Consider the following 57,671-nt stretch of genomic DNA (forward strand, 5'->3'; position numbering starts at 1 on the left):
ACGGCAACGGAGACTGTACGCTTTATCAATGGTTACACGGGGGCAACGGTTGCACCAAGCAAGACGGCGACGATCACGTACCACCGTATAGCCAAAGTTGATGTAGCTAATGGCACTGTTACCTATGGTGCTTGGACAGCTGATGGTAGCGATACGTTTGCGGCGGTACCAGCAGCGACGAAAGCAGGCTTAACGCCAGACCAAACGGAAGTGCCAGCACTAGTTGATGACACCGCTGCCGATGTGACGTTAACGGTTTACTATTACCCGACGGTAATTACGGTCAACCCGCAGGTACCAGCTGGTAGCGACCCAACGGAAGTTGTCCCGCAAAAGCCAGGTGCCCCGGTTGATCCGGATAACGATCAAAGTCCAAAGTATCCAGCAGGACTGGACACCAACGATTTGAACCGGACAGCAACGGAAACCATCCGTTACGTGAACGCAACGGGACAGACGGTCGCACCTAACAAGGTACAGTCTGTAGACTTCACTCGCACGGCCGATGTTGATTTGAGTACTGGTATAGTCACTTATGGTGAATGGACACCAGCAAGTGGCAACGGCAACTTTGCTGCCGTTACTAGTCCGACAGTACCAGGCCTGACGCCTGACCGGACAACGGTAGACGCTATGACCGACGAGGGCCCATTCCCTGTCAGTCTGGTGGTCACCTACTACCCAACGGATCAGGAGGTCACGGTCGACAACCCGAAGACCCCTAGTGACCTACTCAATCCAAGTAATCCGGATAGTCCGCACTACCCGAGTGGCTTGACTGATAGCGACCTGGAGAAAGTTGCCACGCGGACCGTGCACTTTGTTGATGGTGCTGGTCGGACGGTCGCACCGGATGTGGTCGAAACCATTAGCTACCAGCGGACCGCAACGGTTGATTTCAGTCAGCCGGATAATCCACAAGTAGCGTATGGCGCCTGGGTAGCAGTAGGTTACAACGGTTTCGACGCTGTGCAGGTGCCAAGTGTCGCTGGTATGACTCCTGACCGCACACTGGTTCCGGCGCTGACGTTTACGGGCGCTGCCGCTAATACCACGGTGATTGTGGTGTACCATGCAGCGGCTAGTCGGCTCCCAGAAACTGGCGGTACAACCAGCACGCCGCACCGCCTACCAAGCACTGGTGGGGCAGTTACCACGTCTAACCACAGGCCAAGTACCGGTGTAGCGACCGCACCGCACCGGTTGCCAAGTACCGGCGGGTCCACCACGGCACACAGTTACGTGCACGTGCGTCACGCAACGACCACGACGCGGGACACCACGCCAATTGGCAGTACGACTCCTGTTGGTGACGGTAATACCGCTACCGCCGGACACAAATTACCAGGAACGGGGCGGACACTACCGCAAACCAGTGATGAACACGAGTCAACCATGGCCTCCCTGGGTCTGACTATTCTGGGTATGTTACTAGGATTGGTCGGCTACAAGAAGCGTCGCGATGACGAATAATAGCGTGTATACACGCAAAGAGCACCGTTGTGAGCAACCTAATTGGGCCGCGCACAGCGGTGCTTTCTTGCGCTCCGATTCCGGCGTGCTGGAGCCTGTAGGCGGACAAATGCTACAATATGGCTGACAAAGACGATGGGGGTGCCGCAATGCAAACATTAATTATCGTGAGCCATCCAGACATTGATGGCAGTACGAGCCAGGCATTTTTGCGCGCCACGGCTGCATTGGAACCACACACTGAGTGGGTGCATCTTGATGGCCTGGAACCAGCGGCACGCCACCAACTGTGGTCGCGCGTACAGGCAGCCGACCGTATCATCTTTCAATTTCCGTTGTACTGGTACGGTGCTCCGGCAAGTCTGTGGGCCTGGCTGGATGACGAATGGACCGACCACCAAGTTAGTGCGGCCCGGGCCGGCGAGTTGCGCGGTAAGGCGCTAGGGTTGGTCGTGACGACTGGCCATCCCAGCGCCGCATTTCGGGTCGGTGGGAGCGAAAACGTTACGCTTGACCAGTTGATGGTGCCATTTTGGTCGTTGGCGCGCAAAGCTGCGATGGTGCCGTTACCCGCACTGTACATCAATGACTTTGCGCATCAAAGCGACGCTGCGCGCGCCCAAACGTACATCCAGTACCGCCAGCTACTCAGCATGCCCCATCCTGGGGCACCCGCGGAACTGGCCGCGTGGTTTGCTCAGCGGGCTCGGGCGTTGGGCGATGAGCTGACGGCCACGGAGCTGACTGACCGGGATGATGAGCTCGCTCAGTTACGGGGAGTCGTGGGTGATTTACGGCGAGGAGATGACGACTGATGGATGACGTGGAAGCACAAGCCCAGGCGGAACGCACCGCGTGGCTACTTGAACGCACACAACAACAGGCACAACGGGCGCAGCGTTACCCTGATCAACTGTTTTGGCGGGCGTGCGCCAACTTTGTTCGCCAACAGGACCACGCGTTGACCATGGCGCGCGGTGAGGTCGATGGCCGTACCTGGGATCACGAACAATGGTAGAATTATATTAGTAAATTAATAATCGTCGGCTAAGGGAGGTACACAAATGCAAAGTAGTTCACGTGGACAGGGCATGGGGCCCAGCATCAGCGCGGCAATTGTCATGCTGGTTTTGGGGTTGGTCATTGCGATTGCGCCCCACCTGGTCTTCAACAGTAGCGTGGCTGTGATTGGCTTGTTACTGTTGGTCCTCGGGGTGTACCAGCTCGTGATGGCGCTACGCCACCGTGGAGGTAGCCTGTATGGTGGGGTGATTCTCATTGTGCTGTCGCTGCTGGCTGAGGGGCTAGCGACGATTTTAATCAGTATTCTCCCCTTCTTCCTGGGGGTACTGTTGATTCTGTTTGGCATCTACAAAATTCGCGTGGCTACGGCTGACCGTCAGTACGTTAACGTGCCGGCGTGGCCGTCGGTAACTTATGGTGTGCTGATTATCATTGCGGGGGCGGTGCTACTGCTTAACCCGTTTGGTACGGCGATGTTGGCCTTCCGGTTTTTCGGTGCTTACCTCATCGTGATGGCGCTACTCGAGTGCGCGGACTGGTTTCGTTCCCGCCAACACTAGCAACCAACAAAAATGACGATCCGCGTGCAACGGGTCGTCATTTTTGTTTACCTATTTGGTTTTAGTTTGGTTGATGTAGATGGCTTGGCGCCCCATCTGTTTATACGCGGCGGCAAAGTCGTGCCAGTTCACGGCCTGATTCTTTTGCCCGTACGGGTTGTTGATGTAGATCAGCTTTTTGGCCCGGTTGTAGCCGGTGATAACGACGCTATGCTGCGAATAGGTGACCTTGATGGTGCCTTGCGGCGTGTGCCATTTCTGGAAGTCCTCGACTTTGGCAAAGGTAGCGGTAGTAATCGTCCACACGGGGTGGCCCGTCGACAGTGCGCGGATGACGGCACTAAACTTGCTGCCGGAGATATCGGTGACGTGGTGGGTATACTTCCGTGCAAGCTTGGCAATGGGCCCGTGGTACACGCCGAGCCCAGGCGTGTCGCCGCTAACGGAGCCGACAAAACCGACGTTGGGGTTACCGTGTTCGCCGTTGTCATACGTGAGCGGTACCGTCTTAATGGCGTTGGCCAGGTCGTTCTTGGTGACGTTGTGACCGTAGTACTGAAGTAGCATTGCTAACGAGGTGACTTCACAACCGTTATACAAAGTGGGGGAATCCATCTGGTCAATCAACGGTACGTTATATTTAACGTGCCGTTTGAGCGGTGTGGTGCTAACTTTGTGCGTTGGTGAGCTGTTATTATTATCGTGGCTAGTATACTGGTGTACCACAAGGACGCCAGCAACGGCCAGCAAGACGATGATGGCTGTTACCAGCAGACGAACGGGATGTTTCATGAAAATGCCTCATTTTTAGTAAGCTAGTACCCAGCCTAGCACAAAAACGCGCCCGGGGGACCACGAACGCGTTGAAAAATTGTTAAAATGGATGATTGTCATACGTGCTATCACGTTATTTAATATAAATAGCCTGCTGACCCATCTGGTTGTATGCGGCCTGGAACTTGTCCCAACTGACGGCTTTGTCCTTATGCCCATACGGGTCATTAACGTAGATCAGTTTCTGGGTGCGGTCGTAACCGGTGATGACCACACTATTCATGGAGTAGGTAACCTTAATGTGTCCTTGCGGGGTCGTCCACCGTTGCCAATCGTGAACGGGAGCAAAGGAGGTTGTGGTAATCGTCCACACCGGGTGGCCCGTGGCCAGCACCCGGATAACCTGGTCAAAGCTGCTTCCGGACATGTCGACCGCGTGGCTGGTGTATTGCCGGGCTAACCGCATCATAGGGTGGTGATAGGCACCCAGGCCATAACTATCCCCAGACACGGAGCCGACAAACCCAACGTTCGGGTTGCCATGGTCCCCGTCAGCAAAGAGCCACGGGACCCGCGGCACGTTCGCGGCCAACGTGTTTTTGGTTTCGTGGTAACCATAATATTGGAGTAGCATGGCCAACGCGGTGACTTCGCTGCCATTGGCTAAGGATGGTGCCGTACCTTTGCGAATCAAGGGCACATCCATGCGCACGTGTTCCTGTACCGGCACGATGCCAGCGTTCACCAATCACTGATAAACGTCCAGTTTATACGCACCAAATACCGCCAGAATAACGACTCCCAGGATGATCATGCCGTGTAAAATCTTCTTCATGGGTCTCCCGTCCCTTACTTTATTTCTAACGTCAAGGTAACGCATTATCGGGGTGCATGCAGGTGCACGTGGCGGAAAATTATAAAGTCTTTACATTTAGTTAGTCAGCAATATAGTGGGTGCCGTCGGGGGGATGCCCACCGAATAAATTTATCTACGCACACGCTAAATGGGCCCGTGACCAGCCAGCTTGCAGGATGGTCACGGGCCCAAGAATCCGTTGATCAAATTGGTTACTATTAGCCAGTCATGCCGCCACCAGAGGACGACTAGCTAGTCGGCTTGACTGGGTTGCCGCCACGTCCGGTTGATTACGGCATGGATGCAAGCCACAATCGTAATGACGACCGTCGCTGCGACAAACAGCACGCGGTACGAACTACCATCAATAATAATTGCGCCGACCAGTGGGCCGAGGGCACGGCCACTGGCAGCACAGCCCTGGACAAAGCCCTGGTAGCGGCCCTTCTGGGTTTCAGGGGCAAAGCGGTCCACGTAGGTCGAGATGGCTGGTAGCGCCGTAATCTCCCCCAAAGTGAGGATGGTCATCGACGCGACGAACATGCCGTAGTGGTGCGCAACGATCAGCAGCGGGAAGCTGACCGCCAGTAGGGCGATGCCGCTGTAGATGCGACCGTTAAGGTGCCGTGACAACCAATCGTCAAAAAAGGTGAGGACAGGCTGAAAGGTCACGATCAGGACGGCATTAATGGTCCACAGGAAGCTATAGTCACGCACCTTGAGGCCCATGCCCAACATGTACGCCGAGATGTTACTGTTCCACTGCTCGTAGAAGAGCCACACGATGACCAGCGTCGTCAGGACGGTGATCACTGGCAGGGCCAGGTGGACGCGCGCCTTGGCACTGGCGCCAGGAACGGCGTGCCGTGGCTGCGCGAGCCCACGATACTCGCTGAACCAAATGACGAACAGTAGCAGGTACATGGCGAATGCGAGGGCAAAAACGATGGTGATTCCTAGTGGCAATACGAAACCGACCGCCAGGGTGCCAAACACCAGGCCCAGATTACTGGTGAAGTACAGAACGTTAAAGACGTAGCTGGACGTATGGTTTTGAATGCGGGTGGCAAAGCCGTTGATAGCCGTCATCACGATGCCACTGCCAAACCCACTGATGACGAGGAAAATCGGGTAGGCTGGCCAGGCGTGAAACGGGACGAGGAGCCCCGTAGCGGTGGTGACCAGAATTACCCCAATCAGCATGGTGCGGTCTTCCCGCCAGCGGTCGAACATGCGGCCACCGATGATGTTGCCCACCACTTGGGCCATGGAGTTAAAGAAGAGGACGATACCGGCAGTGGTGAGCGTTTCGCCTAAGTATTGGTGCATATAGATAGTAGTTAATGGCCAAATAAAGCTGGCCCCCGTGTTGGTGATCAAGTAACCCAGAAATAACCACTTTAGTTTAAGTTCGCGTTGAGTTGACACTACCGCCACTTCCCTTCTACATAACCATTCCGTAGGCTAGTATATATGTCCGTTTAGCGATTTGGCTACCCGGATGAGCAAATGATGGGCAACCCATGGGCAGTTTACTCATTTCGTCCTGCCGTTTAGGTGGGTGGCGGTTCTTGCTCCGTGTCCAGGCGGAATTAAATGACAACCCTCCTGGTGGTCGGTGACGTGACCGTGATTCAACATTGGGTGAGCGGGGGCAAGTCCGCGTCGTTACGGGCAGTTTGTGCTTGTCATCACGTGGAGTTGCGGTAAAATGGTGTTATTAGAACAATAAGAATAATGGGGTATAAAAACATGTCAGTAGAAACGAGCCTCAAATACCAACAAGATTTTTTCGAGCACTTTGCCGCTGCGTGGGCGGACCAGTCCACGTACCGTATTTATCAGGGTATTGATAACACGGCCGCGAATCTGCGACTAGACCCACACGACGTTCCCGGATACATATTGGCGTACGACAAGCAGGCTGAGCAGGAGTTGATGACGTTCCTGCAACAACACCTAGTTAGCTGGTTACGGGACCACATCCCATTTTTTGATGTGACCGACGACGGCCGCGTCTTCTTTGGTGACTGGTATCACCGGCGTCAATTTGGGCGGTTGGACGTCATTAACCGCACGATTTTGCACCAAACGGATGACCAGCGCGCCATCATGCCACAGTTGTACGACTTTGCTGACCACCAGGCGACCTACCTGGATGACCAGCTAGAAGATATGCGCCGTAACGTGTACCAGCAGGCCACGGATCTGCATAACCAGCTGGAAACACTGGAAGCCGATCAGGCCGGCGACAGTGAAGCCAGCACGGGCGGCCGGGTCGCCAGCAACGCCGCTAGCAGTAGTGCTAATAATGGTAGCGGGTTGCGAGGACTACTGCGCAACTTTATCGATCCCGATGAACCGGATGGGGATGCCCCGGAGGAACAACCGGTCCGTCCCGCGCGTCAGCCACAACGGCGCGGCAATGGGCTCGACATTAACCGTATCCGTCGGCAGTTTGACCAGGCCAAAGCGGCAGCGGACAAGGCGTTCGATTCCCAGAAGCGGCAGTTACAGGTGGCCGCGGCTGTGACCAACTATGAATACCAAGCAGTGACGAAGGAGTACGACACGGTGGCCGACTTTGCCAACGTCCTAACCAGCATGGCGGATGACTACATGCAGGCACTGAAAGCTGATGAAGGGGGCCAGCACAATGCTTAACCTGAACGATAAGGAAACCATTGAGATCATCACTACGCAGATGGAGGCAGCACAGGCTCGGACCCGAATCACTTTGAAGTACGAGGAACGCGTCAATGATTTCTCCAATAGCGACGTGTGGTCGGCCAACGTGACGGCGCAGACTAACCTGCTCCACGAGTTCACTGAGTTACTGGCAAACAAGCTGGTACAGTCGTTTAACGCAACGGAGGGACTCCACGAAACCGAGTTCATGGATCGGTTCTGGCTTAAAACTAGTGCCGACGATGCGGAACACTCAACTATCACCGCCTTTTTGGCGAACAAGGGCGACAACCACGAGTTGCTCAGCATCGTGAACCCGCTGAGTACGGACGGTTACCTCCAGGCGACGGATCTACCAACGTTGTTGCAGATCACAGCACAGGATGGCCCCAAAGTTGATTACACTGAGGCCGAACTGAAGGCGCTCAGTGCGTTGACGAAAGCCTTGTACGCCACGGGGTACCGGTTCCGTGGCGTGGATGAGACGGTTTTGCAGCCGGTGGCGGGCCTCACCTTTGGCACCAAGTTCGACAATGCCGCCCCGCTGACCAACAGCGCGACGATCACGGAGCCGGGCAACGTGCGGCTGTTTGTGGAAACCGATGACCCGGTTGCCAGTTTCCACGTGTACGACGACGAGGGCCATGACTGGATGGACCTGGGTGCGGCCTCTGAGCCAGGCAACGGCTTGGCCTGGGAATCCACGACGATTCCCGACGAGCTGGTGGGCAGTAACTTGACCCTGTCGGTTAACGTCCACAGTGATCAGAACGTGCCAGCACTGGACGAACTGTTCGTCACGGCCGCGAACAACGCGGTCTTGATGCGCGAAACCGACCGGGAAGGCCAGTACGTCTTAGCCCTTCCCGACCACAACGATTTGACGGTGACGGTCGATGCTGAGCAGGGCAACATCTCGCTGGGCTACCCGGACGCCACGGTGCAGGTGCTAGAGTTAGTACACAACTACCCGTTCTTGGGCACCTGGTTGCGGGGTGTGCTCCCCAAGCGGCCCGCGTTTAACTAAGCACGGTTGTTAACGCCAGGATGAGCGGATTTCATCCTGTTTCAGCAGAACATGACTATCTTTTCACGGCAGGGCGGCGTATTATCGACGTAAGTCCTGCCGTTTTTGTTTGAGGGGAAGCGGCCAGGTGAGCAGACCAAGCCGACATTGACGCAGCGTCTTACTCGTTTGGCACCCGCAATGTGGAGGACGCGACGGTCTACCCGCTGGACGTTGGCGGTAAGTAATAATCACCAACCAAGTAACGAGATATCTTGATTAATGTCTAGGAGGTTTGTGCACAATGGCAAATGAGTATCCTCAGGTAATGGTAATTGGTGGATCCGACAGTGATGGTTCCGCGGGAATCGAGGCGGACCTGCACAGTTTCTTCATGCGTGGCGTATACGGTACGGTGGTCTTGACCGCCGCGGTGGCTGGTAATTCGTACGGGATCCACGATAGTGTCACGATGCCACTTAAATTTATTAGTAACGAATTCAAGGATCTGGCGGATGATTTACACGTGCGCGCAGCTAAGACCGGGATGTTAGCAGATGCTGACTTGATCAACACCGTTGCGGATAACTGGGAAAAGTATGACTTTGGCAAGCTAGTGTTGGATCCGGTCATTGTGACCAAGCACGGCAACTTGCTGCTAGAAGCGGATGCCTTGGCGACGTTAAAGTCCCGGCTGATTCCGCTAGCTGACGTGATGACGCCGAACTTTTACGAGGCGGAGCACCTGGTCGGCCGTAAGCTGACGAGCAAAGCTGACATCGAACAGGCGGCGCATGAGCTGCAGCAAATGGGGGCCAAGAACATCTTGCTCAAGGGTGAACGTGTCGGTGGTGACCAAACTACGGTTGATGACTTTGTGCTGCTGGAAGACGGCAAGACCTTCTGGTTGCCCGCCCAGTTCTTCGATACGGATCGGCGTAACGGGACCGGCGATACGGTCAGTGCGGTGATTGCCGCGGAACTGGCTAAGGGTACGGACGTGGAGAGTGCGATTCGTATCGCCCGTGCGTTCGTGACGAACGCAATTGGCCACGAAATTGCGGTGGGTCATAAGTTTGGGCCCATCAACCACTGGGCGAACGATCCGGCCTTCTAGTTTCATTGCAATGGACACGATAGATAATAGTAGAAAGTCTGCGCCAGTGTTGGTGCAGGCTTTTTTGGTCCCGTTATCTAGGGTCCACAGTGCTGTTGAGGATGAACCAGTGGAAGGGGACGACACATGTAGTAAAAATTTACCATTTTTAGTAAAGAAAGGGTTTACATTTTACCTGTAACCAGTTACATTGAACTTGTCAGCAGGAGGTGAGGGTCATCGCAACGTTGAAGGATATTGCGACCCGGGCGGACGTGTCGGTTGCGACCGTGTCCCGGGTACTGAGTGGAGATACTACCCTGTCAGTGGGTGCGGACACCCGGCAGCGCATCTTTGCCGCCGCTGAAGCGCTGAACTACACCAAACACCAGCGGCACCAAGGTGTCCATCGCGGTACGGTGGCCGAAATGCTGTGGTATACGGAAGCCCAGGAGGATGGTGACTTGTACTACCGATCGATCCGTTGGGGCGTGGAGAGCCAGCTCGCCCAACTAGGGTACCAACTGTTACGGGTGTTTCCCGGTGACGCGCTGCCTCATGGGCGTGCCCTAGTGGGGATGGTGGCTGTCGGTAAGTATAGCGACGACCAGTTGACGACATTTCGGGCGCTGGGGCTACCGTTAGTGGTGGTTGATCAAGACGTGTTGACGCGGGAAATTGCTTGCGTGGTGCCCGACTTTGCGGGCCCCATTACCGCGCTGGCACAACGCTTGGTGGCGGTGGGGCACACACGTATCGGCATGCTTGCGGGTCAAGAATATACTACCGACCATGTGGCCCTGCACGACCCGCGGCCGCAACTATTTACCAGCAACGTGGTGGCCGCCGGCGGCACCGAGCCGCTGGTCGCGGTCGGTGAGTTTACGACCGAAAGCGGGTACGCCACGATGCGGCAGTTGGTGCAGACCACCCCGCGCGCCCAGCTGCCCAGTGCTTTCTTTGTGGCTAACGACACCATGGCGATTGGGGCTATCAAAGCCTTACAGGAGGCGGGCCTCCGGGTTCCCCAAGACGTGACCATCGTGGGCTTTGACGATCTCGCCATTGGTCGTTACCTCACGCCGGCGTTGAGTACGGTGCACGTCGCCACGCAGGAGCTGGGACAGGTGGGTGTGCAGCAATTGCACGCGCTGATTACCGGGCAGGTGCGCACCCCCACGCGCACCACGTTGGCCAGTACGTTGGTTGAACGACAAAGTTGATGACGAACATTTATGGAGGATGACATCATGGATACAGCAACACTTACGAGTGGCTTCACACAGCAATTTGGTCATGCCGCGGACGCCATGTTCTTCGCGCCGGGCCGTATTAACCTAATTGGTGAATATACCGACTTCAATGGCGGGCACGTCTTTCCTTGTGCCATTAGTTTGGGTACGTACGCTGCGGTTGGTACTAACGACCAGCAGGCGCTGCGGTTATACTCCGCTAACTTTGCGGACCAGGGCGTACTGACGGTGCCACTAGCTCAGCTGGACACACCCAAAGACGGGCGGTGGACCGACTACGCCAAGGGTATGGCCCGCGAGCTGGTAGCCCACGGGGCCAAGTTTGACCACGGGTTGGATATTTACATATACGGTAACTTGCCAAACGCGGCGGGGTTGTCGTCATCCGCTTCGTTGGAGATGTTGATGGGGACGATTTTGCAGGATACCTTTGACTTGCACTTCTCCCGCGTCGAGCTGGTGAAGATGGGTCAGCTAGTGGAAAATAACTATATCGGCGTTAACTCGGGCATCATGGACCAGTTTGCCGTGGAAATGGGTGAGGCCAACCACGCGGTGTTCCTGGACACCAACACGTTACAATACGCGTCGGTGCCGTTGGACCTGCAGGATAACGTGATCTTGATCATGAACACCAACAAGCGGCGGGAGCTGACGGACTCCAAGTACAACGAGCGGCGCAGTGAGTGCGAGGAGGCCTTGGCACGGTTGCAAAAGCAACTGGACATTAAGACGTTGGGCGACCTTGATGGTGACACCTTCGATGAATACAGTTACTTGATTTATGATGACACCCTGATTCGGCGGGCGCGCCACGCGGTGGTGGAAAACCAGCGGACTTTGCGTGCCACGAAGGCCCTACAGGCCGGAGATTTGGCTACGTTTAGTCGCTTGGTCTCCGCTTCCGGGGTCAGTCTGGCGTACGACTTTGAAGTGACCGGCCTCGAGCTGGATACCTTGGTCACTACCGCGCTCCAGCAACCTGGTGTGCTCGGTGCCCGGATGACGGGGGCCGGTTTTGGGGGTTGCGCTATTGCCATCGTGGCCAAAGATGCAGTGGCTGCCGTGCAGGCCGCGGTTGGGCAGCGTTACCGTGAGGTGGTCGGTTATGATGCCGACTTTTACGTCGCCGAAGTGGCTGACGGGGCCCACAAACTCGCGGATAAGTGAGCCAGAGTGCGTGACGAGTAAGAACGGACGCGGCGCATTGCCGGTGGCGACTTTGCGCGCCTGGAGCAATACGACGGGGAGGATACAATGACGACTGCAGTTGACCGACACATTGATTACGTTTTAGCAACGAACACGCAGTATACGCCCATGGACCGGGTATATTTGACCAACCGGATCCTGGCGTTGGTGGGTGATGCCGCGGCGGACGTAGCGGGGGCAGATGCCCCGCTCACCAACCTTGACCGGCTGGTGGCTGCGGGGGTCACCAATCAGGTAGTGACGGATACGCAGTCGGCCCGCGCCATCGTGGCAGCCCAATTAATGGACTTGGCTACGCCCACACCGAGTGCAACTAACGCGCGGTTTTGGGCGGAATACCAGCACTCACCCCAGGCGGCGACGGACTGGTTCTACCGGCTATCCCGTGCTAACAATTACATCCAGACCCGAGCGATTGCGCGCAACGTGGCCTTCAAAACTCCGACCGAGTTTGGCGACCTCGAAATTACCATTAACCTGTCGAAGCCGGAGAAGGATCCCAAGGACATCGCGGCGGCGGCGCACCAGCAACGTAATGGCTATCCGGCCTGCCAGTTATGCCTGGAAAACGAGGGTTACGCGGGTCGGGCTGATTTTCCGGCGCGGGCTAACCATCGGGTGGTTCGGTTCAACCTGGGTGGTCACACCTGGGGGTTCCAGTACTCGCCGTACGCATACTTTAACGAGCACGCTATTTTTCTGGATGCTGTGCACGAACCCATGCATATTGGCGCCCAAACATTTACCAACTTGTTGGACATCGTGACGTGGTTACCGCACTACTTTGCCGGGTCCAACGCCGACCTGCCCATTGTGGGGGGATCAATGCTGGCACACGAGCACTATCAGGGCGGCCGGCACACGATGCCGATGGCGGTCGCGACCACCGACCAACCGTTTACGCTAGGGGCTTTTCCGGACGTCCAGGCGGCGGTCGTTAAGTGGCCGATGAGTGTTATCCGGTTGACGTCCAGTGAGCGGACCCAGTTGGCGGCTGCGGCCGAGCATATCCGCGCGGCGTGGGCAGACTACACCGATGACGCGGTAGATGTACGGGCCGTCGGTGCAGACGGTACACGCCACCACACCGTGACGCCGATTGCACGGCGTGTCGGGGATGATTACCAGTTAGATATCGTGTTGCGGGATAACCAAACCTCAGCACAGTATCCGGATGGCATCTTTCACCCACATCAGGACGTTCAGCACATTAAGAAGGAAAACATCGGCCTCATTGAGGTGATGGGGCTGGCCATCCTGCCGGCACGGTTATTACCAGAACTGGCGGAAGTCCGTAAGTACCTGCTGGGCCAGCCTAACCAGATGGCCGCGATGCATAAGCCATGGGCTGATCAGTTGCGGACGCAGTTTACTTGGACTGCGGCCAACGCGCAGACGCAGTTACAGCAAGCTGTAGGTCACGTCTTTGCCCGGGTTCTGGCCGATGCCGGTGTATTCAAGCGTGATGCGGCGGGACACGCCGCGTTTGGGCGCTTTATTGCGACGCTGTGAAGTGAATGATGACGTGTTTGTCGCCGGTAGATTGAAAGACGGACTAGCAACCGTTGTTCCCTTTGGGGATGGTTGCTAGTCCGTCTTTTGGCTTTGATAGGGTCAGCAAAGGGGTCGTGGTCATGGGTGCTTGGATCGGCGGGTGCTGAGGCTGGGAGTGGCAGGGAGTGAGTGTTATAGCTGGCTAGTTATAATTGTTTCTATGTTCGTTCGACAATCGATATGTATCGGGTTACGGTCTCTCGGCTGAGCTGGCGCGCAGCCTCCGAGTGGCAGAGAGTAAGTGCTAAAGCAAGCTAGTTGTAATTTGTTAGTATGTTCGTTCTGACTGCGGACAGCTATCGGGCTGCAGTCTCTCGGCTGAGCTCCGCGCAGCCTCCGAGTGGCGACGAGTACGCCCTAAAGGGCTACTCNAGAGTAAGTGCTAAAGCAAGCTAGTTGTAATTTGTTAGTATGTTCGTTCTGACTGCGGACAGCTATCGGGCTGCAGTCTCTCGGCTGAGCTCCGCGCAGCCTCCGAGTGGCGACGAGTACGCCCTAAAGGGCTACTCGTTGCTCAAAAAATAAGCCCCGTCGCGAAGGCGGGGCCTCAAATGAGGGAGGTGTGGGATCTGGGAATCCCACAGTTATGAAGAAGAGGTAGTAGATGAGGTTCTGGGTTCCTCATCTCTACAAAAAATATAATAGTCGGTAAATGTGAAGATTTTGCGTTAGTTTCATTGCTAATTTGGGATAAAGGGCGTAGGGTGCAAAGAATGATGACGACACAGGAGGCTAGTGGAAGGCAGTTGCAATTCGTCATGTTGTGTTTTTACACGTGACTGACCCACTAACGATCTCGTTCTGGCTGCTAATCAGTATCGGACCACAGTCTCTCGGCTGAGCTGACGCGCAGCCTCCGAGTGGCAGCGAGTACGCCCTAAAGGGTAGTTAGTTTTGCACTGTTACGGTACTCGTTCTGACTGCCGATCGGTATCGGGCTACTGTCTCGTGGCTGAGCTGACGCGCAGCCTCCGAGTAGCAGCGAGTACACCCTAAAGAGTAGTTAGTTTTGCACTGTCACGGTACTCGTTCTGACTGCCGATTGGTATCGGGCCACAGTCTCTCGGCTGAGCTGGCGCGCAGCCTCCGAGTGGCAGGCTCTAAGCGCGGAGCGCTAAGAGCCTGCGCAAAAAAAAGACTGCCGGGGGTTGAGCCGACAGTCCATGGAGTAAGGGTCTGTTGGCCGGCGGGTAAACCGACCAACTATTTTACTTTGGAGGAGTAAAATGAAAAAAAGTTGGGTTGGGTATCGGGATGGGTTTTGCCTCATCTCGATGTTTTTATACTAAAGTCTAATTGTGAAGAAATTGTGACCAAACTCTTACTTACAATTTAAAAGAAAGTAAAGACGCGCAACTTCTTCTGTGGGTTGACTATAAGTGTTGCTTTTGCAATCGCTTTCCGTTATTCTGTGCGTGAGGTGATAATGATGGACATGCGTTTTGATGAAGCAACGAGTAAGTTTATCCAGTCACGGTTGGGCGATAACCACTTGCTCCTCACCTTTGAGGATGGGGTCGGGCCGTATTCCCAGCACGCGATGATGCACATGCAGACCCAGTTTACCGTCAACATTGTGCCGCCTGACGCAGACCTGAGTGATTACGATACCACCGTGGACAGCAACCTCGGTCCTGTATTGGTGAAGGGGTATTCGACCGATTACCTTGACCCGCACCTGTCGCTACACAGTAATAGTAGCGACGGTAGCTGGTCCCTGCATGGAGACGTGGGTGTGCTCGACGATGATGTCCACTTTATCGACTTTGTGACCAATGAACGTAAATGATTTTTTCTAATGAAAATATTAATTAGGGTGGACTTTGTGTGCTTGTGCGGTAGAATCATGACGACTAATAATTTCGGAGGCCGTTTTGATGGTTGAGTATATGTTTGAACGTGGGTTGAATATCCATGAAATTAAGGCACTTTATGGTGGCGCCGGCTGGCAAGCAGAGGCTGACAATGCGGCCAATCTTGCTGAGGGTCTGGCCAATTCCACGGTTATGACTGCGCGGGATGACGGCCGCCTGGTGGGGATGGTGCGTGGCGTATCTGACATGCACACAGTGCTACTGTTGGACCAACTGGTAGTGCTACCCGAATACCAGGAAGACGGCGTTGACGCCCACTTACTGGAAGAAATGATTGATTACTTCCGCCAGGTTGAAAATATCGTGGCAGTAGGCCACGATGCCCACCTGAACCGGTTACTCAAAGAGCAGGGGTTCCATGCTGGCAGTGCGGACACCCCGTGCTTGATCCGGCCTAAGCAGTTGGTAGAAACTGAATTTTAAGGTCCATAAAAAAGGAGCTGTTGGAATGCACGCGTGGTGCGTTTCAGCAGCTCCTTTTGTGTAGCCTAATTCTCGGGTGGAAAGCCACCACTGACCACGGCTTTGCCCGCCATGTGTCCGGTTTCGACCGCCGCGGTGGCTTGCCGCAAGTTGTCTACGGTAATGGGACTGAGGCTCAGCGCCACGTCACTGGTGATGTTGCCTGCTGCTAATAGCGCAACCAAACGCGACAAAATCGCTCCCTGCGTGGTGAGGGCAACCTGGTGGTCCGTTTTGGTAAACATGTACTCAAAGTCGAGGCTGGCCGCTTTGGGTTTGAGCAACGTTACGTCCAGTGGTGCGGTGGGGGTAACCAGGGCGCCCACGTGGCCGAGCGGTGCAACTAACTTGCTAGCAGCGACAATGTAGGGCTCGGTTTGGTGCAGGATTGCCACACCGTTGACCTGGGAGTAACCCGCCTGCTGTACGCTCGCGATGAGGTTATCGTGGTAGTCGATCGGTACGTCAACGTGGTGTTGTGCTAACCACTCAAAGTGGCTGGGACTCGCCGTCGCGATGACCGTTAGACCCGACCAGTGGGCCAGCTGGGACATAATGGAGCCCACGCCGCCGGCCCCGTTAATGATGAGCAAAGTTTGCCCGGCGTTGGCTCCAGCGGCTGGGGTAAAGCCCATCCGTTCAAAGAGGAGTTCCCAGGCCGTCAAACCCACGAGGGGCAAAGCGGCGAGCTCGGCGTCCGTTGGTCCCGCCGGTGCTGGGGCCACGATGCGACTATCTACAGCCTGGAGGTGTTGGTTGGCCCCGGGCCGAGTGGTGGTACCAGCGTACAGGACGCGGTCGCCCGGCTGAAAGTTGGTGACCTGACCACCCACGGCGGTAACGACCCCGGTGGCGTCATATCCTTGAATGGTGGGGGTGTCGGACTCAGAGACGGTGGGGCGTAATTTGGTGTCAATTGGGTTGACGCTAACCGCGTGCACTTCAACAATGAGGTCTTGCAGCCCCGGGGTCGGGGTCGGTAGGGACACTTGCTGCAGTGCGTCTGGGTCGCTCAGTGGTAGGCCGGCGTAAAAGCCGATGCCGTAGTTGTTAGTCATGATGGAATCCTCCTTGAGATGAATTGGTGAGCTGCGCGGGCCATTAGGTCAAAGCACCTTATGCTAACGCTTTTACCCGCGAGGTTTCGCGCTGCTCGTCGAGCTACACAAGGCAAAAAGTTCCGCGTAGCCCACTTCGGCACCGAAGCCAAGCCTGGCCCGCACTGTCGAAGTAAGTTACGCTCCACTTTTTATGCGCCTGGCTCCGCCCCAAAATTATTTAGAACATGTTACAACTCCCGTCTGACTAGTGCGGCGGGGGGCAATCTTTGGTACACTTTGCCTTAGCGAGGTGAAATTATGAGTAAACACGCAGCACATGTAGCCAAAAGTCGGAAAAAGAGTGGGTGGGGCATCGTCATCGCCATGGTGATTGTTGCCGCCATCGTTATCGTTGGTTGCTGGTACGCCACCACCCCCACGTCGTTCATGGAACGGTGGAGCACCATCAGCTTTGGGATTGTCTTCACCTTTAGCATCATGATTCTCACCGTTTTGGATGGTCGCGCCCGTACCCGTGGTGTTCGCTTCTTTGTTGATTGGATCGGCGGCACTGTCCTCCTCGTGTTGGCTCATGTTTACATGATCGGTATCACCTGGGAATGGAAGTTCCTGGGCTACGGCACGTTGGTCATTGCTATCTTGGCTTTGTTCGCCGCCTGGAGCCTCAAGCCGGTTGCAACTAAGAGTGAATTTGAAGAAATTAAGTAAATGCTTTTCCTAACTGGGGCGTCCTGTACGGGACGCCTTTTATTGTACGCCGAAATGCTGGCGGTGGGCGGCCAGGTAGTGGCTGGTATGGCCTTTGTGACTCGCGGCTACTTGGGCAGGCGTCCCGCTAGCGACGATGTGTCCGCCCTCGCTGCCGCCACCTGGCCCTAAGTCGAGGATGTAGTCCGCGTTGGCCAGGACGTCGAGGTCGTGTTCGATGGCCAGCACGGTGCCACCCTGGTCGAGTAGCCGTTGGAAGACGCCCAGCAGGACCTGGACGTCCAGTGGGTGGAGGCCGACTGACGGTTCATCAAAGACGAAGAGGGTACCCTTTTGGCTCCGGCCCATATGTGCGGTCAGTTTGAGCCGCTGGGCTTCACCACCAGACAGGGTTGGGGTACTTTCACCAAGGTGGAGGTAGCCCAGGCCCATATCGTGCAGTGTTTGGAGCGTCTTGGCAATCGCGGGAATGTCAGCCAGCGTCGTCATGGCGTCGTCCACGGACAAGTCGAGCAGGTCGGCAATCGTGTTGCCCTGCCACCGAACCGTGAGCACATCCGGGTTGAACCGCCGGCCGCCACAGGTCGGGCAAGTCTGTTGCATGTCTGGCAGGTACTGGATATCAAGGCTGATGACCCCCGTCCCGCCACAGGTCGGGCAAGCACCAGCTTTGACGTTATATGAAAAGTTGCTGGCGGTGTACCCGCGACGTTGCGCCTCAGGCTGGGAAGCAAAGAGCGCGCGCAGGTTATCGAGAACGTTGGTGTAGGTAGCAACCGTGGAGCGAATGTTTTTGCCCACGGGCGTAGCGTCAATGGCCACCACCCGCCGGAGACCACCGCGTTGCAGGTCCCGCACGAAGCTGGGAGCTGGGTGGTGCTTCGTGGCCGTCAAGGCGGGCACGAGGGCGTCAAACACCAGCGTGGATTTGCCGGCGCCCGAAAAGCCGCTGACGACCGAGAATTGGTTGACCGGGAAATCTGCGTGGACGTTGTGGAGGTTGAACCGGTCCGTCACCGTGAGGCCGAACCGCTTGGTCGCCGGCTGGGTGGTAGCGGTCGCTGTGGGCCGAACCACCAGCTGGGCGGTGCCGTTCAAAAACGGTCCGATCAGTGAGGATGATGCCGCCGCGACGGTTGCTGGCGTGCCCTGGTTGATCAGGTGACCACCACTAGCACCGGCCCCGGGACCAATTTCGAGGACGGTATCGGCAGCTTCGATAATTGCCGTGTCGTGGTCAACAACAACCACCGAGTTGCCCTGCGTAACCAGACTGCGCATGACGTCAATCAGGCCTTGGACGTTCGCAGGATGCAACCCAATGGACGGTTCATCCAGGACGTAGAGGACACCGGTGGTCTTGGTACGTAACGTGCGTGATAACTGAATGCGTTGCAGCTCACCCGTCGATAGGGAGGCGCCGGCACGGGCCAACGTCAGGTAGCCCAGCCCGAGTTCGTCGAGCGACCGCATGATTTGGTCGAGTTCACTAATGATGTCGTGGGCCAGATCCTGCATGTCCGCGGGCAACCAAGTGTAGACCTGGGGGATAAAGTCGTGGAGTTCGGTGAGCGTCAGGTCACTAACTTCCGCGATGTTTTTACCGGCAAGTTGCTGGGTTAACAGTGCCGGCTTAAACCGCGTGCCGTGGCAGGTAGGGCAGGTGCCAAATTCATAGAAGCGGTTCAGGCGGGCAATGGCGCGTTCGTTGGTCGTGGTAGCCATGCTGTCCTCCACGGCGTTAAACGCGTTTTCAAACTGCGCGTTATCCATGTGAAAAATTTTACCCGTCTTGCTGGGGATGTTGATGGCGTACTTTTTCCGTGGCCCGTGCCACACCATGTTCTGTTGTTCTGGGGGCAGGTCCTGGAACGGCGTGTCAATATTGATGCCAATTTGCTCGGCCACGATGTGCATGAAGTTCCGGCCTGGTAACCGCCAGGAAGCCACGGCGCCTTCACGAATGGTTTTAGTGGGGTCCGGAATGAGGCGGTTGGTCGCCAACGTTTTTGCTTGGCCGGTCCCGCCACAGGTTGGGCACGCGCCCGCGGAGTTAAAGGCAAAGTCTTCCGCGGAGTAGGCCTGGAAGTGCACACCACATTCTGGACAAATGATCTCGCCCATGTGGCTTTCACCATCATTGGGCCGGTCCATACTGTGCGCAATGTCGAGCGTCGGCGGGATTTGGTGACCATTGGGGCAGCGTGGTGAGCCTAAGCGGGAGAACATCAACCGAATGACGTTCAGCGCTTCGGTGGTGGTGCCGACGGTCGAGCGGATGCCGGGCACTACGGGTCGCTGTCGCAACGCAATGGCACTGGGAATATGTTCAATAGTATCTACTGCGGCCCGGCTGGTTTGGCCCAACCGGCGCCGGGTATAAGTGGAGAGGGCGCTCACGTACCGACGCATCCCCTCCGCATAAAGTACCCCCATCGCCAACGACGACTTGCCGGAGCCACTGCGACCAGTAACGGCTACCAGTTGGTGGAGGGGAATATCAACGTCGATGTGCTTGAGGTTATTCACGTGCGCCCCCCGCACCATAATGTTTTGTGGAATCGTGTTATGATGCATACATAAACCTTCTTCTATAGAAAGAGAGTGAGTTAATCATGCTAAAAATCGATGATGCCGCTTTGCAACACCGCTCCATTCGGCAGTTTGCGGACGTGGCCCTGACTGAGGAGCAATTGCAGACTCTGGAGGCGGTGGCCCAAGCCACGGCGACCAGCAAGTTCATGCAACAATTCAGCTTGATCCGGGTGACCGACCCGCAACTGCAGCACGCAATCGCGCAGGTCACAACCTACCAGTACGTGGAGGGCCCGGGCCAACTCTACATCTTTGTGTTGGACCAAGCCCGGAACGTGCGCTTGGTGCAAAGCGCCCATGGGGATCTGCACCAGCTGACCAACTGGGATGCCTTGCTTGGTGGCGTGTTTGACGCGACCCTGGCCGCCCAGAACGTGGTCGCTGCGGCTGAGCGTAGCGGTTTGGGGACCGTCTACCTGGGGAGCGTCCTGAACGATCCCCAGCGAATGATCGACCTGTTACACCTGCTGCGCTACACCTTCCCGTTACTGGGACTAAAAGTCGGGGTGCCAGCCGCAACGCCCGGGCTCAAACCCCGGTGGCCACGGACAGCCGTGGTGGGCATTAATGCCTACCCGCAGGCGGATACGAGCGTGTTACGTGACTATGATAACACTATCAAAAAGTACTACGCCGCCCGGGCGACTAACGCGAAGGACAACACGTACACCCAGTACATGCAGCATCACTTGGTCGACAGTCTGCACCATCGCGACGAGATTGGCACCATTTTACGGGCCCAGGGCTTTGAGTTGCCGCAGTAGGTTGCCCAAGCTAATAGTTACGGTGCTTAGCTATGCATTGCCCCCAGCAAAACTAAAATTTAGGTTGAGAATACCTGGTTCCACCTCCGGGATGATGAGTTTGGCCGTTGAAATCGTTATGATGAAACATGAAACAAAATACGGGCTAAATTGGTAGCTATCTGGGGGCACTAACTTGAAGAAGATTTTATTGGTGGATGATGAGGACAGCATGATCACCTTTTTGCGGCCTGAATTACAGTTTGAGGGGTACCAGGTGGTCGTTGCCACGGATGGCCTGGGTGCCTGGGACACCTTCAACGCGGATCGGTGCGGCATTGACCTGATTATTTTGGACTGGATGTTACCGGGGCTCGACGGCTTGGAGGTCATGCGCCGAATTCGCAAAGTTAGTGACGTGCCCATCATCATGATGACCGCCCGTGATTACGTGGGTGACCGCGTGGCCGGACTCGACAACGGTGCGGATGACTACATCACTAAGCCCTTTGAAATTGAGGAGTTACTGGCCCGCGTGCGGGTTATTTTGCGCCGGGAAGACCGCCAGGGGGTCAAGCAACAACTCCAGGTGGGTGCGCTCATGCTGGACGTGAAGTCACGCCAAGCCACGGTGGGTGCCGACACCGTGCAGTTGACCCAGCGTGAAGCCGCGTTACTGGCTGAGTTGATGCGCAAAGTAGGCGAGACCCTCACGCGTGACGAGTTATTGGATGAAGTGTGGGGACCCGAGTTTACCGGTCAGGTGAACATCGTGGACGTGTACATTCGTTACCTGCGCACCAAGTTAAAGGAGTTTGCGGGCATCCCCCGCATCCAGACGATTCGCGGTGTGGGTTACACGTTGCCCAGTGAGGTGACCCGATGAGGTTACATGCGCGGCCCACGACCAGTTCCGGTCGGATGGCGCGCGCCTACGCGACCTTACTAGTGTTGCTAATGGTTATTGTCGGGGTGGCGACAATCTCAATCGTGGGTCTGAACATTGTGCGCAGTCGCTACGAGAACACCGCCAACACCATGACGGCGTTGAAGCGCTCCTTTGCCGCCGACGATAAGCCGGACTGGGACTACTGGACGCGCACCAGTTCACTCAATACCAGCATGACTTTTGTGCGGGTGCGCGCGTACCGTGGCAATAAACATGTACGGACGTTCTATTCCCGCCACGCCCGGCGCTTTTTGCGGGATGACTGGCGTAGTGCGCGCTTACTGAAGAACATTAATATTCGGTACCAAAGCAAAGTGGGGGTCTACTACCGGGCGTCATCGTGGAGCCATCGGGACAAGGAGCACGTCCACTACGAAATCTGGGTGAGCCTGAACAACGTGTTGCGACTGTTTCGGACCATCTTTTTGACCATTGTGGGAATCACCATTTTGGGCTTGGTTCTGGGAATTCCCGTCATTTACATTTTGGCGCGGCGCCTCAACCAACCGCTACTGGATTTGACCACGGCGGCTCAGAATATCGTCAACACTGACCAACCGAATTATCAGGAAACGCTGCCGGTGCCGGACGCCCCTGATGAAGTGCATAACCTGAGCCTGGAGTTCAACCGCCTGTTACGGTCACTCAACCAACAAGTATTGCGGAACCGGCAGTTTGTCTCGGACGCTTCGCACGAATTACGGACGCCCATCGCGGGTATTCGCGGACACGTGGCGCTGATTCGGCGCCATGGGCGGGACCACCCGGAGATCATTCCCGATTCACTCGTCGCCATTGACGATGAGTCGTTGAAGATGCAACACTTAATTGTGAGCTTGTTGCAACTGTCGCGGATGGACCAGGCGGAATTGGCACGCACGGCGGTTGATTTGTGTCCGTTGGTGCAGAAGGTGGTGGCGCAACTACAAGCCCAGGTTAGTCAGACTATTAATGTGCAGTTGCCCCTGCGTGCCGTGGCGTGTGCGAATGCCGATAGCGTGGAACAGATATTGTCCGCATTGGTGATGAACGCGCAGAAATATTCCCCGGAGCGTAGCACCATTACGGTTGGTTTGGCCGTAGTGGCTGCCAGAGTCATGCTCACGGTGAGCGACCACGGCATCGGCATTCCGGCTAACGAAAAGCCCAAGGTGTTTGACCGCTTCTACCGGGTGGATTCCTCGCGCTCCAAGCAAGTGGCGGGCACCGGACTGGGGTTGGCCATTGTGCAGCGGTTGGTGGAACTGAATGGTGGTCAGGTGACCATTGCAGATAATTTGCCGCGTGGAACGCGCTTTGTGGTGACGTTACCGGGCGCACAGGCATCAAATTAACCAAATAAATGGGGCCGGTCATGGCCAGCATTATTGCTGATCATGATCGGCCCCTTTTGCGTGGTTGCGTAAGGTGTGGGAGTGTTTGGGGCTCGCCACTCACGGTGGTTACCGTAACCGCTATCTGAGAATTTCTCAGCTTAATTTCAGGGTTTGTTGATAGCAGGCATTCCGCTTCACCCCTACACTGGGAGCTAAGTTGGGTGCCTGCTTGCTTGTAGAACGCACATGGCAGGCACCAAAAGGAGGGTGACGACAACGCAACGTATTCGGCAGTGGTTGGCCCGACCAACCGTGGCCTTCATTGCCCGCACGGTGCTGTACTTTATCATCATGCTGTTGCTAGTGTACTTGTACAGCTACCGCGGGGTGAACAATAGCCACTTCATTTATAACGAGTTTTAGCCTGCTGACGGGGATGCAGCGTCAGGAGGAGAATGCAAAGGAGCTTTTTATGACTAACATTGTTGCAACTATCGACCAAGTGGCCACGCAGTACCCACACCGGATTGCCTATGACAATCTGGGCCAAATTAATACCTACGGCGAATTGAAACAATATAGCGACGCCCTGGCGGACTACATCATGGCCCGCCAGTTGCCGGCTCACGCACCGATTATGGTGTATTGCGACCAGAGTTTTCTCAGCATCGCGACCTTCCTGGGGTGTGTTAAAGCGGGGCACGCCTACATCCCCGTGGACACCCATTCGCCTAACGACCGGTTAACCATGATCAACACGATTGCACAGCCCGCATTGGTGCTAGCGGTCGCGGACCTCCCCATCACCCTGCCGACGCCGACCGTGAGTGCGGTGGCCCTCAAACTAATTCTGAACACGCGGGCAGCGTCGATTACGCCCCAGTACGTGACGGGGGATGACACTTTCTACATCATCTTTACGTCGGGTACGACCGGTCAGCCCAAAGGGGTGCAGATTAGCCACGACAACCTACGTAGTTTTACCGACTGGATGGCCGGTTTTGGTCTGCCGGACACGCCCATCAGCTTGGCGCAGGCTCCATATTCGTTCGACCTATCCGTGATGGACCTGTACCCGACCTTGCTGGCTGGAGGTACCGTGCGGGTGTTACCACGGGAAACAACAGAAAACCTCAAGGATTTGTTCACGGCACTGCCGCAGGTGCCCGTCAACGTCTGGGTCTCCACACCGTCCTTCATGGAAATTTGCCTGATGGAACCTAGCTTTGACGCGGCACATTACCCGGACCTCACCCACGTGTTCTTCTGCGGTGAGGAGTTGACCCACCAAACGGCGGCCAAACTGTTGGACCGCTTTCCGGACGTGCACCTCTTTAACACCTACGGCCCGACGGAGGCTACGGTGGCGGTGTCAGCCATCGAGATTACGCCGGCGGTCCTGGCACGGTACGAGCGACTGCCCATTGGTTACGCCAAGGCCGACACCGAGATCAGCTTGGTACCAGGCACGGAACACGAAGTAAACGGTGAAACTGAAGGCGAACTACTGATTACCGGCCCCAGTGTGGCCCGAGGGTACATTAATCGGCCGGATAAAACCGCGGCCGTCTTTGCTCCACATCACGGCCAGCAGTCGTACCGGACGGGGGACCTTGGTTCAATCGATGCGGACGGTTTAGTCTTCTACCGGGGCCGCACCGACTTCCAGATCAAGCTGAACGGCTACCGCATCGAATTGGAAGAAGTGAACCACTACCTCAACCAGGTGCCATGGATTGAACACGGAGTGGCGGTGCCGCAGTACGACCGGAACCACAAAGTGCGCCAGTTGCTGGCCTACGTTGTGGTGAACGACCAGCAATTTGATAGCCATATTAGCGCCACTAAGGCCAGCAAGGAATACTTGGGAGCTCGCATGATGAGCTATATGTTGCCGCAGCGGTTCGTTTACCGGGATGCGTTGCCCATGACCACCAACGGGAAGGTGGCCATCAAACAACTGATTAGCGAGGCGAACGCCTCATGATCAACATCCAACCCTACGCTAACCCGATGTACTTTGTGTGGCTGGTCGTGGCCCTATTACCACTAATGGTGGGCTTGTACTACGGACGACGCCTGCAAATTTACGAAGCTATCATGAGCGCGGCGGTGTTGGTACTGGTCTTTGGTGGCAGTAAGTGGCATCAAGGCGTGGCGTTGGTGGTCTACCTGCTCTGGCAAGTGCTACTGGTGCGCGTGTATGGGGCCTACCGGCAGCGCAACAATGCCACCTGGGTGTTTGTCGGGACCGTACTGCTCAGCATCATCCCGTTGGTGCTGGTCAAACTCACGCCGGCCATTAGCGGTGGCCATAACTCCTGGTGGGGGTTCTTAGGGGTCAGTTACCTGTCGTTCAAAGCCGTGCAGGTGATCATGGAATTACGGGATGGCACCATCAAGGTGATGCCCACCTGGGATTTTGTACGGTTTCTGCTGTTCTTTCCGACGGTGTCGTCGGGACCGATTGACCGGTTTCGCCGGTTTCAACACGATTACACGCAAGCCCCTAGTCGGGATGATTACCTGACGCTGGTGGGCCAGGGTGTTCACCGACTGTTCCTAGGGTTGTTATACAAGTTTGTGTTGGGCTACCTGTGTGGCACGGTGCTGCTGCCCATCGTCGCCCATGCCGCGTTATTACACCGGGGGATGGTCTGGGGCCTCGGCCTGTCCTGGCCCCTAGTGGGGTATATGTACGTGTACAGCATGTACTTATTCTTTGACTTTGCCGGCTACAGTTTGTTTGCGGTGGGGGTCAGCAACTTGATGGGGATCAACACCCCCATGAACTTCAACCAGCCGTTCCGGGCGCTCAACATTAAGGACTTCTGGAATCGCTGGCACATGACGCTGTCCTTTTGGTTCCGCGACTTTATTTTTATGCGCACGACGTTTTTCATCATGAAGCACAAGTTGGTCCGGCAACGGGTCCACGTCTCGCAGGTGGCCTACTTGGTCAACTTCTTGATCATGGGGTTCTGGCACGGCGTGACCTGGTACTACATTGTGTACGGGCTCTTCCACGCCGGCGCCATTATCATCAACGATATCTGGTTGCGATTTAAGAAACGGCACCGGCAGCAGGTGCCGCATAATCGGTGGACGCGCGCGCTGGCCGTGGTGGTGATGTTCCACGTCGTTTGTTTAAGCTTTTTAATTTTTTCGGGATTTCTAAATACATTGTGGTTTACACACGAAATGAGGTAATGATTGATGGATGTAAAAGCAACGGTTTTGGCAATATTACAAGATTTAACGGGTGAAGACGTGAGCGGGGACATGAACGTCAATTTATTCGCGACCGCGTTGATGGATTCAATGGATACGGTGCAGTTGGTGCTGGAACTGACCAACCAGTTGGGGGTCAACATCCCCGTGTCGGAGTTTGACCGGTCGCAGTGGGACACGCCCCAGAAAATTGTTGACCAGGTCGAGGCCAAGTTACAATGAGTACCCGGCGACGCTTGTGGCAAATACTCGGCCCGGTCCTGATTGCCGGGATTCTCCTCGCCGGTGGGTTAATGGTGCCGTGGCATTATGGCCGTCTCAGTGACAGCACGGTCGACCGCGCGGCCGTGTCCATGTCGCCCGATGTGTTCCTGGGCGCACGGATCAAGCAGCAGGCGGTCCGCAGTGGGTACGTGCCCTTTATGGGTTCCTCGGAGTTATCGCGGATGGATCCATTACATCCATCCGTACTGGCGACAAAGTACCACCGTTCCTACCGCCCGCTGTTGATGGGCGCCCCGGGGACGCAGTCACTAACACAATTTTTGAGTAGCCAGACGCTGTTAAGCAGCCGCGCCCCACGCAAAGTGGTCTTCATCATCTCCCCCCAGTGGTTTACGCCTAAGGGGCAAACGGCGGCCGCCTTTGATTTCTATTATTCACCGTTGGACACCATTGTGTGGTTACAGCATGCCCACAACACGGTGGCTAACCGGTATGCGGCGCGTCGGCTACTGAGTATGCCGTCCGGTCGTAGCGGTGGGGTGGTTACGGGGGCGTTGCTACACATCGCGACCGGTCAAAAATTGACGACTAAGCAACGACGACTATTAGCTCTGCGGCGTGCGATTCTGACGAACGAGGATGCCCTTTTTTCCCGTTTCCAATTGCGGGACAACCTGCCGCGCATTACGCGGGCGGCCCGCCAGTTACCGGCGCGTGACCAAGCGACTGTGTTGGCGCGGCGGGCGGATGCCCTTGGGCGCAAAGGTACCCGGGGCAACGCGTTGGGCATCGACCAGCATTTCTTCCGGCAACGGCTTGGTCACGGCGAGTTAGCCAAGTTGCGTGGTAGTCAGCGCGACTTTGATTACCGGCAATCACCCGAATACAGTGACCTCCAGCTCGTCCTGCAACAATTTGCGCAGCACCACACGCAGGTTCTCTTCATTATTCCGCCAGTCAACGGCCGTTGGGCACAGTACACCGGGTTATCGGCGGCGATGATGCAACAGACGGTCGGCAAGATCAAGTACCAGCTGGGGACCCAGGGGTTCACGCACATCCTCGATCTTAGTCGGGATGGCCACCAGCGCTACTTTATGCAGGACACAATCCACTTGGGGTGGCGGGGTTGGCTCCGGGTCGATGGGGCGGTGAAACCATTTCTGACGAAACATCAGGCACCAGACCAGTACCACTTGGATAACCGCTTCTACACGCGGACCTGGCAGCAGACGCTTCACCCAATGGAGGCAGGTAAACATGGGCAACGATAAACGGTGGTTTGTGGTGCCGTGGGGCGTCATTGTGGTGCTACTACTGGTAGACGGCACGTTACTGTTGCGGCCACAACTGCACCACACGCCGGCAACGCGCGTGACGCGGACCTCAGCAACGGGTACTGATCACCTTTACGATGAGGAGCAATCGGCGGCGGTCAACCGCCTCCTGGCCGCCAAATTGGCGCCGGTGCCGTTTTCGGGCACGGCCATCGTGGTGCAAGATCACCACGTGGTGGGACAGTACAGTCACGGGATGGCCGACGCAGCCCACGGGTTGAAGAATAGCCCCAACGTGAGTTACGAAATTGATTCGGTGCAAAAAAGCCTCACCGCAGCGCTGGTCATGCGCGCCATCCAGACAGGGCGGCTGAGTTTTAACAGCCACCTGAGCGACTTTTATCCCCAGGTGCCGGGAAGCCAACAGGTGACCATTCGCGAAATGATGGACATGACGTCCGGCCTGGTTGGTCCCGCCATGCCCGCCGCGACGGCCAAACCGTTGAGTGACGCCGCCGTAATCCAGCGCGCGATTCAATCCATCCAGTTTAAGCCCGCGCAACACGGTCGGTGGTCGTATCAGCAAGTGAACTTCACGTTACTAGCAGGTATCGTGGCTCGGGTCATGCACCAAAGTTACGCGAACGTCCTGCTCCAAACGCTGGCCCGGCCGTTACGACTGCATGGGACCCACATGGCTTACGCGACCGCCACCGGGCAAAAGAGTGCCCAGGGCTACGTGGCCAGTACGCCTGAACGTTACCAGCACCCGTTTGTGGTGTCCGCCGCGGCGGCCCACAACGAGCTCGGTACCGGCCAGGTATTTATGACCCCGGGTGACTTGTACCGTGTGGAAAGTAGCTTGTTGGATGGACGGTTGCTCAATGCCGCTGAGGCGAACGCCCTGTACGGGCCGCGGGACACCGTGCAGTATAGTGGTGGCTATTACCACGCGGGGATGGATTTGCTGTATGCAAACGGCTGGGGTTACGGCTACGAAACTTTTGTCCGTATCACGCCAGACGGCAAGAACGCGGTCATCGTGATGAGCAACACCCTGGTTCCATATAACCGCCTTAAGGGGGCTATTGACGGGGTGGTGCAGTGGTGGCTAGTCCAGCACCACGATTTGGATACGATTCGCTAACCGTTGACGCCGGTGCACTATCTTTGTGTATACGCGTTACGGATATGCAAAACGGGCGTGCTCCAATCACCCGTACATTGACGGTGATTGGGGGCACGCCCGTTGATGTTGGTATAGTGTTGGTAACTAGCTCAACAGCACGGCGTCATCCGTGAGTTCGGTACCACTTTGCTGTTTGAACAGTTCGAGCAGGTCGGGCACGGTGAGCCCGGCCTTTTCGTCGCCCTGAATGTCCACCACGATCCGTCCGTGGTCCAACATGACTAACCGGTTGCCGTACTTAAGGGCGTCGGCCATGTTGTGGGTGATCATCAGGGTGGTGAGGTGCTGTTCCTGCACAATTTTATCGGTCAGTTCCATGACGGTTGCGCTCGTCTGGGGGTCCAGCGCGGCGGTATGTTCGTCCAGCAACAGGAGTGATGGCTGCAGGATGGTGGCCATCAGGAGGGTCACCGCTTGGCGTTGCCCGCCAGACAGCAACCCAATCTCGGCGCTGAGGCGGTCTTCCAATCCCAGGCCGAGGCTAGCAAGCTTGTCGCGGAACATTTGGCGCTCGTTGTGCTTTACGCCGCGGCTCCAAAAGTTGCGCCAGCTACCGCGCTTCAGGGCGAGGGAGAGGTTTTCCTCGACCGTCAGGAGGGTAGCGGTACCCTGTTTAGGATCCTGGAACACCCGGCTGATCAGTTTGGCGCGCTTGTTGACGCTCTGGTAGGTGACGTCCTGGCCGTCGATCTTCACCTGCCCGTGGTTCACGGGTAGGGAGCCAGCCACGCTGTTGAGGAGCGTGGACTTACCCGCCCCGTTGCCCCCGATGATGGCCACAAAGTCGCCCTGGTTGAGCGTAAGGTTGATGTCCTTGAGTGCGTGGTTTTCGTTGGGCGTGCCCTTCTCAAAGTACTGGTGTAGGTGCTTGACCTCTAACACTGGTTTGCTCATGTTAGTCATCCTCCTTCATGGACTTGGTATTCTTCCGGCGCTGCTGCACCTGGCCGACTTTCTTCTGAATCAGTGGCAGGGACAGGAACAACGTTAACATCAGCGCGTAGAATAAGCGCAGAGCGTTGGCATCCACCCCAAGTTCCAGCACGATGGCAATGATGAGCCGGTAGATAATGGCTCCCACGATGATGGTGAGCAGGCGTTGGCCAAAGCTGATGTTGTGCAGCAGGATCTCCGCGATGATGATCCCAGCCAACGCGATGACGATGGTCCCAATCCCCATGGAGACGTCGGCGTACCCGTTGGTCTGCGCCATCAGTGACCCGGATAGGGCGATGAGGCCGTTGCTGATCATGTAGACGATGATCTTCATCGCATCGGCGTTGATTCCGTTAGCGGCGGACATGTCCTCGTTGTTCCCAACGGCGCGGGCCGCTAAGCCCATTTCGGTGTTAAAGAATGCCACCAGGACGATGATGACGATGGCGATGATGACGCCACCCACCACGATGGTGGTGGTGGTGCTGTCACCAATGCTGATTATATTAAAGACGGTCTTCATGGTCCCGGTCAGCGGTACGTTCGCCATGCCCATAACGAACAGGTTCACAGAGTACAAACCGGTCATGGTCAGGATCCCAGATAGTAGGTCGGGGATGTGTAACTTGGTGGTCATGATACCCGAAACCCAGCCGGCGAGTGCGCCGCCAGCTGCGCCCATCAACGTGGCCGCGATGGGGCCAGTGCCCTGAGTGATGGCGTGGGCGGTGATGGCAGCGCCTAACGGGAAGCTACCTTCGGCCGTCATGTCGGCGATGTCGAGGATGCGGAAGGTGAGGTAGACCCCAATTGCCATGATAGCCCACAGGAACCCTTGGGCCACACTTGATGTCAGAATATCGATGTCCATAATTGTTAACCTCTCTAGTGGTGCGCGTGGTAGGAATGGTTTACTTCAACGTTGATGCTTTGACTTTGAATAGACGCATACGCTTGGCGTCGGTGACGAGTTGGGTGTGCGCTGGGTTCTCCACGGCGAGTTGCTTGACCGACTTGCCCTTGATGATCTTGATGGCCATCTTAGCGGTTTGGCGTCCGAGCTGTTTGTAGCTGATCCCGCGGGTCGCCACACCGGCCTTCTTGATCATCGTGGCGTCGGCGGTAACCACGGGCACCTTAGCGGCCTCCGTGACCTTGCCAATCGTGGTCATGGCCGCAGCACAGACGTTGTCCGTCGGAATGTAGATGGCGTCAGCCTGCTTGGCCAACGCGCCGGCAGTTTGCTGCACGTCGTTGGTGGTGGCAACGGTCTTTTCAACCGGGGTCAGACCCAGTGACTTGATGACCCGCTTAGCCGTCTTGATTTGGACGACTGAGTTTTCCTCGGCCGCGTTGTAGAGCAAGCCGATTTTCTTGGCCTTGGGGAACATCTTGTGGAGTAGCTCAATTTGAGCTTTGGTGTTGACCTTGTCGGTGACCCCAGTAGCGTTGGTGTCGGGATGCTTGAGGTTGGTGACCAAGCCCGCGGACTTAGGGTCGGTCACGGCCGTGAAGAGCATGGGCGTCTTATTGTCCTGCTTTTGTAAAGCCTGTGCGGCGGGGGTGGCAATGGCCAGATTCAAATCATTTTTGTCTTTTTGCAGTTGCTGACTCATGGTCTTTAAGTTACTTTGGTCGCCCTGCGCGTTCACGTAGTCGAGTTTCAGGTTCTTACCACTCTTGTAGCCTTCTTTGGCGAGCTCCTGTTCAAAACCTTTGCGGGCGTCATCGAGGGCGCTTTGGCTGACTAATTGCAGGACCCCAATTTTGACGGTCTTACTACTACTGGTGCTGCTACTACTCTTGCCGCAGGCGGCTAGTAAGGTGACGGCGGTTAAAGTGGCGGCGATGGCGATAATCTGTTTAAACTTCTTCATGTTGATTTCCTCCCGGGAAAATAAAATGACCGGTCACGTGGGGGCAATACGTCCACGTGGCCGGCCTGTTATCTCTTCCGGAAGATAGAAAAACGCCACGTGTTCGAATTGCTTCGATCCATGTTGCGGTTGTAGGCATTATTAATTGCTACGGCCATCATGGATACAAACCAGCTGGTTTGCATCCATGATGCAAACCGCTATCTGTAATAGCCGTAGTAATACGCGTTGTTCAAGTTGTTACGTCGAATGTTAGACATAAGCGACACTCCTTGATAGCAGTTTTTATTACAGGGCTAAGAATATCCTCATTGTATTTTAAAGTCAACCGGTTTGGATAAATTTTTGTGGGTACCGGCCATCCCGGGGGAACGTCAGCCCTTATTTGATACGGCTGACAGGAATATTCAACTTTTTCATCATGTTGCGGTTAACGACCACGCTCACCTTAGCGGGAGCTTCAACTGCCAGTTGCTTTGGCTGCTGGCCCTTGATGGTCTTGAGGGCCATCCGGGCTGTTTGCCGACCCAGCTCCTTGTAGCTGATTCCGTTGGTGGCAGTACCGCCCGCCTGGACCATGGTGCTAGCGGCGGGAACGACGGGCGTCTTCGTGGCGGCAGAGACCTTACCCACGGTGGCCATGGCCGCGGCGACCGTGTTGTCGGCGGGTACGTAGATAGCGTCGACGTGCTTTGCGAGTACCTGGGTCGTTTGGGCGACGTCGTTGGTGGAAGCGACGGTCTTGGTGACTACGTGCATGCCCTGGGCCTTCAGTGCGGCCCGGGCCAGCTTAATCTGCATGACTGAGTTGGCCTCTGCAGCGTTATACAGTAGCCCCACCGTTTTGGCTTTGGGTACTAACCGCCGTAACAACTTGATCTGGCCGGCCACGTTCACCATGTCGGTGACGCCGGTTGCGTTTTTGTCCGGCTGCTTGAGATTAGTGGTTAAACCGGCCGACTTAGGATCGGTAATGGCGGTGAACAGTAAGGGTGTCTTGGTGTCGGCCTGTTGTAATGATTGTGCGGCCGAGGTCGCAATGGCCAGGTTCAACGTATTATCGTCTTTAGCTAGTCGCTGAGACATGGTTTTCAGGTTGCTTTGGTCACCTTGAGCGTTGAGGTAATCCAGCTTCAGGTTTTTACCTTGCTTGTACCCGTGTTTCGCCAACTCGGCGATAAAGCCTTTACGGGCGTCGTCGAGGGCGGTTTGGTTGATCTGTTGCAAGATGCCGATCTTCACGGTTTTAGTGGTGGTGTCGGCCTGCGCGGTCTTTTTACCGCACGCGGCCAGTAGGGTGATGGCTGCGACAGCGACGGTGGTGGTCATAATTTTAGCTAACTTCTTCATTGTTCATTCCTCCAGAAATTGTGTAGTGATAGGTGTCAAAAAAGCCAGCCACAGGATGAACTCTATCCGTGTGGCTGGCCATTAGTTTTTCCGGAAAAACAAAATCGCCACATGGATGAAAGATAATCCATGTGGCGAGTCAATGACGTGCTTAAGAACTTCGGCCTCATGGATGTGAACCAGGCGCGGTTCACATCCAACGTGTGAACCGCTATCCGAAAAAGCCGAAGAAAAAGTTATTCAGTTGTGTCTGCGCGCAGTGTTGCATAAGATGACCTCCTGAATGGGTAGCGGGAAAAAATTTGTTGCTCATAGAATATAACGTTCTACACAGCGTGTCAACATCTTTTTTTAATATTCACCTGGATATTTGCTCACAAAAAAAGCGGACCTGTCAGTCCGCCCGCGCGTAATCCTTATTCAAATTCGTCACGATAAAGTCCCACGACCAGGCCCAAAATGGTGATCGTGTCAAAATACATGTCACTCATGGTGTCGTTTTCGGGGTGCAAACGAATCCGCCCATCTTCGCGGTAGAAGCGCTTGACGGTAGCTTCGTCGTCTTCAGTCATCGCTACGACGACCTGACCGTTTTCGGCTTCACTTTGCTTGCGGACGATCAGTTTATCACCGTTCAAGATGCCCATTTTGATCATTGATTCACCTTGCACCCGCAACATGAAGAGTTCGTCCTCGTCATAGCTGAGTCCGGTAGGAACGGGGAAGTATTCTTCAATGTTCTGGGTAGCCGTGATGGGAACCCCAGCGGCAACTGTCCCGACAAGGGGAATGCCTTTTTCCGGAGCTACGCCAATATACTCGTACCCCGCGGGGGTCAATTCGAGGGTACGGGGTTTCGAGGGGTCCTTGGCAATTAACTGCGCTACCAGTAACTTTTGCAAGTAGGCGGCCACGGTGGACGAAGAACTGAGTCCAACAGCCTCACCAATTTCGCGGACGGTCGGCGGATAGCCACGGTTTGTAATCGAGTCGTTAATACTAGTGAGTATCTGTACCCACCGCTTCTTGGTCTGCTCAGCCATGATGATGTTTCCCCCTGTATGTTTCTTGTCTCCAAGATAGCATGACGAACACGTGTTTGCAAGCGGTATATCAACATTTTCGCCCAATTCCGGGTTTTATTTCCTAGGCGACTCAGTAAACCATTGGTTGGTGGTTCAAATCCGCAGCTGGTGGACGTGCAATTCCCAAGGAAACCGCATCTACAAGCAACGCAGTGACGTGCAGGGGGAAGTTTCGCCCTGGGTCGTCGAATCTGTTATCATAGTGGTAGGTAGTAACAGGTATTAGTAAAGGTGGTGTCGAAGTATGGAAATATTATTAACAGTTTTGGACGTGGTGCTCCTCGCCTGCGTGGGTTACAACGTTTACTGGCAATCACAGATCGAGGTGCACGCTAACTACGCTTACATGCAGATGTTCTGGGGCGTAGTGTTCGCCCTGCTGATTGCTTCTACGTACACCGCCAGCTGGGCATACGTCGTGTTCCTTGCTCTGTTCGTCCTCTTGAACGTCTCTGCGGGATACGGCGGTATCGCCAGCGACCGCGTTGTGGGTTACGGTATGTTCCAACGTGTGCTGCGGCTTTCCACATTAGCCGGTGTGACCATTTTGCCCGTGCAAACGGTGCGTGGTCGTCAACTTGTGATTGTGGTCTTTGCCTTCAATCCGCGTCGTTACGTACGGATGACCTTCCGGCAGCCGCTCGAAGCCCTCACCGTGAAGATCCGGCAGATGGTCCCCGATAACGTGCCCGTCGAAATTCAACAAGTTCAGTAACGGTTAACTAATAATGGCGTTCATCCGTGGAGGGTGAACGCCATTTTTGTCTGGTTAGTGAATGAGGGTCATGACGATGGGAATAGCCACCATCGCCAGCACCGTGGAACCAGCTACGCCCACCGCCGCAAACTCGCTGTCCGCGTCATAGAGCCGTGCCACCACGGGCGCATTGGTCATGACGGGCATGCATGACTGGATGATGAAGACGGTCTTCATTAACGCCGGCATGTCCGCCCCCGCCAGCAGAATCGACATAATCAGGGGCGCAAAGATGAAGCGTCCCAGCAGCACGCCCAGAAAGTCTTTGTCGAGGCGCAGCGCGTTACGAATACCAGACTGCTGGATGGTGATCCCGATGAAGAACATTGATCCCGGGACGGTCAGGTCCCCAACGTACTCCAAGTCGGCGGACAGAAAGTTGGGTAGCTGGATGTGGAGCATCACGATGATGATTCCGACGATAAAGCCCAGCAATGGTGGTGAGAAAATTTTACCCAACGCCCGTTTGAAGTCAAACTCCGCGTCGCCGGGTCCGTCGCGCTGGATCAAGTAGACGCCCACTGTCCAGAACACGGTGGTGTTAGCCATGTAGTAAACCAGGACGTACGGCACACTCCGGGCACCAAATAGCGCCATGTTTAACGGTAAGCCGATAAAGACCGTGTTGGAGTTCAGGAACATTGAACAAAACAGCCCGATGCGGCTACGGTCGACCCGCAGGAACAAAGCCACTATTGCGGACAGTACACCCAGAATTGCCATGGAAATTAGCGGGTAGCGCAGGTCCGGGAGTAACCGGATCAGTTCGCTGGCGGTGAATTTTTCGCTCACGGTGACCACCATGTACGCGGGCAGGGCGACTTGCGTAATGATTTTGGCAATAATTTTGCCACTTTGCGCACTCAGCCAGTGGCGGGCGGACAGCCAGTAGCCAACCGCGATTAAAATAATAATTTCAGCAACGCCAAAAACGCTTGAGAGAAATGCTTGCAATAATCTAGACCCCTTCGGTTAATGTTTTGTGGTGATAATGTGTTGCAATGGCACGTCGAAGGTGTCGCGTGGCCAGTCGTCTTCTGGTCGTATCTGTACGGACAGCGCCAGCGCCACCGTGGTTCCCACAAAGTGGGTCAGGAAGCGGTCATAATAGCCACCGCCAAACCCCAGGCGGGACCGTGACTGCTGGGTATAGGCCAATCCCGGAACAATCATCAGGTCGGGCTGGTTGTTCACCAGTGCCGGGTCGTAGGGGGGCTCGAGGATGCCAAATTTGCTGCGGACCAGCGCGTTCATCGTGGTGAACGGGAGGAAGGCTAACTGGCGGTGCGGCAACGTCCTGGGTACCAAGACGGATTTACCGGCCTGCTGCGCTGCGGCAATAACACCGCTAGTGTCAACTTCAAAGTCCCCACTAATGGTAGTCGCGATGGTGCGCGCACTACGCCACACTGGTAGCGTGGTGAGTTGCTGCCATAATGTCTTGGTTTCAGCTATCCGTTGCGCAAGGGGCATGACTCGCAGCGTCGCGATTTGTCGCTGGCGGGCGTCGCGTTTGGTGTAAGTCATGCGTGTACCCCGTGTGCCACAAGCCACTCGTTGAGCACCACGGCCTGGTTATTGGCCGTATCCTTGGCCCCAAACAGGAGAATCACGGGTGTGCCAGTAGCAAGTTGCTCATTAAGAGTATTAATGAACCCGTCTGTGGCTGGATTGGTGTCCAATTCGGCCATGTAACGGGTTGTGAATTCGGCAAACTTGGCCGGTTCGTGGTTGAACCACTTACGCAAGTCGTTGGTGGGCGCGATGTCCTTGGCCCAGAGGTCGAGGTGGGCGTCCACTTTTTTGATGCCCCGCGGCCACAGACGGTCAGTGAGGATGCGGAAGCCCGGTGTGCCCGGTCGTGTATAAATACGTTCCAGTTTAATTGTCATTTTAATCACCCGTTAATTACCCTACCGCCCGGTGTGGTAGAAGTAAAGCAAGCCCCTGATGGCATTGGCATTAGAATACCATAATAATATTGTTAGTGCACGCGCTAACGGTGGCCGCAAGCCATCACCAGTCGGCGGTATGTGCGAGTCGGAGAGGCGGCTTGCCGGTGTTGTTGAGGCAGGAGCTGTCGTCAAGGCCACCATCACGCGCCCACACCGGTTATTGTTGCTGAATCAGGGTGCTGATCACCTGGCGTTGCACCGGGGTGGTCAGTTGGTTTTGCCGGCGGACCAACGACACGGTGAACAGTGGTTGGTCGACATCGGTGAGGTGGATCAGCTGGAGGTTGTCTTCCGGGGTGATTGCGAGATCGGTCAGGAGGGCGATACCCACATCCTGGCGGACCATGTTTTTGATTAGGTTCACGTCGTCGCTCCGAAATACGATTCGTTGCCGTACGCCAGCGCTGTGGTTGAGCACGCGGAAGGCTTGTGCGTGTACGTACTGTTCGCCGAGTGCGACGAACGGTTCCCCGACCAGGTTGGCAAAAGTGGTACGCCCATCGCGGCCAATGTGGCGTTGGGGCGCGGCAATAATGGTAAACGGGCGGGCAAAGAGCTGCTCTACCTGCAGGTCTTTGGCTGCCAGGGGGCCGACGCTGCCGAGTAGGGCCATGTCCAGCTCACCCTCGCGCAGACGCTTGAGCAGGTTGCCCGATCCCCCCTCAACGGTGCGCAAGTGGTCCATGGTGCCCGTTTGGACCAGCGTGGGAATGAACTGCGGAAAGTAATAATTACCAATGATGGGTGGTAACCCCAAACGGACGGTGGTCTCTTGGAGGGCCTCGAGATCCTTTTGGGTTTGGGTCAGCTCGCTTAAAATGCTAAGCGCGTGTGTGGCTAGTTGCGCCCCGGCTTTGGTCACGGACAGCGTGTTGTGACTACGATCACGGTGGATCAGCTCGACCCCGTACTCCTCCTCGAGGCGTTTTAATGAGAGGGAAACGGTCGGTTGGCTCACATGAAAAAATTTGGCCACTGCGGAAAAATTTTTTAATTTCACTAGTTGTACAAAATATTCGAAGTCGCGTGTGTTCATTCAAAAGGCCGTCCTTTCAGGGGTTATCGCCGCTCATATAAAAACATTTTATCACGGCTGGATGGTTTGACTATAATTTTTTGCGTGCCGTATGCTGTTCCTCGTTAACAAATGACAACAAGCGTTCCATTAACCAACTAAACGAGGAGGAACCATTTATGACACTCACTGCACAGCAAATTATCAACAACCCCTTCCTGAACAAGGGTACGGCCTTTACTAAGGCAGAACGTGATCGTTACGGTTTGAACGGGGTGTTACCACCAGCCGTTCAGACGTTGGACCAGCAGGTAGCGCAGGCATACGCCCAGTATTCACAGAAGCCTTCCGCACTTGAAAAGCGGATCTTCCTGATGGATATCTTCAACCACAACCACGTATTGTTCTACGCGTTGTTTGGTCAGCACGTGGCCGAATTCATGCCAATCGTCTACGACCCAACGATTGCGGATACGATTGAAAACTATAGCGCCCTGTTCATTGACCCTCAGAACGCCACGTACTTGTCCATTGAGGACCAGGACCACATTGAGGACGCATTGAAGGCCAGTGCAGACGGCCGCGACATTCGCCTGATCGTGGTAACCGACGCTGAAGGAATTCTGGGTATTGGTGACTGGGGTACGCAGGGTGTCGACATCGCCGTTGGTAAGTTGATGGTGTACACCGCCGCGGCTGGGATTGACCCAAGCCAAGTACTGCCAGTTGTTCTTGACGCTGGTACGAACAACGAATCGTTGCTGAACGATGACCTCTACCTGGGTCTGCGGAAGCAGCGGGTGTACGGCGATGAGTACCACGCCTTCGTTGACAAGTTCGTGGACACGGCCCGGACGCTTTTCCCCAAGTTGTACCTGCACTTTGAAGACTTTGGCCGGAGCAACGCCGCTGACATTCTGGACCAGTACAAGGACCAGTTAACGACGTTTAACGATGATATCCAGGGTACTGGCATCATCGTGCTGGCTGGTATTCTCGGCGCCCTCAACATCTCAAAGCAAAAGATGACCGACCAGGTCTACATGAGCTTTGGTGCTGGGACGGCCGGTGCGGGTATTACGCAGCGAATCTACGAAGAATTCCTCCAGCAGGGAATGTCTGAGGACGAAGCCCGCAAGCACTTCTACCTGGTCGACAAGCAGGGGTTGCTTTTTGACGACATGGCTGACCTGACGCCACAGCAGCGGCCATTTGCACGTAGCCGCAGCGAATTTGCTAATGCCGATGAGCTGACTAGTCTGGCCGCCGCCGTCAAGGCCGTGCACCCGACGATTCTGGTTGGTACGAGTACCGTTCCGGGTACGTTTACTGAAGAAGTGGTGACGGAAATGGCCGCACACACTGACCGCCCAATCATCTTCCCGTTGAGCAACCCGACTAAGTTGGCGGAAGCCAAGGCGGAAGACTTGATCAAGTGGACTGATGGCCGTGCCCTAGTTGCCACCGGGATTCCGGCGGCTGACGTTGAGTACAAGGGTGTCACTTACGCTATTGGCCAGGCCAACAACGCGTTGGTTTACCCAGGTTTGGGTTTGGGCACCATTGCTGCGACCAGCAAGCTGCTGACTGACGGTATGATCTCGGCCGCCGCGCACAGTCTGGGTGGCATTGTCGACCCAGATCAGGCCGGTGCCGCTGTATTGCCACCAGTTAAGCAGCTAGCTAAGTTTAGCCAGACGGTGGCTAACGCCGTTGCCCAGGAAGCCCTGGATGAAGGCCTCAACGAGGACCCAATTACGGATGCTAAGCAAGCCGTTGCGGATGCCAAGTGGGAACCTGAATACAAGGAACTGAACATCTAACTACCGTTCAGGCCCCCGCTTTGCCGGAGGCCGCAGTAGGGTTACATTATCGTTAATAAGTCACGGCCACGCGCCGTGATTGAGGGAGGATTACATGACTGCATTAGCAACATCAATCCAAAGCGTCCTCACCATCCTGTTGATTATTGCCCTGGGCTACATGCTCCAGCGCAAGGGGTGGTTCCCGGATTCATTTGGTGGTACCGTATCAAACTTACTGATGAAGGTGGCACTGCCCGCCTCAATCTTCATTTCCGTTTTGGAACGACTGACGCTCGACAAACTAATTAGTTTGGCTAGTGGCCTGGTTTACGGCTTTATCGCCGTGGCTATTGGTTACTTGATTGCGTTTGCCCTGGTGAAGATTCTGCACGTGCGTGCGGGTCGGCGGGGGATGTTCATTAACATGTTCGTCAACGCCAACACGATCTTTATCGGTTTGCCCCTGAACTTGGCCCTCTTCGGGAACAAGTCCATGGCTTACTTCCTGATTTACTACGTGGTCAACACCGTGTCCACGTGGACGCTGGGTGCCTTCCTGATGGCTCAGGACGACCCAACTCGCGTCAAGGGGAGTGCCGAAAAGGGTAACTTCAACTGGAAGAAATTGCTGCCAGCACCGTTAGTCGGTTTCCTGGTTGCCCTCGTCTTCTTGTTGTTGCGGATCGACGTGCCGAACATCGGCTGGTTGAGCTTTGCAACCAACACGTTGGACTACGTTGGTAACTTGGTCACGCCACTGTCCCTGATTTACATTGGGATCGTGTTGGCCAAAGCCGGTTTGGGTAGCATTCACTTTGACCGTGACAGCATTTTTGCCTTGCTTGGTCGCTTTATCTTGGCCCCAGCCGTGATGTTTGCCATCATCATGATTGGTGGCGGCATGGTTGGCGGCATGCCAAGCATGGAGGCACAGACTTTGATCGTACAGGCTGCTGCACCTGGTCTGGCCGTACTCCCAATTTTAGCTGAGCAGGCCCACGGTGACGTTAAGTACGCCACAAACGTGGTTACGACCTCGACCGTTCTGTTTGTCATTGTCATTCCTATCCTGATGGTTCTCATTCAGGGTATCTAGAGAACAGTTAAATATAATTATTGATCCCACCCGCCACGCACGGGTGGGATTTTTGGTTTGCACACGCTACATTGAATTGTTTTCACGCTGGTGGGCGGTAAAAACTGGTAAAATGGGACGTAAAGTTGTTGCAATAACGTCAACGGAGGGACCGGCATGATTCACGGATTAGGTGTGGACATCACGGATATCGCGCGCGTCGTGCAAGCACAGACGCGTAACGACCACTTTGCGGTCAAGGTGCTAACACCTGCTGAACTGGCGCAGTTCCAGGCGTATGCCGGTCAACGCGCCTGGGAGTACCTGGCGGGCCGGTTTTCGGCCAAAGAGGCGTACAGTAAGGCGTACGGGACTGGCATCGGTACCGTGGGCTGGCAGGATATTGAGATTATTGATAACGACCACGGGCGGCCCCGCGTGACGGGGCCCTTCCCGGGGCGTGCACACGTATCGATCAGTCACACGCACGATTTGGTGATGACTGAAGTGATTTTGGAGGAAGACAAGTAATGGCAGTGATTGGAACGCATCGGCCCACCAAGGCCTTGATCGATGAAGGGGCTATCGCCCACAACGTCCGTGGGGAGGTCCAACGTTTGGACGACCACACCGAGTTGTTTGCGGTCATCAAAGCGGATGCGTATGGTCACGGACTCTTGCGCGTGGCGCGTGTGGCGGCTGCAGCTGGTGCCCGGGGTTTTTGTGTAGCCATTCTCGACGAAGCGCTAGCCCTGCGCGCGGCGGGCTTTACCCAGCCCATTTTGGTACTGGGCGTCGTATCACCGGAGTATGCCGCACTGGCGGCCACCAACCACGTCGCGGTTCCACTCGTGGATGCGGACTGGTTGACGGCAGCCCAACCCTACCTGGACGCACAGCACCCCTTGGCGGTCCACGTCGCGCTGGATACGGGGATGGGGCGTATTGGTTTTCGTGAGGTCACCACTCTACAACGGGTACTGGCCACCGTTGAGCAGACCGCCGGCATTCAGGTGAATGGGGTGTTTACCCACTTTGCTACAGCTGATGACCCGGATACCAGCTACTTCCAGCAGCAGGTTGTTCGCTTCCAAGAGCTCATGCAGGCCTTTCGCGTGCGGCCACGCTACGTCCATGTGTCTAACACCGCGACGAGCCTGTGGCACGCGGCCTGCAACGGCAACATGGTCCGCTTTGGCGTGGGTATCTACGGCCTGAACCCTTCAGGACGGGCAATTGACACCACGCCGTACCCATTACAACCAGCAATGAGCGTGGTGTCTGCACTGGTCCAGTGCAAGCAAATTCATGCGGGTGACGCTATTTCCTACGGTGCCACCTACCGGGCCGCGGGCGACGAGTGGATCGGTACGGTACCAATGGGTTATGCCGACGGGTGGCCGCGGCGGATGCAGGGCTTCCACGTACTGGTCGATGGGCAGGAATGTCCTATCGTCGGACGGGTCTGCATGGACCAGTTCATGGTCCGCTTGCCGCGTGCCTATGCCGCGGGTACCAAAGTCACGCTGGTCGGGCGGGACGGGGAAGCCGTCATTACGTTACAGGACGTGGCGGATTATGCCGGCACGATTCATTACGAGATTGCGTGTGGTATTGGTGCCCGCGTGCCCCGAATCACGGTCAACGCGGTCAATTAGAAAATTTTGTACTTGCCGGACACACTATTTTTAACGGTGCATTACTGCATTTTTTTGTAAAATGTGCTACCGTTATGGGTACGAGGAAAATGCGACTGGGGGAGTTACACCATGAGTGATTATCAGGATCAGCTTTCTGTTAGCATGGATGCCGCGATGGAAGAAAAAATCGAGTCTTACTGCGAGCTTAATGACGTTGATATGCAAACGGCAGTTCATGAAGCTTTGAATGAATTCATCAACATGCACGGTGAAGAAATTGCGCAACTAATTGCGGGCTACCGGGCAATGGGTAACTTGAACGAGGAGATTTGTGACGAGTTTACCGCTTGTGAAGCGGAGGCCTATTCACACTTCTGTTAAATGTTGGGGTGAGGTATGGCAGAAAAAGTAAAGCGCGGCGATGTGTTCTTCGCTGATCTGTCACCCGTTGTGGGGTCAGAACAGGGTGGAATGCGGCCAGTATTAGTGATTCAGAATAATGTGGGGAACCACTATAGCCCGACGGTAATTGTGGCGGCGATCACGAGCCGCATCTCGAAGCCCAAGATGCCGACCCACGTGGGTTTGGTTGGTGGTAAGGACGGCATTGAGCGTGATTCCGTAGTGTTGCTAGAGCAAATTCGGACAATCGATAAGCAGCGGTTGCGGGACCGGATCGCCACGTTACCAGACGACAAGATGAAGCAGGTGGACGAAGCGCTGGGCGTATCGGTCGCGTTAAGACCGATGCACCCCGCCGGCAAGCGGCGTAATAATCATAGCGTTAAGGTCCAGCGCCATTAAGAGTGTGGTTTTACATATTACATAAGGCTCAGGCCACAAAGGCCGGTGACAATGGTCGCCGGCTATTTGTTACCCGTCAGCGTGGTGTGCTGATAACTTTGGCCGAAATTGCTCATGGTAGGTAGTGCCCGCGATTGTGTATGTATGGTATGATAGAAACCGATTAGATTTCGCTTAGAAAAAAAGGGGCCGCAAGTGATCCCGGGAGGTTCGTTATGCTCATTAAGTCATTGGTGAAGAAAAAGGAATTTTTGACGACCGTTAAGGAAACCGTCACCCTGGAGGAGGCCCTGAAGGTCCTGGAAGACTCCGGTTTTCGGTGTGTGCCGATTCTCGATGAAACGGGGACCATTTTCCGCGGTAACATTTACAAAATGCACATTTACCGCCACAAGAGTCAGGGGGGTGACATGTCGTTACCAGTCACGCACCTGCTCAAGAACGCGACCAAGACCATTCCAGTCAACGCGCCGTTTTTCAAGGTCTTCTTTAACATCAAGGACTTGCCGTACATTGCCGTCCTTGACGAATCGGCTAACTTTTACGGTATTCTGACCCACACGGCTTTACTGAACATGCTGTCCGACGCTTGGAACATTAGCGTGGGTTCATACGTACTGACGGTGGCTAGTTCCGACGAGCGGGGCGACCTGGCCGTGATGAGCAAGATCATCTCGAAGTACGTGTCTATTGCTGGGTGCTTGACCCTGGACGCTAAGCGCGGTGAGTACGTGCGGCGGACGCTGTTCACGCTACCTGCCGGGACGGACGAAACGACGGTCAATGAGATCGTGCAGCGGCTCGAGCGGAAGCACTTTAAGGTCGTTGAGATCGACAACCTCCAGAGCGGCCAGTTGATGCGGGTCGACGAAGGTGAATAAGCATTATTGATAGTGTGTAGCTACAACGCAGGCGTTGGTCACTTCGGTGGCCGGCGCCTTTTGTTGTGATCAGCGGGGGGCGGAAGGCATCCATGGCTAGTGGGCCGAGGTTGGCAGACCAAACAAAAACTCCGCGTCGGGAGACACGGAGTTGGGTGCTGCTATTAGTTGATTAGAAGACGATGACCGGAGTACCCACCGCGACAGCCGCGTAGAGCTTCGGCATGAATGATGGCGGGTTATTGATACACCCGTTGCTACCGTGGGACAGGTACCAATCCCCACCGAACTTCGGCTGCCACGGGGCGTCATGTAGGCCGACCCCAGTGTAGTCAATTGGCATCCAGTATTTAACCGGCGTGGCGTAGTTCTCACCGCTTTGACCCACCCCACGGAGGGTTGCGTTAGTCTGCTTGGACCAAACAAAATCGACGCCGACTGGTGACGCGTCGCCGGCACTAGGCTTACCCGAAACGATGTCGGAATCCAGTGCTAGCTTACCATCCTTGTAGTAGTACTCGTGCTGGTTTTGGAGGTCGACTTCGACGTAGGTGTTGCCAATATCAGTGCCGTCAGCGTGGTAGCCAGAACCGCTGGTAATAGCCTTCACCGTGAAGTCCTTACCCGCCTTGATGTGCTTAACGACTTCGTCGGCGGTCCGGGTTTGCTGAATCGACCAGCCATACGTCCCCCCGGGAACCTTGACCGTGCCACGCTTTGTGGAGTTAAAGGTGCGTTCCTTACCGTACGTATCGTACTTAGCACCCATCGACTTCACAAAGTTTTTCACGCCGTTCGCGTCGACCGTGATTGCACCGTGGTTGTAACCTAACCACTGGTAAAGGTCATCTTTGGTAATCGTCTCACTGTGGTTTTCAACGGTGACCCGCCCAGTTTCCTGCGCGAGCTTTGCCAGTTGGGTCTTCGCCTTGGTAAACTGAGCTGACCGGGTGGTCACGGCTGGTTTGATGTAGGTTTGGTTCAGTTGCACCGTCTGTTTGTCAGCGCGAATTGCGCGGACAATGGTGCTGTCCAATTTGTTCACGTCAAACTGGTTACCGTAAACTTCCTTGCTGACCTGCAGGCCCGACTTGTTGAACGACATGTTGGCGTCTTTGGACGCACGCCGGTGGCCGTTCTCTTTGGTTGCCAAAGCTTTGGTGTAGGCGTGTAGCTGCTTGGTGTTGATGACGGGGTCGACTTTGGCACTGGTGCCACCTAGCCCCAGCGCGTGACCTAACCAAGCCCACTGGTTCTGTTGCTGATCCAGGGAGGATAACGTCTTAGTAAAGGAACGGCGGATGCCGAGGTCGGTACCACTGGCCGTAGCAACGGTCTTCTTGCCGTCGTTTAGTTTATATTTCAGTGCGCTAAACCGCTTAGTTAAGGTACGGTTGGCTTCAGCTTCCGTCTGTCCGCTGATTTTGACGCCCAGAACGTTGGTATGGGGGAGGTAACGGTGACTATAGTGCACGGCCACGCCACCATAAATGCCGGCCAGAATAACGACTGCTGCCGCAATACCAACGGTTAACTTCTTCTTTGAATTCACCGGTGAAACTCCTTCCACGTGGGCTTAGCAACGAGCGGGTCCACGCATGTGTACTCGAAACGATTGGATAAGGATAACAGAAACGGTCGTCTAAATCCATTGTTACAAAAATATTACATTCCCCAGTATACTGTTTTACACAGTTTTTTCAACATGTTGGGGCTATTTTAATAACTTGGGCAGCGGAAAGTACTGGGTTACGGGAGCACGGCGAGGGGCGCAGTCAGCGTACTGTTCGTCCTGCTTTCTCACCGTGCGGCTCCACTCTCTAAAAAAAGGCCCCGAGCATCCGCTCGGGGCCTTTGATCCATTAGTAATAATGAAATTACTGACGGAACTTAATGTCGGACTTGGAGAAGGCGCCATCGATGATCTTCTTCAACTGGTCGGAAGAAGCCTTCATGGACTTTTCTTCATCGTCGGACAGTGGGAGTTCAATGATCTGTTCAAGACCGTTGCGGCCGATAACGGCTGGCGTCCCGATGTAGACATCGTTGATACCGTACTGGCCGTCCATGTAAACAGACAGTGGCAGTACAGCACTCTCGTCGTTCAAGATAGCCTTCGTGATACGGGTTGCGGCAGTGCCGACACCGTAGTACGTAGCACCCTTCAAGTTGATGATGGTGTAAGCAGCATCACGAACGTTTTCGAACAGCTTGTTCAGCTTGTCCTGAGTCAATTCTGGGTGGGCCTTAGTGTATTCGGCAACGGTCAGACCACCGATAGTGGTGTGGCTCCATGCAGCGAATTCAGTGTCACCGTGTTCACCCAAGATAAAGCCGTGGACGTTGCGTGCGTCAACCTTAGCTTCATCAGCCAAAGCCTGACGGAAACGAGCAGTGTCCAAGGAAGTACCGGAACCGATAACCTTTTCCTTAGGGAAGCCGGAAATCTTCCAGGTAGCGTAAGTCAAAATGTCAACTGGGTTGGCAACGACTACGAAGATACCCTTGAAACCAGATTCAACAACTGGTTCGACAACGGCGTTGATGATGCCCAGGTTCTTGTTAACCAAGTCAAGACGGGTCTCGCCTGGCTTCTGAGGGGCACCGGAAGTGATTACAACGATGTCTGCATCTTTGCAGTCGCTGTAGTCAGCGGAGTAAATCTTCTTCGGTGCCGTGTATGGGAGGGCGTCGGAGAGGTCAATTGCGTCACCCTTCGTCTTGTCCTTCACAATATCAATAATCCCAAGTTCTTGTGCAACGCCCTGCTGGACCATTGCGAATGCGTAACTGGAACCAACGGCCCCGTCACCAATCAGAATAACCTTCTGGTGCTTAGCAGCTTCTGCCACGGTAGTATCATCCTTTCTGAAATAACCTTATACAATACAGCACTGATTATAGCATATCTAGTATTCTCCGTGCACAAAGATTCGCTGTGGAAGTAAGCGTTCTGCATAGATATACCATGACTATTGGTGTGATTGACGGTGTAGGGGCATGACTAATATTTGGTTTACTGCCACCAAGCCGGTACGGAGACAGGTCATACAAGCAAGCTGTGCTGAAACTGAGCGTTACCCTATGCCATGGTGCATGGCTATTTCACGGTGGTGACGGCCACAACGCGGTGGGTGTACTAAGTTACAGCGACAACGGTCATCGTGGCGTGGTTCACCAAGCCGTCGCAGCGCGGACATCCACCACCCACCTTTGTAGATAAGTACTGGTGTGGTCGTCGCATGAAGCGTGGCCGCCGATGTGGTACAATTGGCGTACGATTACGGGGAGGCTCTATCTGCCCGTTTTTTGCGTGTGGTGCTAAATGGTTTGGCACCACGATGATGACTAAATGTCGATTGATGCGGGGGATAAAATGAAGATGGTTATTGGCCTGGGCAATCCAGGCAAAAAGTATGCGGGTACCAAGCACAACGTGGGTTTCATGGTGGTCGATGAGTTAGCAAGGCACCTAAACCTGCACCTGAATAAGTTGGAACACGACGCGGTGACGGCCAGTACCCGTATTGGCGGTGAGCGCGTATTGCTCGCGGAGCCCCAGACCTTCATGAACGAGTCCGGCCGGGCCGTCAAGCAGCTCATGCACTTCTACAAGTTGGTACCTGAAGACATTATCGTGGTGCAGGATGACCTGGACATGCCGGTCGGCAAGTTACGGCTGCGGGCCAAAGGCTCTGCCGGCGGGCACAACGGGATTAAGGATATTATCAGCAACATTGGCACTAGCGACTTTGCCCGTGTCAAGATCGGCATCGCCCACCCGACCCAGACAACGGTAGTGGACTGGGTATTGACCCCATTCACCGGTGATAATGCTGCCGTAGTGGGTCAAGCACAAGACCTCGCCGTGTCCTTACTGTACGACTGGTTGCGGGGTGAGGAACTGCCAGAGTTGATGAATAAGTATAACTGAGTGTCTGCGGACAACAGTTATCAGTATTAACGCCACACCGTCATGGTGCGCGCAAGGATGAGTTCTAATTATGGATAAAACAAGTTTAACCGCGTTATTCGCGGATGCACCCGAGTTGCAGCAGTGGTGGCCCCAGTTAGTGAAGGGTCGGCACCTGCTGACTGGGCTCACAGGCTCAGCTAAGACCCTGCTAATTGAGGCCGCCGTCACCCGGGTGGGCCACCCGTTATTGGTGGTGGCAAATGACCGTAATCACGCCGAGGAGTTGGTAGCCGATTTAGGCAACCGACTCGCGGCGTCTTTGTTGTACCAATTTGCAGTTGATGACGTCCTTAGCTTGGAGGCCGCTAATACTTCCTTGGATGAACGGAACGACCGGATCGCCGCACTTAACTTCCTGGTCAGTGACCAACCCGGCGTGGTGGTCACCACGTTGGCTGGGTTACGGCGCCTATTGCCACCGGTCGCGGACTGGCAACAGGCCGGTGTGACGATCAAACCCGATAGTGAAGTGGATCCCGCCGCTTTGGCGACGCAACTAGTGGCTAGTGGCTACCGGCGTGACACCTTGGTCAGCGCTCCCGGGCAGTTTGCCGTGCGTGGTGGCATTATCGACGTGTACCCCCTGGACCGGGATAACCCGGTCCGCATTGAGTTGTTTGACACTGAAGTAGACTCCATGCGGGAGTTTGATGCTGACACTCAGCGCAGTTTGGATAACGTGGACCAGGTAACGTTACCGCCAGCTAACGATATGCTAGCCGACCAGGAGCGTTTGAACAATACGGCCGACCGGATGCAGCGGGCGGTCGACCTCACGGATACCGCGCGTAGTGCTAGCCCCAAAGCCAGCAACGACGGGGACGCTCCGGACGCCAACGCGGCGTTTGTGCAACGGGCGGGGCACCTCATTGCCGACCTGCGTGAGGGCATTGTCGATGGTAACCTCGCTAATTATGCGGCGGCATTGTACCCGGAACAGACGACCATCCTGAATTATTTACCGGCGCGGTCGGTCATGTTCTTTGACGATTACCCGCGGCTACTGGATACCGACGCCACGATGGTGGATGGTTACAGTCAGGACGTCCCCGGCGGTGAATTAATGCCGGCGATGCGCCCCTTACCCGAACTGGAAAAGGCGGACAAGCACACGCACGTGCTGCTGTCACTGTTTCAAAAGGGTATGGGTAACTTGCGGCTGTCGAGCATGACCAACATCGCGACCCGTAACGTTCAGCAGTTCTTCAGCCAAATGCCACTCTTCAAGACAGAGGCGGACCGCTGGGCCAAACAGGGACAGACCGTGGTGGTACTGGTAAACGATCAACGCCGGGCCGAGAAGACTGCCGAGACGATGCACGACTTTGAGATTGACGCTAGCATTGCTAGCCCCAAGCGGCTCTTGCTCGGCCGGTTACAAATTATCGTCGGCAACTTGGAGGCCGGCTTTGAGCTGCCGAGTCAGCACCTCGTCGTGATCAGCGAGCACGACCTGTTTAACGCCAAGCGGGTGCGCAAGGCGCGGCACCAAACGCTGGCCAACGCCGAACGACTCAAGAGCTACAACGAACTGCATCCTGGCGATTACGTGGTGCACGTCAACCACGGGATTGGCCAGTACCAAGGCCTCCAGACGTTGACGGTCGATGGGGTGCACCGGGACTATCTGACCATTAATTACCGGGATAACGGGCAACTGTTTATCCCGGTGGACCAGTTGAACCTGGTACAAAAGTACGTGTCGGCCGAGGGCAAAACCCCACACGTCAACAAACTAGGCGGGACCGAATGGGCTAAAACCAAGCGGCGGGTGGCAGCCAAGATCGAGGATATCGCTAACGACCTGATTGACCTGTACGCCGCCCGCCAGGCGGAGCGCGGCTTTGCCTTCCCACCGGATGACGATTTGCAAAGTGACTTTGAGGCTGAGTTTCCGTATCCAGAAACTCCGGACCAAATTCGGAGTGTCAAAGAAATTAAGCGGGACATGGAACGTGACCGCCCGATGGACCGGCTACTGGTCGGGGACGTGGGCTTCGGGAAGACCGAAGTGGCGTTGCGGGCCGCCTTCAAAGCCGTGGAAGCAGGTAAGCAAGTAGCATTGCTGGTACCGACGACCATTTTGGCCCAGCAGCACTTTGATACGATGACCGACCGCTTTAGTGATTTTCCGGTCAGTATCGGCATGCTATCGCGATTCCGGACGGCGGCCCAGAACCGGGCCACCATTGCCGGTCTGGAAGATGGTACGATCGACATCGTGGTCGGCACGCACCGGTTGCTCAGTAAGGACGTGCACTACAAGGACCTCGGTCTGCTAATTGTGGATGAAGAGCAGCGGTTTGGGGTCAAGCACAAGGAGCGCATCAAGCAGCTACGTTCCAACATTGACGTCTTGACCCTGACGGCCACGCCAATTCCGCGCACGCTGAACATGTCGATGCTCGGGGTGCGTGACCTGTCCGTCATCGAAACGCCCCCAACTAACCGGTACCCCATCCAAACCTTCGTGATGGAGCAGGACGCGGGGGCGGTGCGTAGCGCAATTACGCGTGAACTGGATCGTGGCGGGCAGGTCTTCTACCTGCACAACCGGGTGGAAGATATTGAACGGACGGTCTCCGAACTGGAAGTTTTGGTACCCGAGGCGCGGATTGTTTATGCTCATGGCCAGATGAGTGAGTCGCAACTGGAGTCGGTCATTTACGATTTCATGCGCGGCGAAGGTGACATTTTGGTCACGACCACCATCATTGAAACGGGGGTCGACATGCCCAACGTTAACACCCTCATTATTGAAGACGCCGACCATTACGGGCTGGCGCAACTGTACCAACTGCGCGGCCGGGTCGGCCGGTCCAGCCGGGTGGCGTACGCCTACTTCATGTACCGGCGGAACAAAGTACTGACTGAGGTCGCCGAGAAGCGGTTGTCGGCCATCCGTGACTTTACGGAGTTAGGGAGCGGGTTCAAAATTGCGATGCGTGACCTGTCCATTCGTGGGGCCGGCAACTTGCTGGGTGCGCAGCAACACGGGTTCATTGACTCCGTGGGGTATGATTTGTACACCCAGATGCTCAAGGAAGCCGTGGCACGTAAGCGGGGTCAAGCTCCTGCTGACCGGCGTACCAACGCGGAGGTCTCGTTGACCGTGGAAGCTTACTTGCCCGGTGATTATATCGAAGATAACCGACAGAAAGTCGAACTCTACAAACGCGTCCGTGAAACCGCAAACGAGGAGCAGGAGCGCGAATTAGAGGATGACCTGATCGACCGCTTCGGTGACTACCCGCAGCCGGTCACTAACTTGATTCGCATTGCGCGACTCAAGCGACTGGCTGATGCGGCGCTGGTGGATAAAATCCACCAGCAGGAACAGAAACTCTTTGTAACGATGAGTAAGGTGGCCACCACCCAATTGGCTGGTGAACCCATCTTTGCGGCGCTGGGGGCCACTAAACTCCGGGCAACCGTCGCGGAAACGGAGGGCCGGCTGGTCGTCACCCTCACGATCCCGCGGGGCATGAAGACGGACGAGTGGTTGACTGAACTTGAACATTTCGTGACCAAGCTAGGTGCCATGAGGACGGGCAAATGAATCGGGCGCACAGCAAGCGCCTGATGCATGGCGCCTGGATTCTGAGTGTGGCCGGGCTCATTGCTAAAGTGTTGAGCGCGGTCTACCGGGTGCCGTACCAGAACCTGGTCGGCAACACCGGCTTCTACGTGTACCAGCAAATCTACCCGCTGTACGGAATCATCATGACCATGGCGTTGACTGCGGGCCCGGTGTTTGTGGCCAAGGTAGCCATTACCAGTCCGGATTTGACCACGCGGCACCAGACGTTGCGGCGTCTCACTGGCGTGCTGGCTGGGTTTGGGCTGGTGATCTTTCTGGGCAACTTTGCCGGCGCCACCACGATTGCGCGGTGGATGGGGGATGCCCAACTGGCCCCGCTCATCCGCGTGGTCGGGTGCATGGGTCTGACCCTGCCGTTGCTGGCAGTCGGGCGGGGCTATTTTCAGGCTAACTACAGTATGGTGGAAACGGCCTGGAGCCAAGTAGTTGAGCAGGTCGTGCGGGTGGCCGTTATCATTCTGGTGGCCGTTGTGGCTGTCCGTGCTTCGTGGTCGCACTACCGCACAGGGACCTGGGCCATGACCGGCGGTGTGTTCGGCGCGGTGGCGGCAACCATCATTATCGGTGGTAGTTGGCTGCGACAGCGGCATACGCCTAGCACGGGAATTAACCGCGTGCTTGGTCACGACGCGGGTCCATCCTGGCGTCACTTGGTATGGCAGACACTAACTGAGGGTGGAGCGCTGGTCCTTTACGCCGCTATCCTGTTGATTCTACAGTTGGTGGATAGTTTTACCGTGGCCAAGGCTTTGGTGCGGTCCGGAGTGCCAGTGGCCCTCGCTGAGAACCTGAAGGGCATCTACGATCGCGGCCAGCCCATGGTGCAGTTAGGACTGGTCATCGCCACTGCGTTGACGCAAAGCCTGTTGCCACCCCTGAGTGGGGCGCACCAGCGGCATGCGGAGCACACCTTTGTCCGTACTGGTACGGTCCTCGTTCACCTCAGCGTGGCGGTGTCGCTGCTGGCGACGGTGGGGTTGTGCGTAGAGATGCCGTTGATCAACCGGGGCCTGTTCGGCGATACCGATGGAACGCTGGTGTTGCAGGTGTACATGTTGATCATTGCCGTGACCGCGGCGATTAATGCCTGCGCCAGTATCCTGCAAAGTCAGGACATGGTGCGGGTGCCGACCATTGCTATTCTGGCAGGCGTGGTGGTCAAAGTTGCACTTAACGGTGCGGCGGTGCGGCGCTGGCACACGGTGGGTGCATCTTGGACCACGGTGATCAGCCTCGGCGTCACGCTGCTAGTCATTTACCTGACGCTCGATCCACTCATTCGCCGGCGCATCTGGGCCCACGGTTTCGGCTGGCGGCTATTGGTTGTGGCTGCGGGTATGGGCGTGATTGTGGGCATGGGCGTCCATGTGGTACCCGTCACGGGCCGGGCGGTGGCGATACTCCTAGCGGTCTTGTGGGCCGGTATCGGTGTGCTGGTCGCGGGGGCGCTGGCCGTTTGGACCGGGCTGTTTAGTCACCGGGAAGTTTTGGCGTTGCCCGTTGGCGCTCACATTTTACGAATTACTAAATATTTTCACAAAGGAGAATAAAATGCGCTTAGATAAATTTTTGAAGGTGTCCCGCATTATTAAGCGGCGCACGGTTGCAAAGGAAATTGCCGATAAGGGCCGCATCCAGGTGAACGACCGCGTGGCAAAGTCGAGCACCGATGTATCCGTTGGCGATACGCTGACGATTGGCTTTGGGAACAAAACCTTGGTGGTTCGCGTTGATGAGCTCGTTGATACGACCAAGAAGAACGATGCGGAGAGTATGTACACGATTTTGGACCAGCGGACGCCTGCAAAGTAGCGGTGCGTTTGGTGGGTAGATTTGTTATACTCAAGTCATTGAAACCCGAAAATTGACCAGTAGTACCACGAAATTGAGGAGAGGAACAGCACGATGGCGAAAGCTCAGATCAGCCATTTGGATAACGCGTACACGCGTGCCCAGCAGGTCGAACGCGACCAGCAGGCGGCGCGTGATCGGCGGCGCCGAATTCACCGGCGGCGACGCGTTATTTTAGTGGCATTGCTGGTGCTAGTGCTGGTTGGTGGTGGCGTGCAACTATGGCGCGTACACCAGCAACAGGTCCGCGTTGAACAACGTGTCGCCACGGCCAAGCGCCAGTTGCACCGCGTCACGACCAAGCAGAAGAATTTGCGGATCCAGGTCAACGAACTGAACAACGCTGATTACCTCGAAAAGCTGATTCGTGCTAAGTACTACATGTCAAAGTCGGGTGAAACCATTTTTAATATTCCGGATAGTGATGACAGCATTCCGGGTGATAAGTAAAGCGGGTATTCCGAGGAGGAAATCATTTTTTATGTCAGTTGCAGTAGGTGCACAATTAAGCGGTAAGGTCACTGGTATTACCAAGTTTGGGGCGTTTGTGGATCTCGGCGATGGCCAAACCGGTCTGGTGCACATTTCTGAGGTTGCGGACACGTTCGTGCAGGACGTCCACGACTTTGTGAGTGTTGGCGATACGGTCAACGTGAAGGTACTTTCGGTGGATGGCAACAAGATCGGTTTGTCGATCCGGAAGGCCAGCGGCAACGAAGCGCTGGCGACCGAACACGCCGCGACCATCAAGCAGGAAGCTGAACGTCACCATGAACATGAACGCGCACACGGTGATGGTGGTCGGCCACACGTTGGTCACGGAGCACCGCATAATGGTGGCGGTCGGAACGTGGCTGGCCGCGGTGGTCGCCCAGCGGGACATCACGAACATGGTGGCAAGGAAGGGTTTGACGACCTGTTGTCTGACTTCCTCAAGGAAAGTGAGCAGCGGCTCTCGACCATCCGGCGCAACACAGAAGGTAAACGCGGCGGTCGCGGTGGCCGGCGCAGTTAAGTTCTGGTAATTAAAGGCCCGATTGGCGCAACCTTGGATGTGGTTGGCACAATCGGGCCTTTATTTGGCGAAGGGGGAATTGGTGGTGCAACTCAATACGGCGGGGATGATGCGAATGCTAGCCCCCTTTGGTTTACCGCGGGGCACGCGCGTACTCGTGGCGGTCTCCGGTGGTGCCGACTCGATGGCCTTGTTAACGTTATTGGCGCAGAGTGCGGACACGAGTGGCCTACAGGTCGGCGTGGTCCACATCAATCACCAATTGCGCCCGAGCGCTGGGCGCGAGGCAGCTTTGGTTCAAGCCTATGCCCAGCAGCTTGACGTGCCCTGTACCGTGGTGGCATGGCCAGTCGCCGCGCATCCCGCCAACGGGGTGGAGGCAGCCGCCCGGGCGTTTCGGTACACCACGTTTGCTCGGGTCGCCCAGAATGAGCGGTATCCGTTGTTGATGACGGCTCACAACCTTGATGACCAGGCCGAGACCGTGTTGTTTCGGCTGGCCCGTTCGGGGAGTGTGCGGGGCGTAAGTGGCATTCCCGCTGATACGGTTCAGTACGGGCTGCGTGTGGTACGGCCACTATTGTCGGTGCACAAAGCAGCGTTACAGGCTTACTGTGAGCAACAAGGAATCACTTTTGTTCATGACGAAAGCAACGACGACACGCGGTACTCGCGCAACTATTTGCGTCACACCGTGCTCCCACTTTTGCGTGACCGGTGGCCCGACACGGACCGCCACTTTGCCCGCCTGGCGACGGAGTTGACGGGGTTGCGGACCTTAGCTGATGTGACACTGCGTCATTTGTCAGGAAAAGTCAGACTAAAGTCGGATGAGTTTACCTGGCAAAATGTCCAGAATGAATCCACAACAGTTCAAAAACTGCTACTGCAGCACCTGCTAACACGGTGGTACCCCCCCATCAGTGAACGCCAAGTCCTAGCAGTACTGAATGCGTTGACTAGTCCTGATGGCCGGCAACGGATCGTTACGCTTAGTCCTCAGCTGGCCCTGGTCGTGCAGCACGGGCAGGTGCGGCGCCAACCGCGCGGCGCGGATGTGCAGGCTGCGGACGTGGTGCTGACGGCCCTTGACCGTTGGGTTTCCGGTGTGGGCGGTGCGTGGGCACTACTGACGCAGCGGCCGGTCGCGGGGGACCACGTGCTGGCGACCGCCACTGGTTGGCCACTACCAGTCACCGTGCGTCACCGTCAACCGGGTGACTGGGTGCGCTTAGCCCGCGGACAACACCAAAAACTCGGGCGCCTGTTAACAAATAACCACGTACCTGTGGTTGTGCGCGATCACTTGTGGGTCGCCGCCCGGGGACACGAGGTGCTATGGGTCGAAAATACGCGCCCAGGGCAATTGTTTCATGCCGGGCAAACTGCTAAAATCAAGGCACAGTTAGTTTTCCGACCGGACGACGGGGGTAGCAGGGATGAATTCTGATATATTAAAAGTTTTGTATTCAGCACAGGACATCAAGGCCACGGTGCAACGACTCGCGACCACCGTGCATAAGGACTATGCTGACGTTAAGCCACTGTGCGTCTGTGTACTGAAGGGTGCGGTTATCTTCATGACGGATTTCATCCGTGCCTATGATGACTACTTAGAAATTGATTTTATGGACGTATCCAGCTATTACGGTGGCACAACTTCAAGTGGCGACGTACGGATCGACAAGGACCTCGACACCAGCGTTAAGGGTCGTGACGTCATCATCGTTGAGGACATTGTGGATACCGGAACGACGCTTAAAGCCTTGAAGGAGTTGTTGGCACACCGTGGGGCGAAGTCAGTAAAAATTGTGGCTTTGCTCGACAAGCCAACGGGCCGGACGGTCGACGTTAAGGCGGATTACGTGGGTCAAACGGTGCCGGGTGAGTTTTTGGTTGGCTACGGCCTGGATTACAACGGTCTGTACCGCAATTTACCGTACATTGGTGTATTAAAACCAGAAGTGTATAAGTAGTCATGGGCAGTACCAGGCATTGTGTGGTATTCTCGTATATAGTTTGAAATTTAGCTTTCTAATGAAGTATTTGCTGGAGGTTGTGCATGAATAACAAAAAGACCGGCCTGTTCAGCAGCACGCTCACGTACATTGTGTTGTTCCTGCTGCTGGTTGGAGGGTTCGGATACTATATGCGTGGCGACAGCGGTGGTACCACAAAGTCACTGACTACCAGTCAGTTTGTGACCGCGCTGCAAAAGAACAAGGTGAAGGAATTCTCCATTCAGCCAAGCGGCGGGGTATACAAGGTCTCGGGTTCGTACCGTAAGTCGAAGACCACCAAGCAGAAGAGTACTGGTCTGCTGGGTGAATCGAAGACGGAGTCGGTCACAGGCTTTACGACGCGTATCCCGGACAACGACAGTACAATCAAAAAGATTGACGCGTTGGCCGCCAAGCATAACATTAAAAATTCAACCGATGAGGAGTCCCAGACGAGTGCGTGGGTCAGCTTGCTGATTACCGTCGTGCCACTGGTACTGATGATGGTCATCTTCTACATGATGATGAACCAAGGTGCACAGGGCGGTGGCAACCGCATGATGAGCTTTGGTAAGTCACGGGCTAAGCAGTCGGATAAGAGTGCCAACAAGGTGCGGTTCTCCGACGTTGCCGGTGCTGAAGAAGAAAAGCAGGAACTGGTCGAAGTCGTCGAGTTCCTGAAGGATCCGAAGAAGTTCCTTAAGTTAGGTGCCCGTATTCCGTCGGGTGTGCTACTTGAGGGCCCGCCTGGTACTGGTAAAACGTTACTGGCCAAAGCCGTAGCTGGTGAAGCGGGTGTGCCGTTCTTCTCCATTTCTGGTTCTGACTTTGTTGAAATGTTTGTCGGTGTTGGTGCTTCGCGTGTTCGTGACCTGTTTGATGAGGCCAAGAAGAAGGCGCCAGCGATCATCTTCATTGATGAA

At 55.6% G+C, this 57,671-nt stretch carries 55 protein-coding genes (1 of these 55 running past the window's edge); 39 read left to right on the forward strand and 16 right to left on the reverse strand.

What is annotated here, in order from left to right:
* From FD19_RS08150 to FD19_RS08165, 4 genes are all read left to right on the forward strand, one after another.
* On the forward strand, positions 1-1,473 hold a 1,473-nt coding region (locus FD19_RS08150; protein ID WP_156639688.1), incomplete at its 5' end, for a mucin-binding protein.
* A gap of 149 nt (positions 1,474-1,622) precedes the next feature.
* On the forward strand, positions 1,623-2,288 hold the full coding sequence (locus tag FD19_RS08155) for an NAD(P)H-dependent oxidoreductase (protein ID WP_056969700.1): 666 nt from the start codon (positions 1,623-1,625) through the stop codon (positions 2,286-2,288).
* Positions 2,288-2,491 carry a hypothetical protein gene (locus tag FD19_RS08160; protein WP_054750776.1) on the forward strand — a complete coding sequence of 68 codons (204 nt, stop codon included), beginning with the start codon at positions 2,288-2,290 and terminating at the stop codon, positions 2,489-2,491. The genes FD19_RS08155 and FD19_RS08160 overlap by 1 nt, the downstream gene beginning before the upstream one ends.
* A gap of 46 nt (positions 2,492-2,537) precedes the next feature.
* Positions 2,538-3,056 carry a DUF308 domain-containing protein gene (locus FD19_RS08165; RefSeq protein ID WP_054750775.1) on the forward strand — a complete coding sequence of 173 codons (519 nt, stop codon included), beginning with the start codon at positions 2,538-2,540 and terminating at the stop codon, positions 3,054-3,056.
* Between the two features lie 51 nt (positions 3,057-3,107).
* Here FD19_RS08165 and FD19_RS08170 read toward each other — a convergent pair whose 3' ends face one another.
* From FD19_RS08170 to FD19_RS08180, 3 genes are all read right to left on the reverse strand, one after another.
* The gene (locus tag FD19_RS08170; RefSeq protein ID WP_056969702.1) at positions 3,108-3,848 is read right to left on the reverse strand and encodes a C39 family peptidase; all 741 of its coding nucleotides are present in this window, start codon (positions 3,846-3,848) and stop codon (positions 3,108-3,110) included.
* Positions 3,849-3,963: 115 nt separating this feature from the next.
* Entirely contained in the window at positions 3,964-4,575 is a 612-nt protein-coding gene (locus FD19_RS08175; protein WP_235804152.1) for a C39 family peptidase, read from the reverse strand.
* Positions 4,576-4,938: 363 nt separating this feature from the next.
* Complete coding sequence (locus FD19_RS08180; protein ID WP_235804149.1) at positions 4,939-6,114, reverse strand: MDR family MFS transporter; 1,176 nt, start codon at positions 6,112-6,114, stop codon at positions 4,939-4,941.
* Positions 6,115-6,438: 324 nt separating this feature from the next.
* Here FD19_RS08180 and FD19_RS08185 point away from each other — a divergent pair, with 324 nt between their 5' ends.
* The 8 genes from FD19_RS08185 (at position 6,439) to FD19_RS08220 (ending at position 15,792) form a co-directional block, all read left to right on the forward strand.
* On the forward strand, positions 6,439-7,350 hold the full coding sequence (locus tag FD19_RS08185; protein WP_056969708.1) for a hypothetical protein: 912 nt from the start codon (positions 6,439-6,441) through the stop codon (positions 7,348-7,350).
* Positions 7,343-8,401, forward strand: coding sequence for a hypothetical protein (locus tag FD19_RS08190; protein WP_054750770.1), 1,059 nt, complete (start codon positions 7,343-7,345; stop codon positions 8,399-8,401). The genes FD19_RS08185 and FD19_RS08190 overlap by 8 nt, the downstream gene beginning before the upstream one ends.
* 283 nt (positions 8,402-8,684) lie before the next feature.
* The gene (gene thiD / locus FD19_RS08195; RefSeq protein WP_054750769.1) at positions 8,685-9,497 is read left to right on the forward strand and encodes a bifunctional hydroxymethylpyrimidine kinase/phosphomethylpyrimidine kinase; all 813 of its coding nucleotides are present in this window, start codon (positions 8,685-8,687) and stop codon (positions 9,495-9,497) included.
* Positions 9,498-9,706: 209 nt separating this feature from the next.
* The gene (locus FD19_RS08200) at positions 9,707-10,699 is read left to right on the forward strand and encodes a LacI family DNA-binding transcriptional regulator (protein WP_082619539.1); all 993 of its coding nucleotides are present in this window, start codon (positions 9,707-9,709) and stop codon (positions 10,697-10,699) included.
* Positions 10,700-10,726: 27 nt separating this feature from the next.
* Complete coding sequence (locus FD19_RS08205; protein WP_056969712.1) at positions 10,727-11,899, forward strand: galactokinase; 1,173 nt, start codon at positions 10,727-10,729, stop codon at positions 11,897-11,899.
* A gap of 87 nt (positions 11,900-11,986) precedes the next feature.
* Entirely contained in the window at positions 11,987-13,453 is a 1,467-nt protein-coding gene (locus FD19_RS08210; RefSeq protein WP_054750767.1) for a UDP-glucose--hexose-1-phosphate uridylyltransferase, read from the forward strand.
* Between the two features lie 1,471 nt (positions 13,454-14,924).
* Positions 14,925-15,284, forward strand: a complete 360-nt coding sequence (locus tag FD19_RS08215) for an iron-sulfur cluster biosynthesis family protein (RefSeq protein WP_054750766.1) — start codon at positions 14,925-14,927, stop codon at positions 15,282-15,284.
* Between the two features lie 88 nt (positions 15,285-15,372).
* Entirely contained in the window at positions 15,373-15,792 is a 420-nt protein-coding gene (locus FD19_RS08220) for a GNAT family N-acetyltransferase (RefSeq protein ID WP_056969714.1), read from the forward strand.
* A gap of 65 nt (positions 15,793-15,857) precedes the next feature.
* On the opposite strand, the gene FD19_RS08225 is transcribed toward FD19_RS08220, so the two are convergent.
* Positions 15,858-16,889: a zinc-binding alcohol dehydrogenase family protein gene (locus tag FD19_RS08225; RefSeq protein ID WP_056969716.1), complete on the reverse strand. Its 1,032-nt coding sequence runs from the start codon at positions 16,887-16,889 to the stop codon at positions 15,858-15,860.
* A 300-nt stretch (positions 16,890-17,189) separates the two neighbouring features.
* Here FD19_RS08225 and FD19_RS08230 point away from each other — a divergent pair, with 300 nt between their 5' ends.
* Complete coding sequence (locus FD19_RS08230; protein ID WP_054750763.1) at positions 17,190-17,600, forward strand: hypothetical protein; 411 nt, start codon at positions 17,190-17,192, stop codon at positions 17,598-17,600.
* A gap of 39 nt (positions 17,601-17,639) precedes the next feature.
* Here FD19_RS08230 and FD19_RS08235 read toward each other — a convergent pair whose 3' ends face one another.
* The gene (locus FD19_RS08235; protein ID WP_054750762.1) at positions 17,640-20,177 is read right to left on the reverse strand and encodes an excinuclease ABC subunit UvrA; all 2,538 of its coding nucleotides are present in this window, start codon (positions 20,175-20,177) and stop codon (positions 17,640-17,642) included.
* A gap of 38 nt (positions 20,178-20,215) precedes the next feature.
* Between FD19_RS08235 and FD19_RS08240 the strand changes: the two genes are divergently transcribed.
* The 9 genes from FD19_RS08240 to FD19_RS08280 all read left to right on the forward strand — a co-directional run bounded on the left by FD19_RS08240 (position 20,216) and on the right by FD19_RS08280 (position 29,083).
* Positions 20,216-20,959: a nitroreductase family protein gene (locus tag FD19_RS08240; protein ID WP_056969718.1), complete on the forward strand. Its 744-nt coding sequence runs from the start codon at positions 20,216-20,218 to the stop codon at positions 20,957-20,959.
* A 175-nt stretch (positions 20,960-21,134) separates the two neighbouring features.
* Positions 21,135-21,824, forward strand: coding sequence for a response regulator transcription factor (locus tag FD19_RS08245; protein ID WP_082383896.1), 690 nt, complete (start codon positions 21,135-21,137; stop codon positions 21,822-21,824).
* Complete coding sequence (locus tag FD19_RS08250; protein ID WP_054750760.1) at positions 21,821-23,221, forward strand: sensor histidine kinase; 1,401 nt, start codon at positions 21,821-21,823, stop codon at positions 23,219-23,221. The genes FD19_RS08245 and FD19_RS08250 overlap by 4 nt, the downstream gene beginning before the upstream one ends.
* A 249-nt stretch (positions 23,222-23,470) precedes the next feature.
* Complete coding sequence (locus FD19_RS08255) at positions 23,471-23,626, forward strand: teichoic acid D-Ala incorporation-associated protein DltX (protein WP_235804150.1); 156 nt, start codon at positions 23,471-23,473, stop codon at positions 23,624-23,626.
* 49 nt (positions 23,627-23,675) lie between these two features.
* Positions 23,676-25,190, forward strand: coding sequence for a D-alanine--poly(phosphoribitol) ligase subunit DltA (gene dltA / locus FD19_RS08260; RefSeq protein WP_056969723.1), 1,515 nt, complete (start codon positions 23,676-23,678; stop codon positions 25,188-25,190).
* Positions 25,187-26,413 carry a D-alanyl-lipoteichoic acid biosynthesis protein DltB gene (gene dltB, locus FD19_RS08265; protein ID WP_056969725.1) on the forward strand — a complete coding sequence of 409 codons (1,227 nt, stop codon included), beginning with the start codon at positions 25,187-25,189 and terminating at the stop codon, positions 26,411-26,413. Before dltA ends, dltB begins: the two co-directional genes overlap by 4 nt.
* Before the next feature lie 6 nt (positions 26,414-26,419).
* Entirely contained in the window at positions 26,420-26,656 is a 237-nt protein-coding gene (gene dltC, locus FD19_RS08270; protein WP_054750759.1) for a D-alanine--poly(phosphoribitol) ligase subunit DltC, read from the forward strand.
* Positions 26,653-27,933 carry a D-alanyl-lipoteichoic acid biosynthesis protein DltD gene (gene dltD, locus FD19_RS08275; protein ID WP_056969727.1) on the forward strand — a complete coding sequence of 427 codons (1,281 nt, stop codon included), beginning with the start codon at positions 26,653-26,655 and terminating at the stop codon, positions 27,931-27,933. Before dltC ends, dltD begins: the two co-directional genes overlap by 4 nt.
* On the forward strand, positions 27,920-29,083 hold the full coding sequence (locus FD19_RS08280) for a serine hydrolase domain-containing protein (RefSeq protein ID WP_056969729.1): 1,164 nt from the start codon (positions 27,920-27,922) through the stop codon (positions 29,081-29,083). Before dltD ends, FD19_RS08280 begins: the two co-directional genes overlap by 14 nt.
* Before the next feature lie 126 nt (positions 29,084-29,209).
* Here FD19_RS08280 and FD19_RS08285 read toward each other — a convergent pair whose 3' ends face one another.
* The 5 genes from FD19_RS08285 to lexA form a co-directional block, all read right to left on the reverse strand.
* The gene (locus FD19_RS08285) at positions 29,210-30,019 is read right to left on the reverse strand and encodes an ABC transporter ATP-binding protein (protein WP_054750756.1); all 810 of its coding nucleotides are present in this window, start codon (positions 30,017-30,019) and stop codon (positions 29,210-29,212) included.
* Position 30,020: 1 nt separating this feature from the next.
* Entirely contained in the window at positions 30,021-30,926 is a 906-nt protein-coding gene (locus tag FD19_RS08290; protein ID WP_056969753.1) for an ABC transporter permease, read from the reverse strand.
* Positions 30,927-30,972: 46 nt separating this feature from the next.
* The gene (locus FD19_RS08295; RefSeq protein WP_056969732.1) at positions 30,973-31,938 is read right to left on the reverse strand and encodes an ABC transporter substrate-binding protein; all 966 of its coding nucleotides are present in this window, start codon (positions 31,936-31,938) and stop codon (positions 30,973-30,975) included.
* A gap of 381 nt (positions 31,939-32,319) precedes the next feature.
* The gene (locus FD19_RS08300; RefSeq protein ID WP_054750755.1) at positions 32,320-33,288 is read right to left on the reverse strand and encodes an ABC transporter substrate-binding protein; all 969 of its coding nucleotides are present in this window, start codon (positions 33,286-33,288) and stop codon (positions 32,320-32,322) included.
* A gap of 416 nt (positions 33,289-33,704) precedes the next feature.
* The gene (lexA, locus tag FD19_RS08305; protein WP_054750754.1) at positions 33,705-34,331 is read right to left on the reverse strand and encodes a transcriptional repressor LexA; all 627 of its coding nucleotides are present in this window, start codon (positions 34,329-34,331) and stop codon (positions 33,705-33,707) included.
* Positions 34,332-34,617: 286 nt separating this feature from the next.
* On the opposite strand from lexA, the gene FD19_RS08310 reads away from it, so the two are divergent.
* Entirely contained in the window at positions 34,618-35,088 is a 471-nt protein-coding gene (locus FD19_RS08310) for a hypothetical protein (protein ID WP_054750753.1), read from the forward strand.
* 54 nt (positions 35,089-35,142) lie between these two features.
* Here the strand turns inward: FD19_RS08310 and FD19_RS08315 are convergent, their stop codons facing one another.
* From FD19_RS08315 to FD19_RS08330, 4 genes are all read right to left on the reverse strand, one after another.
* Positions 35,143-36,084: an AEC family transporter gene (locus tag FD19_RS08315; protein ID WP_054750752.1), complete on the reverse strand. Its 942-nt coding sequence runs from the start codon at positions 36,082-36,084 to the stop codon at positions 35,143-35,145.
* Positions 36,085-36,102: 18 nt separating this feature from the next.
* A complete protein-coding gene (locus FD19_RS08320; protein ID WP_082383895.1) occupies positions 36,103-36,657 on the reverse strand; it encodes a 5-formyltetrahydrofolate cyclo-ligase in 555 nt (184 codons plus the stop codon).
* Positions 36,654-37,022, reverse strand: a complete 369-nt coding sequence (locus tag FD19_RS08325; RefSeq protein ID WP_054750751.1) for a DUF488 domain-containing protein — start codon at positions 37,020-37,022, stop codon at positions 36,654-36,656. Before FD19_RS08325 ends, FD19_RS08320 begins: the two co-directional genes overlap by 4 nt.
* A 220-nt stretch (positions 37,023-37,242) precedes the next feature.
* Positions 37,243-38,121, reverse strand: a complete 879-nt coding sequence (locus FD19_RS08330) for a LysR family transcriptional regulator (protein ID WP_056969733.1) — start codon at positions 38,119-38,121, stop codon at positions 37,243-37,245.
* 128 nt (positions 38,122-38,249) lie between these two features.
* On the opposite strand from FD19_RS08330, the gene FD19_RS08335 reads away from it, so the two are divergent.
* The 7 genes from FD19_RS08335 to cbpA all read left to right on the forward strand — a co-directional run bounded on the left by FD19_RS08335 (position 38,250) and on the right by cbpA (position 44,305).
* A complete protein-coding gene (locus tag FD19_RS08335) occupies positions 38,250-39,923 on the forward strand; it encodes a malolactic enzyme (protein WP_268872339.1) in 1,674 nt (557 codons plus the stop codon).
* 94 nt (positions 39,924-40,017) lie between these two features.
* The gene (locus FD19_RS08340) at positions 40,018-41,001 is read left to right on the forward strand and encodes an AEC family transporter (protein WP_056969738.1); all 984 of its coding nucleotides are present in this window, start codon (positions 40,018-40,020) and stop codon (positions 40,999-41,001) included.
* Between the two features lie 156 nt (positions 41,002-41,157).
* Positions 41,158-41,511 (forward strand): holo-ACP synthase, encoded by a 354-nt coding sequence (gene acpS / locus FD19_RS08345; RefSeq protein ID WP_056969740.1) that lies wholly within the window; start codon positions 41,158-41,160, stop codon positions 41,509-41,511.
* Positions 41,511-42,638 (forward strand): alanine racemase, encoded by a 1,128-nt coding sequence (gene alr / locus FD19_RS08350; protein WP_056969742.1) that lies wholly within the window; start codon positions 41,511-41,513, stop codon positions 42,636-42,638. The genes acpS and alr overlap by 1 nt, the downstream gene beginning before the upstream one ends.
* Positions 42,639-42,749: 111 nt before the next feature.
* Entirely contained in the window at positions 42,750-43,001 is a 252-nt protein-coding gene (locus tag FD19_RS08355) for a hypothetical protein (protein ID WP_056969744.1), read from the forward strand.
* A gap of 15 nt (positions 43,002-43,016) precedes the next feature.
* Positions 43,017-43,424: a type II toxin-antitoxin system PemK/MazF family toxin gene (locus tag FD19_RS08360; protein ID WP_054750749.1), complete on the forward strand. Its 408-nt coding sequence runs from the start codon at positions 43,017-43,019 to the stop codon at positions 43,422-43,424.
* A 215-nt stretch (positions 43,425-43,639) separates the two neighbouring features.
* Positions 43,640-44,305, forward strand: a complete 666-nt coding sequence (gene cbpA / locus FD19_RS08365; RefSeq protein ID WP_054750748.1) for a cyclic di-AMP binding protein CbpA — start codon at positions 43,640-43,642, stop codon at positions 44,303-44,305.
* Between the two features lie 172 nt (positions 44,306-44,477).
* On the opposite strand, the gene FD19_RS08370 is transcribed toward cbpA, so the two are convergent.
* Together FD19_RS08370 and FD19_RS08375 are read right to left on the reverse strand one after the other, a co-directional pair.
* On the reverse strand, positions 44,478-45,857 hold the full coding sequence (locus FD19_RS08370) for a L,D-transpeptidase family protein (RefSeq protein WP_054750747.1): 1,380 nt from the start codon (positions 45,855-45,857) through the stop codon (positions 44,478-44,480).
* A gap of 325 nt (positions 45,858-46,182) precedes the next feature.
* Entirely contained in the window at positions 46,183-47,157 is a 975-nt protein-coding gene (locus FD19_RS08375) for an L-lactate dehydrogenase (RefSeq protein WP_056969746.1), read from the reverse strand.
* A gap of 524 nt (positions 47,158-47,681) precedes the next feature.
* Here FD19_RS08375 and pth point away from each other — a divergent pair.
* The 9 genes from pth to ftsH form a co-directional block, all read left to right on the forward strand.
* A complete protein-coding gene (pth, locus tag FD19_RS08380; RefSeq protein WP_056969755.1) occupies positions 47,682-48,239 on the forward strand; it encodes an aminoacyl-tRNA hydrolase in 558 nt (185 codons plus the stop codon).
* 70 nt (positions 48,240-48,309) lie between these two features.
* Positions 48,310-51,840 (forward strand): transcription-repair coupling factor, encoded by a 3,531-nt coding sequence (gene mfd, locus FD19_RS08385; RefSeq protein ID WP_056969748.1) that lies wholly within the window; start codon positions 48,310-48,312, stop codon positions 51,838-51,840.
* Positions 51,837-53,432 (forward strand): polysaccharide biosynthesis protein, encoded by a 1,596-nt coding sequence (locus FD19_RS08390; RefSeq protein WP_056969750.1) that lies wholly within the window; start codon positions 51,837-51,839, stop codon positions 53,430-53,432. The genes mfd and FD19_RS08390 overlap by 4 nt, the downstream gene beginning before the upstream one ends.
* 1 nt (position 53,433) lies before the next feature.
* Positions 53,434-53,694: an RNA-binding S4 domain-containing protein gene (locus FD19_RS08395; protein WP_054750744.1), complete on the forward strand. Its 261-nt coding sequence runs from the start codon at positions 53,434-53,436 to the stop codon at positions 53,692-53,694.
* A 93-nt stretch (positions 53,695-53,787) separates the two neighbouring features.
* Positions 53,788-54,183 (forward strand): FtsB family cell division protein, encoded by a 396-nt coding sequence (locus FD19_RS08400; protein ID WP_054750743.1) that lies wholly within the window; start codon positions 53,788-53,790, stop codon positions 54,181-54,183.
* 31 nt (positions 54,184-54,214) lie between these two features.
* Positions 54,215-54,748 carry a S1 domain-containing RNA-binding protein gene (locus FD19_RS08405; RefSeq protein WP_054750742.1) on the forward strand — a complete coding sequence of 178 codons (534 nt, stop codon included), beginning with the start codon at positions 54,215-54,217 and terminating at the stop codon, positions 54,746-54,748.
* An 85-nt stretch (positions 54,749-54,833) separates the two neighbouring features.
* Positions 54,834-56,198, forward strand: a complete 1,365-nt coding sequence (gene tilS / locus FD19_RS08410) for a tRNA lysidine(34) synthetase TilS (RefSeq protein WP_056969752.1) — start codon at positions 54,834-54,836, stop codon at positions 56,196-56,198.
* Positions 56,188-56,724, forward strand: a complete 537-nt coding sequence (gene hpt, locus FD19_RS08415; protein WP_054750740.1) for a hypoxanthine phosphoribosyltransferase — start codon at positions 56,188-56,190, stop codon at positions 56,722-56,724. The genes tilS and hpt overlap by 11 nt, the downstream gene beginning before the upstream one ends.
* Before the next feature lie 86 nt (positions 56,725-56,810).
* A protein-coding gene (gene ftsH / locus FD19_RS08420; protein WP_054750739.1) for an ATP-dependent zinc metalloprotease FtsH crosses the window boundary here: on the forward strand, positions 56,811-57,671 show its start. It continues 1,251 nt past the right edge of the window; 861 of the gene's 2,112 nt are visible here — the first part of the coding sequence; the start codon lies at positions 56,811-56,813; the stop codon falls past the right edge of the window.

Origin of the sequence: Lacticaseibacillus thailandensis DSM 22698 = JCM 13996, assembly GCF_001436135.1 — a bacterium.
GTDB classification, from domain to species: Bacteria; Bacillota; Bacilli; order Lactobacillales; family Lactobacillaceae; genus Lacticaseibacillus; species Lacticaseibacillus thailandensis.

Coding starts and splice junctions, on each gene's coding strand:
- dltA (WP_056969723.1), top strand. CDS start 23,676: ATGACTAACATTGTTGCAACTATCGACCAAGTGGCCACGCAGTACCCA.
- FD19_RS08240 (WP_056969718.1), top strand. CDS start 20,216: ATGCTAAAAATCGATGATGCCGCTTTGCAACACCGCTCCATTCGGCAG.
- FD19_RS08280 (WP_056969729.1), top strand. CDS start 27,920: ATGGGCAACGATAAACGGTGGTTTGTGGTGCCGTGGGGCGTCATTGTG.
- lexA (WP_054750754.1), bottom strand. CDS start 34,331: ATGGCTGAGCAGACCAAGAAGCGGTGGGTACAGATACTCACTAGTATT.
- FD19_RS08220 (WP_056969714.1), top strand. CDS start 15,373: ATGGTTGAGTATATGTTTGAACGTGGGTTGAATATCCATGAAATTAAG.
- FD19_RS08190 (WP_054750770.1), top strand. CDS start 7,343: ATGCTTAACCTGAACGATAAGGAAACCATTGAGATCATCACTACGCAG.
- FD19_RS08330 (WP_056969733.1), bottom strand. CDS start 38,121: ATGAACACACGCGACTTCGAATATTTTGTACAACTAGTGAAATTAAAA.
- FD19_RS08210 (WP_054750767.1), top strand. CDS start 11,987: ATGACGACTGCAGTTGACCGACACATTGATTACGTTTTAGCAACGAAC.
- FD19_RS08390 (WP_056969750.1), top strand. CDS start 51,837: ATGAATCGGGCGCACAGCAAGCGCCTGATGCATGGCGCCTGGATTCTG.
- FD19_RS08360 (WP_054750749.1), top strand. CDS start 43,017: ATGGCAGAAAAAGTAAAGCGCGGCGATGTGTTCTTCGCTGATCTGTCA.
- acpS (WP_056969740.1), top strand. CDS start 41,158: ATGATTCACGGATTAGGTGTGGACATCACGGATATCGCGCGCGTCGTG.
- FD19_RS08340 (WP_056969738.1), top strand. CDS start 40,018: ATGACTGCATTAGCAACATCAATCCAAAGCGTCCTCACCATCCTGTTG.
- FD19_RS08165 (WP_054750775.1), top strand. CDS start 2,538: ATGCAAAGTAGTTCACGTGGACAGGGCATGGGGCCCAGCATCAGCGCG.
- FD19_RS08400 (WP_054750743.1), top strand. CDS start 53,788: ATGGCGAAAGCTCAGATCAGCCATTTGGATAACGCGTACACGCGTGCC.
- FD19_RS08230 (WP_054750763.1), top strand. CDS start 17,190: ATGAGTAAACACGCAGCACATGTAGCCAAAAGTCGGAAAAAGAGTGGG.
- FD19_RS08235 (WP_054750762.1), bottom strand. CDS start 20,177: ATGCATCATAACACGATTCCACAAAACATTATGGTGCGGGGGGCGCAC.
- dltC (WP_054750759.1), top strand. CDS start 26,420: ATGGATGTAAAAGCAACGGTTTTGGCAATATTACAAGATTTAACGGGT.
- FD19_RS08215 (WP_054750766.1), top strand. CDS start 14,925: ATGGACATGCGTTTTGATGAAGCAACGAGTAAGTTTATCCAGTCACGG.
- FD19_RS08155 (WP_056969700.1), top strand. CDS start 1,623: ATGCAAACATTAATTATCGTGAGCCATCCAGACATTGATGGCAGTACG.
- thiD (WP_054750769.1), top strand. CDS start 8,685: ATGGCAAATGAGTATCCTCAGGTAATGGTAATTGGTGGATCCGACAGT.
- FD19_RS08300 (WP_054750755.1), bottom strand. CDS start 33,288: ATGAAGAAGTTAGCTAAAATTATGACCACCACCGTCGCTGTCGCAGCC.
- FD19_RS08405 (WP_054750742.1), top strand. CDS start 54,215: ATGTCAGTTGCAGTAGGTGCACAATTAAGCGGTAAGGTCACTGGTATT.
- FD19_RS08250 (WP_054750760.1), top strand. CDS start 21,821: ATGAGGTTACATGCGCGGCCCACGACCAGTTCCGGTCGGATGGCGCGC.
- hpt (WP_054750740.1), top strand. CDS start 56,188: ATGAATTCTGATATATTAAAAGTTTTGTATTCAGCACAGGACATCAAG.
- FD19_RS08285 (WP_054750756.1), bottom strand. CDS start 30,019: ATGAGCAAACCAGTGTTAGAGGTCAAGCACCTACACCAGTACTTTGAG.
- FD19_RS08395 (WP_054750744.1), top strand. CDS start 53,434: ATGCGCTTAGATAAATTTTTGAAGGTGTCCCGCATTATTAAGCGGCGC.
- cbpA (WP_054750748.1), top strand. CDS start 43,640: ATGCTCATTAAGTCATTGGTGAAGAAAAAGGAATTTTTGACGACCGTT.
- FD19_RS08160 (WP_054750776.1), top strand. CDS start 2,288: ATGGATGACGTGGAAGCACAAGCCCAGGCGGAACGCACCGCGTGGCTA.
- FD19_RS08170 (WP_056969702.1), bottom strand. CDS start 3,848: ATGAAACATCCCGTTCGTCTGCTGGTAACAGCCATCATCGTCTTGCTG.
- FD19_RS08205 (WP_056969712.1), top strand. CDS start 10,727: ATGGATACAGCAACACTTACGAGTGGCTTCACACAGCAATTTGGTCAT.
- mfd (WP_056969748.1), top strand. CDS start 48,310: ATGGATAAAACAAGTTTAACCGCGTTATTCGCGGATGCACCCGAGTTG.
- FD19_RS08225 (WP_056969716.1), bottom strand. CDS start 16,889: ATGACTAACAACTACGGCATCGGCTTTTACGCCGGCCTACCACTGAGC.
- dltD (WP_056969727.1), top strand. CDS start 26,653: ATGAGTACCCGGCGACGCTTGTGGCAAATACTCGGCCCGGTCCTGATT.
- pth (WP_056969755.1), top strand. CDS start 47,682: ATGAAGATGGTTATTGGCCTGGGCAATCCAGGCAAAAAGTATGCGGGT.
- alr (WP_056969742.1), top strand. CDS start 41,511: ATGGCAGTGATTGGAACGCATCGGCCCACCAAGGCCTTGATCGATGAA.
- FD19_RS08295 (WP_056969732.1), bottom strand. CDS start 31,938: ATGAAGAAGTTTAAACAGATTATCGCCATCGCCGCCACTTTAACCGCC.
- FD19_RS08320 (WP_082383895.1), bottom strand. CDS start 36,657: ATGACTTACACCAAACGCGACGCCCGCCAGCGACAAATCGCGACGCTG.
- FD19_RS08325 (WP_054750751.1), bottom strand. CDS start 37,022: ATGACAATTAAACTGGAACGTATTTATACACGACCGGGCACACCGGGC.
- dltB (WP_056969725.1), top strand. CDS start 25,187: ATGATCAACATCCAACCCTACGCTAACCCGATGTACTTTGTGTGGCTG.
- FD19_RS08310 (WP_054750753.1), top strand. CDS start 34,618: ATGGAAATATTATTAACAGTTTTGGACGTGGTGCTCCTCGCCTGCGTG.
- FD19_RS08355 (WP_056969744.1), top strand. CDS start 42,750: ATGAGTGATTATCAGGATCAGCTTTCTGTTAGCATGGATGCCGCGATG.
- FD19_RS08185 (WP_056969708.1), top strand. CDS start 6,439: ATGTCAGTAGAAACGAGCCTCAAATACCAACAAGATTTTTTCGAGCAC.